This is a genomic window from Streptomyces sp. NPDC058663, from assembly GCF_042716745.1.
Lineage (GTDB): Bacteria > Actinomycetota > Actinomycetes > Streptomycetales > Streptomycetaceae > Streptomyces.
Genome location: NZ_JBHXRV010000056.1, coordinates 1 through 50,418 on the forward strand (window position 1 = coordinate 1; position 50,418 = coordinate 50,418).

A 50,418-nucleotide genomic window follows, 5' to 3' on the forward strand; every position below is an offset into this window, starting at 1 on the left:
ACCAGCTCACCCCCCGCGCGGGCGGGACCGGGGCTTTACGCCCCCACCCCCGCAACCGGCTGAACAGCCCCTACATCATCGCCGCCTGCCGGCCCGGGGGTGCGGGGGCTCCGCCCCCGCCACCCCGGATCCCGGTCCCCAGCCCCAGACCCCGCGGAGAGGTGCACGGATGAGCGTCCGGTTCGAGGAGATCGACTGGCGGACGACGCCGATCGGCGAGATCAGCCTCAGACGCCGGCGGGACCCGTCGACGGGCGAGGACGTGTACGAGGTGAAGCTCGGCGACGAGTACCTGATGTCCAGCCTCTTCACGGCCGGCGAGATCGCCCTCACCCGGCTCGGCCTGGCGCCCTGGCCCCAGGACGCTCGACTGGACGTCGCCGTGGGCGGTCTGGGGCTCGGGTACACCGCGCGGGCGGCGCTGGACGACCCGCGGGTGTGCTCGCTGACCGTCGTCGACGCCCTCGCCGAAGTCATCGACTGGCACCGGCGCGGCCTGGTTCCCCTGGGGGCCGGTCTGGCCTCGGACACCCGCTGCCGGCTGGTCCATGGCGACTTCTTCGCGATGGCCGCCGACGAGAGCGGACTGGACCCGCAGCAGCCGGGGCGCCGGTTCCACGCCGTACTCCTGGACGTGGACCACTCGCCGCGCCATGTCCTGCACCCCCGGCACGCCGCCCTCTACCGGCCCGAAGGACTGCGCGCGCTCGCCGCGCACCTCCATCCGCACGGGGTCTTCGCCCTGTGGTCGAACGACCCGCCGGACGAGGAGTTCCACTCGGTACTCACGGCAGTCTTCCCCGAGGCCGAGGCGCACGTCGTCGACTTCGCCAACCCCTTGCAGGGCGGGACGGCGACCAACACCGTCTACGTGGCCCGCAAGCAGGCTGCTGCCCCGGCCTGACGGGTCACGGCCCCCGCGGACCTGAGGGCAGGAGGGGCGGCCGGGCGGTTACGCCCTGCCGCCCCTTTCGCGACAGCCGCCCGCGACGAGCGCGCGGAGGCGGTCGAGGGGTTCCCCGCCGGCGGCACCGGTGCCTCGGGTCCAGGCGACCGCGACGGTCGCGAGGAGCGCCTTGTGTCCTCCCGCCTCAGCCGGACGAACCGGCCCTGGCCGCGGCGGCCGGTGCGGCACCGAGGGCTCCGGCGAGCAGGGCGCGGGAGTGCGCGCGGGCCTGCGGGTCGGCGACGAGGTCCTGGACCATCACTTCCCGGACGCCGGTCGCCTCGGTCATCTGCTCGATCTGGTCCCGGACGGTGTCCGGGCTTCCCGCGAGCAGCCGGGGCCAGACGCCGTCCGCGATGACCGTGGGGGTGTCCTTCTCTGCCCGGGTCAGCTCGCGGGCGGCCACGTCCACGGTCGGCACGTCCGCGGAAGCCCCGGTGCGGGCCAGCCGGGCGAGGGTGGCCCGCGCCGACCAGCTCAGCCGCTGTGCCTCGGCGTCGGTGTCGGCCGCGACGGCGTGGACCGCCAGGACCGACCGGTCGCCGGCCATCCCCTCGGGGCCGCCGGCGAACCCCGCGCGATGGCGCAGCAGGGACCGGCGGGCCAGGTCCGGGTTGATGAAGCCGGCGAACGCGTACCCCAGGCCCAGCCGCCCGGCCAGCTCGGCGCTGGTGCCCGAGGAGCCGAGCAGCCACACCTCGGGCCGGGTCGGGATGCCGGCCGCCGGGTCGAGTTCCGCGAGGGGGTGGTCCGCCGGGAGGTCGCCGCGCAGGTGGCCGAGGACCTCCTGGACCTGGAGGGCGAACTCCCGGCTCTGGAGGGCGAAGTCGTCCGCCACCTGTGCGCGCCGGTCACGGCGCAGGGCGAGGTCGGCCACCGGTCCTGCGGTGGCGCGGCCCAGCCCCAGGTCGATACGGCCGGGTGCCAGGGCTTCGAGCTGGAGGAAGGTCTCGGCGACCTTGAACGGGCTGTAGTGGTTGAGCAGCACCGCGCCGGAACCCACCCGGATGCGCTCCGTGGCGCGCGCGGCCAGGGCGATCAGGATCTCGGGGGCCTGGGACGCCAGGGAGGCGGTGTTGTGGTGCTCGGCGTACCAGATGCGGTGGTAGCCGAGGTCCTCCGCCTGCCGCGCGGCGGCCAGGGCCTCCTCCAGGGCCTGCGGCTTGTCGGTTCCCTGGGTGACGCCCGCCAGTTCGACGAGGGAGAGCTTCATGACGCGCGGGTCCTTGCTGCCGGACGGAGGGGCCGGCGGGAGGGGGCCGGAAAGAAAAAAAGCGGAGGCCGCTTCCGGTTTACCTCTCCAAAGATACGGAGGCATCCTCCATTTAGCCAACCACCAGCGATGGGGCGACAGACCCCTCCCCGGCTGAGCGCCGGCAGATGAATACGATCGCACGTTCGAATCCTGAGCTACAGTTATCGAACGAACGTACGATTGACCTATCGGGCAGCTGGTACGGAGGGGGCAAGTGAGGGAGGTGCGGCATGACGGGCTTCGCGCACCTGCACGTCGCGTCCGGTTACTCCCTGCGCTACGGCGCCTCGCACCCCGAGCAACTGGCCCGGCGGGCGGCTGAGCGGGGCATTGGGGAGCTCGCGCTCACCGACCGGGACACCGTCACCGGCGCCGTCCGGTTCGCCAGGGCCTGCGCGGCGGAAGGGGTCCGGCCGCTCTTCGGCATCGACCTCGCGGTGGAGGCCCTCGCACCCCCTCCCCCCGCCCAGCGGCGCCGCACCCCGGTCCGCGGCGGTGCGCACGTGGTCGAGCCGCCCCTGCGGTTCGCGCTGCTGGCGCAGAACCGGGCGGGATGGGCACGGCTGTGCCGCCTCACCTCGGCCGCCCACGCCCACGCCCCGGACGGGGCGCCCGTCGTGCCGTGGGAGGCGTTGCGGGAGTACGGCGGCTCCGGCCTGACAGTGCTGCTCGGCCCGCTCTCGGAGCCGGTCCGGGCACTGGCCGCGGGCAGGGAGGACGTCGCCATGAAGCTGCTGGCTCCGTGGCAGGAGATCTTCGGAAGCGGGGTACGGCTGGAGGCCGTTGCGCAGAAACGTTTCAGCATCGGCCCGGGATCCCTCCGGCTGGCCGCCCGCGCGCTGGCCCTGGCCGACCGCACCGGCGCCACGGCCGTGCTCTCGAACGCGGTGCGCTACGCCGACCCCGACCAGCACCGGCTCGCCGATGTCCTGGACGCGGCACGGCTGTTGCGACCCATCGACCGGCGCCGACTGGACAGCGGGCAGCGCTGGCTCAAGGACGGAGGAGCAATGACGGGCATCGCGCGGATGATCGCCGAGTCCGCCGGGGCCTCCCCCCGGCGGGCGGAGCGCCTGCTGGCGGACACCGCGGCCACGGCCGCCGCGTGCACCGTGGGACCGGCGGACCTGGGCCTCGGCGTGCCGCACTTCCCGGAACCTCAGGTGCTCGGAGCCGGGCCCGGGGCGGACGGCGCCGCGCAGCTGCTGCGCCGGCGGTGCGAGGCCGGGATGGCCCGGCGCGGCCTCGACCGCGACCCGGTCGCACTCGGCCGGCTGGACGAGGAGCTCACGGTGATCTCCCGGCTGCGCTACGACTCGTACTTCCTCGCCGTCGGCCAGGTCGTGACCGACATCCGGGAGAAGGGCATCCGGGTCTCCGCCCGCGGCTCGGGCGCCGGGTCGCTGGTCTGCCACACGCTGGGCATCGCCACCGCCAACCCCCTCGACCACCGCCTGCTGTTCGAACGCTTTCTGAGCGAGCGCCGGGCGTCACTCCCCGACATCGACATCGACGTGGAGTCCGCCAGAAGGCTGGAGTGCTACGACGCGGTCTTCGACCGGTTCGGCAAGGAGCGGGTGGCGGTCACCGCCATGCCCGAGACCTACCGGGCCCGCCGTGCCCTGCGCGACACCGGTCTGGCCCTGGGAATCGCTCCGGCGGAGGTCGACCGGATCGCCAAGAGCTTCCCCCACCTGCGGGCCTGCGACATCACCGGCGCCCTCGCCGAACTGCCGGAGCTGCGGCAGCTGTCGGCCGAGGCGCACAGGTACGGGCCGCTGTGGGAGCTCGCCGAGGGGCTCGACTCCCTGGTGCACGGCATGGCCATGCACCCCTGCGGCGTGGTCATCAGCGACGCGACGCTCCTGGACCGGCTGCCGGTGCAGCCCACCCCCCAGGGCGACTACCCCATGGCCATGGCGGCCAAGGAGGAGACCGAGGCGCTGGGCAACATCAAACTGGACATCCTGGGGGTGCGGATGCTGTCCTCCATGGCCCACGCGGTCACCGAGCTCGAACGCGTCACCGGCGACCGCGTCGACCTGGACGACCCCGACCAGGTGCCGCTCGACGACGTCTTCGCGTTCAAGCTCATCCAGGACAGCCAGACCCTGGGGATGTTCCAGCTGGAGTCGCCGGGACAGCAGGACCTGCTGTCCCGGCTGCAGCCCCGCGACCCGCAGGACGTCATCGCCGACATCAGTCTCTTCCGTCCGGGGCCGGTCGCCGGGGGCATGCCCGAGCGGTACATCGCCGCCCGCCACGGCGGCACCCCGGTCTACGCCCACCCCGACCTGGAGCCGGTGCTCGCCGACACCTACGGCGTGACCATCTGGCACGAGCAGATCATCGAGACGCTGTCGGTGCTGACCGGCTGCGACCGCGCCATGGCCGAGGTCGCCCGGCGGGCCCTCGGCGACAAGAACCGGCTGCCCAGGATCAAGGAGTGGTTCCACGGCCAGGCACGCGCCCGCGGTTACGACGCCGGGGTGCGCGACGAGGTGTGGCGGACCGTCGAGGCCTTCGGGGCGTACGGGTTCTGCCGCGCGCACGCGGTGGCCTTCGCCGTGCCCGCCCTGCAGAGTGCCTGGCTCAAGGCCCACCACCCTGCCTTCCTGCTGGCCGGGCTCCTCGAACACGACCCGGGCATGTGGCCCAAGCGCGTCCTGGTCGCCGACGCCCGCCGCCACGGTGTGCCCGTGCTGCCCATCGACGTCAACCACTCCGGGGCCAAGCACACCGTGGAGCGGACCGAAGGGGAGCGGTGGGGAGTGCGGCTGGCGTTGAGCGCCGTACGGGGAATGAGCGAGGAGGAGTGCGTACGGATCGAGGAGGGCCGGCCGTACGGATCCCTGTCGGACTTCTGGCAGCGGGCCCGCCCCAGCAGACCGGTCGCCGAACGCCTCGCGGAGGTCGGCGCCCTGCGCGGCCTCCACGACGGCCGGCTCACCCGGCGCGACCTGATGCTCCAGATCGCCGAACTCCACCGGCACTCCCGTACCCGGTCCGCGGGCGAGGGACAACTGCCCCTGGAGACGGCCGCCACCGGCGGGGAGGAGCCGAGCGGTCTGCCGGAACTGACCGGACGGGAGGCGCTGAGCGCGGAACTGAACACGCTCGGCATCGACGTCTCCAAGCACCTGATGGAGCATCACCACCGGCTGCTGCGGGAGATCGGCGCGACCGACTCGACGCACCTGGCCGGTCTGCGCGCCGGACAGCAGGTCCTGGTGGCCGGGGTACGGGCCTCCACCCAGACCCCGCCGATCGCCAGCGGTAAGCGGATCATCTTCGTCACCCTGGAGGACGGCGCGGGCCTGGTCGACCTGGCGTTCTTCGAGGACTCCCACCGGGACTGCGCGCACACCGTCTTCCACAGCGGTCTGCTGCTGGTCCGCGGCACGGTCCAGGTCCGCGGCACCCGCCGCACCGTCGTCGGCACCATGGCCTGGGACCTGGACAGGATCGCCGCCGCCCGCCGCGACGAAGGACCGGAGGCGGCCCTCGCCCTGCTCGGCGAGAGCCGCCCGCACCCGACCCCCGCCCAGCCCCGGCGCACCCTCGCCAACGGCACCACCGGCGCCCGCCTGCACCCGTACGCCGACCTCCAGCCGGCCGGGAGCCGGTCGGCCGACCTGAAGAAGTTCGGCTACACGAGCCCGGGGAGCGCGGGATGACCACACGCCGGCGGCACATCGCCCACCTCCATCTGCACGCCCCGCTGAGCGAGGAGCAGCTCGACGGGATCGTCGAGCTGCTGTCGGGCGTCACGCCCCATGTCCACGCGCTCCCGCCCTGCGCCGTGCAGCTCGACCTGACGTCCGCCCTCAGGTACTTCGACCTGTCGCCGTACGACGTCGTCCAGCTGGCGAAGATGCGGCTGAAGGCCCTCCACGGCATCGACTGCAGCGCCGGCCTCGCGGGCAACCGCATGCTGGCCGCCATGGCGGCGGACACGTCCGCACCGGGAGACACCACCTGGGTCACCGAGGAGCAGGCCGCCGCCTGGCTGCGCCCCCGCCCGGTCACCGCGCTGCCGGGCGTGGGCCGCAGTACGGCGGAAACGCTCACCAAGTACGGCCTGTACACCATCGGTCAGGTCGCCGACCTCCCCGCGCCGACCCTGCAGCGCCTGCTCGGCGCCGGTCAGGCGAGGCTGCTGGCCGAACGCGCCCGCGGCCTGGACCCCCGCCCTGTCGTGCCCAAGGAACCGGCGGCGCATCTGACGGCGGACGTGGTGCTCGACCGGGACTGTCTGGACCCGGTGCAGCACCACCGGGCGGTCCTGGAACTCGCCGAGCGGATCGGGCAGCGGCTGCGCGGCGAGAACCAGGTCACCAGCCGTCTCACCCTCACCGTGCGCTACGCCGACCGCAGTTCCACCACCCGCACGCGCGCACCGGCGGAACCCACCAGCCATTCGGCCGCCCTCACCGCGGACGCCCTGGGGCTCCTGGCCGGTCTCGGGCTGCAGCGTGCCAGGGTCAGGGCCTTCGCGCTGCGCGCCGACGGCTTGTCACCGGCCGACGGCGCCTACCGTCAGCTCTCCCTGAACCCCGGTGACGAACGCGCCCACGCCGTGGAGAAGGCGGCGGACAGGGCACGCCGGCGCTTCGGGCCGTGGGCGGTGTATCCGGCCGCACTGGCCACCACCTCACCCGCGGCCCGGGGAGCGGCTGCTCCCGTGGTCCGGGGAGCAGCTTCCTCCGCGGCCCGCGGAGCCGCGCGCGGTGCGACCAGAATCTTGAGCACGGAGCGGGCCGCCAGAGCGCCGAACCGCCGTCGGTAGGGCCGGGAGCACGGCACGGGGCCGCGACCGGCCCCCCGCTCCGGTCGCGGCCCCGCGGGAACCGGCCCCGGTCAGGCGCAGCAGCCGCCGGTCTGCGCGGGCTCCCCGGCGGCAGGTACGGCGCTACCGATCTGCACCGCAGCGGGTGCCGGGGCGCAGCAGCCGCCCTCCGCCCCTTGCGCTGCGGCGTCCTCGAAGAGTCCCGCGCCGCCGCAGACGCCGGTCTCGGGGAGGGTGAGCTCGACGCGGTCGGCGGACTCCAGGTCACCGGTGAGGGCGGCGGTGACGGAGCGGACCTGCTCGTATCCGGTCATGGCGAGGAAGGTGGGGGCGCGGCCGTAGGACTTCATGCCGACGAGGTGGACGCCGGATTCGGGGTGGGACAGTTCGCGGTGGCCGTGCGGGTAGACGGTGCCGCAGGAGTGCTGGTTGGGGTCGATCAGGGGGGCCAGTTCCACGGGTGCCTGGAGGCGCTCGTCCAGGCCGAGGCGGAGTTCGGACAGGAACGACAGGTCGGGGCGCAGACCGGTCAGGACGATGACCTCGTCGACCGGGTCGAGCCGGCGTCCGTCGTCCCCCACCAGGGTCACGCGCCCGTCGTCGCCGCGTTCGACGGCTTCCGTGCGGAAGCCGGTGACCGCGTCCGCGTACCCGTTGTCGACGGCCGCCTTCGCGGCCAGCCCCAGGGCGCCGCGGGCGGGGAGCTCGTCGGCGGCGCCCCCGCCGAAGGTGGAGCCGCTGATGCCCCGGCGCAGGATCCACACGGAGTGGGTGCCGGGCGCGTCCTTCGCGAGGTCGGCGAGCGAGGCGAGCGCGGTGAAGGCCGAGGCGCCGGAGCCGATGACGGCGGTGCGCTTTCCGGCGTACCGGGCGCGGACGGCGGGGTCCCCGAGGTCGGGGACGCGGTACGAGATACGGGCCGAGGCTGCGTGCTCGCCGAGGGCGGGGAGGCCGTCGCCGCCGATCGGGCCGGGGGTGGACCAGGTGCCGGAGGCGTCGATCACGGCCCGGGCGAGGACCCGCTCCTCCGTGCCGTCCGCGTGCCGGACACGGACGGTGAAGGGCTGCTGCTCGCGGTCGGCGTCGACGATGCGGTCCCGGCCGAGGCGGGAGACGCCGGTGACGGTGGCGCCGTAACGGACCTTGTCGCCCAGAGCGTCGGCGAGCGGCTGGAGGTACTTCTGCGCCCAGTCCGCGCCGGTGGGGCAGGTGGCGCCGTCGGGTGCGGTCCAGCCGGTGGGGAAGAGGAGCTTCTCGGCGGCCGGGTCCACGACCTCGGACCAGGTCGAGAACAGTCGTACGTGCCCCCACTCGCGCACCGCGCTGCCGGCCGCGGGGCCCGCCTCCAGGACCAGGAAGTCCGTACCGCGGCCGACGAGGTGGGCGGCGGCGGCCAGACCGGCGGGACCGGCTCCGATCACCACGACGGGCAGGGCGGCGGTGGGCGCGTTCACGATGACTCCCGAGTTGTTTCGACGTCTGTCGATGGCTTGCGCCGTCAGCATGCCATCTGCATTGATGAACGTCAACATAGACATTCGTCGAATCAAAGGGGGTGCGTGTCATCGCCGCACAGCAATCGAGGGGGCGGCCCGGCCGGGCACGGAACGCGCGGGCTGCCTTCTGGCACCCCTCCGGCCGGGCACGGAACGCGCGGGCCTTCTGGCCCCTCCGGCCGGGCGCAGAACGAGCGGGCTGCCTCCGGTCCCGCCCCGGCCGGACTTCTGCGGGGACTGCGGAGCCGGGGTCAGGCGGCGGGGCGGGGTGCGATGACCGCGAACGGAGCGCCGAAGGGGTCGGCGAGCCAGGCGATCCGGCCGACGTCGGGGACGTCCGAGGCCGCTACCAGCACGGAGCCGCCGTTCTCCTGGGCCCTGCTGACCGTGGCGTCGACGTCCGGCGAGTCGAAGTACGGCATCCAGCGGGGCTCCATGCCCTCCCGGGCCGCGGCGAGGCCGCCGAAGGTGGCGTCCTCCAGCTCTCCTTCTGCCGTGGAGAGCACGGTGTAGGCCATTTCCGGCACCGCCATCTCCTGGCTCCGCCAGCCGAACAGCGAGCGGTAGAAGGAGAGGGCGGCCGACGGGTCCGGGACGTGCAGTTCGACCCAGCACAGGGCGCCGCCCTCCGAGGTCGCCTCCAGGCCCTTGACCGCGGCGGACTGCCACACGGCGAAGTCGGCGCCGCCCGGGTCGGTGAGACAGGCCATCCGCCCGGCGTCCATGACATCGAACGCCTCGACCCGCACCGTGCCCCCGCCCTGCTCCACCGCCTTGGCCGTGGCATCCGCGTCGGGGGTCCGGAAGTAGACCGTCCAGGCCGGGCTCGCACCCTCCTCGGTGAGGGGCCCGAGGGCGGCGAGGGTCCTGCCGCCCTTCTGGAAGAAGCCGTAGCCGCCGGCGTCGGGCCCTGCGGACTGGAAGTCCCAGCCGAAGACGGCCCCGTAGAACCGGGCGGAGGCGGCGGTGTCGGGGCTGCCGAGATCGAGCCAATTGGGTGACCCGGTCACGAAATCGGTGCTGAGCATGCTGGGCTCTCCTTCGACGAATCCTCGCCGGGGCCACCCGCCGCGGACGCGGGGAGCGGGGCCCGGCCCCGGATTTCAGTCTTGCACCGGGCACCGGCATCCGCCGGTCCGGCGGATGCCCTCGGCGCACCTGACCCGGCGGTCGCCGGGGCCGCGCTTCAGTGCGTGGTGGTGCTCGTGGTGAGTGCGGCCGGGGCGAACTTCTTGCGCCAGGCCAGGGCCACGTACACGAGGGCGATCAGGACCGGTACCTCGATCAGCGGGCCGACGACACCGGAGAGGGCCTGCCCCGAGGTCACGCCGAAGGTGGCGATGGCGACGGCGATGGCCAGCTCGAAGTTGTTGCCCGCCGCCGTGAAGGCCAGCGTGGCGGTGCGGTCGTAGGCCAGGCCGATGGCCTTGCCCAGCAGGAAGGTGCCGAAGAACATGATCGCGAAGTAGACGAGCAGCGGCAGGGCGATGCGGACGACGTCCAACGGCTGCGAGGTGATCGTCTTCCCCTGGAGCGCGAAGAGGATGACGATCGTGAAGAGCAGGCCGTAGAGCGCCCAGGGGCCGATCCTCGGCAGGAACCCCGCCTCATAGGACTCGCGCCCCATCCTCTTCTCACCCAGACGGCGGGTGAGGAACCCTGCGAGCAGCGGTACCCCCAGGAAGATGACGACATTGAGGGCGATCTTCCACATGGAGATGTCCAGCGTCTCGCCCTCGCCCAGTCCGAGCCAGCCGGGCAGCAGGTCGAGGTAGAGCCAGCCGAGCAGGCCGAACGCGACGACCTGGAAGACCGAGTTGAGGGCGACCAGGACGGCGGCGGCCTCACGGTCGCCGCAGGCGAGGTCGTTCCAGATGATGACCATGGCGATGCAGCGGGCCAGGCCGACGATGATCAGGCCGGTGCGGTACTCGGGCAGGTCGGGCAGGAAGATCCAGGCCAGCGCGAACATGACGGCAGGACCGACGATCCAGTTGACGACCAGCGAGGAGACCATCAGTTTGCGGTCGCCGGTGACCGCGTCGAGCTTGTCGTAGCGGACCTTGGCCAGGACCGGGTACATCATGATCAGCAGCCCGACGGCGATGGGCAGCGAGATGCCACCGATCTCCATCTTCGCCAGTGCGTCGTTCAGCCCCGGGATCAGTCTGCCAAGGCCCAGGCCCAGCGCCATGGCCAGGAGGATCCAGACGGCGAGGAAGCGGTCCAGGGTGGACAGCTTCCTGACGACCGAGGATTCCCCGGCCGTCGCGGGTGCTTGCGTGGGGGTCACGGACAGGCCCTCTTGTTCTCGGCGGCGGTACGGGCGGAGTCGGCCAGGTCGGCGAACTGGCCCGCGAGCTGGGCGATGACGTCCGGGCGCAGCTTGTAGTAGGTGAAGCGCCCGCACGGTTCGGTCTCCACGACCCCGGCATCCCGCAGCACCTTCAGGTGGTTGGAGAGGTTGGTCTGCTTGGCGCCGGTCTCCTCCACCAGGTGGGTGGTGCACAGCGTCTCGCGGGCGAGCAGGGTCACGATCCGCAGGCGGAGCGGATCGGCCAGCACCCGGATCAGTTCAGTGTCGACTGACGTCATCATGCGCTGATACTGTCACATCAGCGGTCACTGACGCCATCAGGTGCTGATATCACTCGCCCCTGATTCGAGTTTGAGATGAGAGAGACCTCCTGATGTCCGAGAAGCCCTCTGTGCTGTTCGTCTGTGTCCACAACGCCGGCCGTTCCCAGATGGCCGCCGCGTGGCTGACCCACCTCGCAGGGGACCGCGTCGAGGTCCGCTCCGCGGGCTCGGACCCGGGCGACGCGGTGAACCCCGCCGCCGTCGAGGCGATGGCCGAGGTCGGCATCGACATCTCCGCCGAGACCCCGAAGATCCTCACCGTCGACGCGGTCCGGGAGTCCGACGTCTGCATCACGATGGGCTGCGGCGACACCTGCCCCGTCTTCCCCGGCAAGCGATACCTGGACTGGAAGCTGGAAGACCCGGCCGGTCAGGGAGTCGAGGCGGTGCGCCCGATCCGCGACGAGATCAAGGTGATGGTCGAGGGGCTGATCGCGGAGATCGCCTGATCCCGGAGTCGTGGGATCACCGAGGTCGTGGGATCACCGGGCCCGCCGGTCCGGGAGAACGCGGAGATCGCGCGCCGAACACGTACCCGCACGCCGGGGGCGGATCACGGGGGGCGATCATGGGGGCTGCGGGCCGGTCGTACTTCTCGTACGGCCGGCTGTTATTTCTCTCTACCGATGGAGGTCCGCATGACTGGGACAGTGAACTTCAAGGGCGGCCCGGTGTCCGTCAACGGCACGTTCGTGCAGGTCGGCGCCACGGCTCCGGACTTCACCCTGGTGGGCAAGGACCTGGGCGAGGTCACCCTGGCGGACTTCGCCGGGAAGAAGAAGGTCCTCAACATATTCCCGAGCATCGACACCGGCACCTGCGCCACGTCGGTCCGCACCTTCAACGAGCGGGCCGCGGGCCTGGAGAACACCGCGGTGCTGTGCGTCTCGGCGGACCTGCCGTTCGCCCAGGGCCGCTTCTGCGGTGCCGAGGGCCTGGAGAACGTCACCACCCTCTCCACCTTCCGCAGCGCCGACTTCCGCAAGGACTACGGTGTCGACCTCGTCAGCGGCCCGCTCGCGGGTCTGAACACGCGTGCCGTCGTCGTCCTGGACGAGGACAACAAGGTCCTCCACGCCGAGCTGGTCGGCGAGATCACCGAGGAGCCCGACTACGACACCGCTCTCGCGGCCGTGAAGTAGTCCCGCACGCACAGCAGCTCCCTTGTCGCTCCCTTGTCGCGATGACACCGTGACGCCCCCGCGAGACCGCGCGTACGCCCGGCCGGCCTGTGCACCCGCAGGCCGGCCGGGCGTCGCCCGTTCCACCGCGGCGTCTCCCCGCGGTTGGTGCCTCGCGGCGTTACGGGAGGACCAGCGCCGAGCCCGCGTGCACGGTGAGCCGTACCGGTACCAGGGCGGTGGCCGTCGCGGGCGGTTCCCCGGTGCCGGTGCCGCGGGCGTAGCGGGGGTGGGCGCCACCGCTGACCTGGAGCCGTATCCGGTGCCCGGGGGCGAAGCGGTGGGCGGTGGAGCCCAGCGCCACCTCGGTGTACTCCTGTGCGGTGCGGACCGCGGCGATGCCGTCGCAGATGTTGACCGAGCGGCCCTGTGCGTCGACGTCGCAGAGCCGGACGAAGACATCGGCGAATCCGGTGTCCGCGACGATCCGCAGCCGCGCGGAGACCGGCCCGAGGACCTCCAGGGGTGCGGTCAGCTCAGGACCGGTGAAGGTGAGCACGTCGCTCCGGGCCTCCAGCGCGGTGTTGTCGCGCGGCCCGGCGCCCCGCGACAGCAGGGCGCCGCCCACGGAGGGAGTCGGGTCGGCGGGGTCGTAACGGAAGGCCGCCAGAGGTTCCGTGTCCGAGGGTGCCCGGCGGACCAGCTGCCCGTCGGGGGCCGCGAACCAGGAGCGCGTACCGGCGTCTCCGCCCGCGACCGCCCCCTCGTCGGCCACCGTCCCCTCACCCCTGACGGGCGGCCATTCGTCGAGGTCGCGCCACTCCCCCGCCCCGCCGCCCCCGACGTGCACCCGTACCCGGGTGGGCCGCAGCCCGGAGGGGTCACCGCAGAGGTGGGCACGCAGCCACGCCAGCGTCTCGGCGAACACCACCGGCCAGCCCTCCTGGAGCGCGGAGGTGTGGGTCCACGGCCCGATGAGCAGCGCCCTCTCGCGGCCCGCCGCCCGGAGCCTGGCGTACTGCTCGAAGCCCTGGCCGGCCACCGCGTCGTACCACCCGGAGACCAGGGCGACGGGTACGGTCACCCGTTCGGCGGCCTCGGCGAGCGAGGCCCCCTTCCAGTACGGGTCCTGAGGGTCGGGGTGCGTCAGCACCTCGTCCAGCCAGGGAATCGTGCCCAGCGCACCGGCCTGGGCACCGCGCAGGGGCAGTGCGGTGGTGATCCGGCGCAGCTGCCGCTGGAGGCGCAGCACGGCCCCGACGAAGGCGACGACACCCCGGTGCTGGTACGTCATACCGGCCCCGACCAGGAGCGCGTTCTCCAGGTGGAGTGCGCCGTCGGTGTGGAACTCGGCGTGCAGGTCGTGCACCCCCACCTGTATCGCCATCGCCTTGAGCTCGGGGGGCGGGTCGAGGGCGAGGGCCCATTGCACGTAGCCGAGGTAGCTGGGTCCTGCCGTGCCCAGTACCCCGTTGAACCAGGGCTGTTCGCGCAGCCAGGCGACCGCGGCCTGCCCGTCGGCGGGCTCGTTGCGCCAGAGGTCGAAGGTGCCGCCGGAGCCACCGGTACCGCGGCAGCTCTGCAGCACGACGTGGAAGCCCTGCTCGGCGAAGAGCGTCCCGTACAGGGGTGACCACGGCACGCCCCGCCCGTACGGAGAGCGGACCAGCAGGGTGGGGAACTCCCCTGCCGCGCGCGGGAACCAGTGGTCGGTGAGCAGCGGGCTGCCGTCGGCGGCGGGCACCTCGATGCCCGGCTCCCAGCGGACTTCGTACTGCCCCGCCGGGAGCTTCCTGCGCCAGCTCGCCCGCATTGCGCGTGCGGCCAGGGGCGGCTTGCCGTGGGACGTGTGCATGGTCATGGGGATCCCCTCGCTAATTTCCGTACAGTGTACGAGAATAGGGGATGCTTGGATGGAGCCCACCGGAGAGCCGGGCCGAGCAGGAGCAAGAGGAGTGAGCACGCCATGCCCCACGCCGACGAATCCCTCACGAAGCCCGCCCCGGGGACCGACACGGAGCCCTGCGCGGGCACGGAACCGGACACCGAACCGGACAGTGCACCGGACACCAGGGCCGCGGGGCTTCCGGGCGGGACGGACGCGGATTCCGCCCCGGGCACCGACCCCCAGCGCCTCTGGCTGGGCTCCGGCACCTCCCGCTCCGGCCGGGGCCGCAAGCCGGCCTTCTCCCGGGGGGTGATCACGGCCGCGGCGGTCGCGCTGGCCGACGCGGAGGGCCTGGAGGCGGTGACCATGCGCCGGGTGGCCGCCGAGGTCGGAGCCGGGGTGATGTCCCTCTACAGCTACGCGCCCGACAAGGAGACCCTCCTGGAGCTGATGGTCGACCACGTCAGCGGGGAGCTGGCGCCGGCGGTGGAACCGTCGGGGGACTGGCGCGCCGACCTCAAGGCCATCGGGCACCTCCAGCGCGGCCTCATGCACCGCCACCCCTGGCTCCCGGCGGCACTCGGCACGCGCCGTTCGCTGGGCCCGCACTCCCTGGCCTTCCTGGAACACGCCCTGGCCGCGCTGCGTCCCACCGGACTGGACGGCGCCACGAAGCTCGAGGTCTTCAGCCAGCTGACCGGCTTCGTCGCCGCGTACGCCGGCCACGAGATCGCCCAGTCCGCCGCCACGACCGATCCCGGCCGCCTGGCCGCCGAGCTCCGCTACCTCGCCGCCGTCGCCGCCGACGGCCGTCACCCGGAACTCGCCGCGGCACTGGCCGCCCCCGCACGCCCCCAGTCGCCCGACGCCATGTTCACCCGCTTCCTGGACCGGCTGATCGACGGCCTCGACTCCGAGAGCCCGGGAGCGGTGGGTCCCGGCCCCACGAGTCCCGGCCCCGGCGCCCGCAACCCCGACGCCGGCTGACCCGCTCCGGCGAGGGGGAGCGGAGGCACGTGCCGGTGTTCGCCCCGCCTCAGCCGCGCGGGTCCAGTGGCGCGAGCACCCCCAGCCGGTCCTCGACGGCCTGGGCCGCGTCCAGGCACAGGTCCTCGCGGAACGCCCGTCCGACGATCTGCACGCCGGTGGGCAGCCCGTCGGCGGTCCCGGTCGGCACGGCCACCGCCGGCACCCCGACGAAGCTGGTCGCGCTGCACAGCCGCATCGCGGAGGCGACCCGGTCCCGGCCCGCCGGGTCCCGTGACTCGAGCCCCGGTTCGACGGGCGGCTCGGTGAAGGAGGGGCCGAGCAACAGCGGGTAGGCGTCCAGGAATTCGGCCCAGGAGCGGCGGATGTTCAGCCAGCTCCCCATCAGTTTCACCAGCTCGTCCGCGTCGGCAGGACGGGTCCGTTCCATGGCCATCGCGATGTACCGGTCACCGCCCTCGCCGAGCAGGGTGCGTACCGCCGGCCAGCTCGGGGCGAACTCGGTCAGGGTGATCCGCCCGTACGCGTCGAGCGCCTCCGCGAGCCGCGGCACGTCGGGCACCTCGCACACCTGGTACCCGGCGTCCCGCAGCGCGTCAGCGGCCCGCTCGACGGCCGCGCGCACCGTGGGGTGGACGCCCTGCCCGCCCGGGTCCGCCACGACGGCGACCTTCACCGGACCCGGCAGCGGATCCCCGTACAGCGGTACGGGCACGGCGCGGGGGTCGCGGGGGTCGGTGCCGGCCAGGACCTCGTACGCCAGCCGGAGATCGGCGACGGTGCGGGCCAACGGGCCGTCCACGACCAGGATCTGGGAGGCAGGCCCGGGGTCTTCGGGGCCCAGTACACGGTGGTCGGCGGGGAAGCGTCCGGTGGTCGGCTTCAGCGCGGCCACCCCGCAGAACTGGGCCGGGATGCGCACCGAACCGCCGGAGTCGTTGCCGAGGCCGAGCGCCGCCATGCCGGTGGCGACGGCCACCGCGTCGCCTCCGCTGGTGCCGCCGGGCGTCAGGCTCGCGTCCCACGGGTTGACCGTGTCGCCGTACAGCTCGCTGCGGGTGTGCATGCCCGCGAGGATCAGGGTGGGGAGGTTGGAGTGCCCGACGGGGATGGCCCCGGCGGCCCGCAGCCTGGCCACCGGGGGCGCGTCGGCCGCCGCCACCAGGCCGCGGAACCGGGGCACGCCGAAGGTCGTCGCCACGCCTTCGACGGGGGTGCTCTCCTTCACCGTGAACGGCACCCCGGCGAGCGGCCCCAGCTCCTCGCCCGCGGCCCGGCAGCGGTCCGTCGCCGCCGCGGCCTCCCGGGCGCGCCCGGCCAGGAGCTGGGTGACCGCGTTGACCCGGGGGTTGACCTCGGCGATCCGGTCGAGGTGGCTGTCGATCAGCTCGGCTGCCGACACCTCCCCGCCGCGCACCGCCTTCGCCTGCTCGGCCGCCGGCATCTTCCACAGGGCGTCGTCGTGCATGGTCCCGCCTCTCTCCTCACGTAGTGATGCGCTTGCATCGGTACGTGCCACCGCACCCCGGTATCCGATACGAGCGCATCGGATAAAGTGTGGGACCGAGCAGCACCCCGTACTCCAGGAAGGCGACCGGGCATGCCCAAGCAGGTGGATCACGCGGGGCGGCGCCGTCTCATCGCCGAGGCCGTCTGCCGGCTCGCCGACGAGCGCGGGCTGGAGGGGGTGACCCTGCGCGACGTCGCGTCGGCGGCCGAGGTGTCGATGGGTGCCGTCCAGCGCTGTTTCCGCACGAAGGAGGAAATGCTCGTCTTCGCACTCGGGCACGTCGGCGAGCGGATCGGTGAGCGGGTGCGGGCGAGCGTCGTACGGAGTCCGGCCCAGTCGGCGGGGACGGCGCTGGGCCACGCGGTCACCGAGGTGTCGCTGCTGCGTGCGGAGCACCGGGCCGAAGCCAGGGTCTGGCTCGCCTTCGTGGCCCAGGCGGCGGTCAGCGAACCGCTCGCCAAGTCGCTGCGGGCGAATTACGCGGACCTGGAGGAGATGTTCACCCGTCTGGTGGAGCAGGCGACGGGAATTCCGGAAGCGGGCACGCGGGAAGGTTCCGGAGCCGGGAGCGGGGCCGGAACAGAACCCGGAACGGGGAGCGACCTCGGAACCGGACCGGGGTCCGGTGCCGGGACCGACCCCGACCCCGGAACCGGAACCGACCCCAGAACCGGAACCGGAGCCAGAACCGGAGCCGACTCCGGACCCGGGGAAGCGGACCCGCGGCTGCGGGCCCGCACCCTCCTTGCCCTCGCGGACGGCCTCACCACCCACGTCCTCGTCGGCCATCTGACCGCGCCCCAGGCCCAGGACGTACTCCACGCACATCTGCACGGCCTCTGGGAGCGGCAGGCCCGGTAGCCGGCATCCGGGAGGCGGACGGCGGAATACGCCCCGCGGGCACGGCAGTTACCAGGACCATGACCACTGACGACAGGCCCGGCCGTTCCTTCCTCTTCGTTCTCGGCAGCTCGCGCGCCGACGCCAACACCGAGATCCTCTCCCGGGCGGCCGCCGCACAACTGCCCGCCGGATACACCCAGAACTGGGTGGACCTCAACCGGATCCCGCTGCCGGACTTCCAGGACGGCCGGCACGACACCGGCACCTGGACCGCCGGGGAGTCCGAGGAGATGCTGCGGGAGGCCACCCTCGCGGCAACCGATGTCGTCATCGCCTCGCCCCTGTACTGGTACACCGTCTCCGCGCAGACCAAGCGCTACCTCGACTACTGGTCGGGCTGGCTCACCGCGCCCGGCTCGGACTTCAAGGCACGGATGGCGGGCCGCCGGCTGTGGGCGGTGTCGGCCATGGCGCACCGCGAGCCGGAAGTGGCCGAGGGAATGCTCACCACCCTCCGCTACACGGCGGCGTACATGGGGATGGGCTTCGGCGGCGCGCTGCTCGGCAGTGCCTCCCGGCCGGGACAGATCCGGCAGGACGAGGAGGCGATGATCCGCGCGAAGACGTTCTTCCGGGGCGAGGCCCCGCTCGCCCGGTTCCCGTACGGGGAGGCCGCCGCCTGACGCACGTCACAGCCGCTGGGCCACCGCTTGCTGCACACCCCGTCCGCTGGGCCGCCGCCTGACGCACGTCACGCCCGCTAGTGGCGCGGCTGGTTGAGGGAACCGAGGACCCTGACGCGGCCGACCGACCTGAAGCCCCAGTCCAGGAGGGCGCGCGCCTCGCGGTAGACCGTGAGGCCGTCGCCCCGCTGAGGGTTGAGGACGGTGACGATCAGGGTCCGGTCGCCGCGCCTGGCGGCGGCGATGAGGGTGTTGCCCGCCTTGCTGGTGTAGCCGTTCTTGATGCCGATCAGACCGCGGTAGCGGGTGATGCCGTCGGCGCCGGTGAGCAGCCGGTTGGTGTTGCGGATGGGATACGAGGAGAGGTGGCTGCCGTCGGCGCGCGTGCGGCTGGGGAAGCGGGCCCGGGCGGTCGCGGCGAACTTCTCGAACTGGGCGTTCTCCAGCCCGGCCCGGCCGATGAGTGCCAGGTCGTACGCGGAGGAGTACTGGCCCTTGGCGTCGTAGCCGTCGGCGGTGACGACCCGGGTGTCGCGGGCGCCCAGGGCGCGGGCCTTCGCCTGCATCTGGGCGACGGTGGACTTCCAGCCGCCGTTCATGGCCGCGAGTACGTGCACGGCGTCGTTGCCGGACCGCAGGAAGGCGCCCCGCCACAGGTCGGCCGCCCGGTAGACCCGCCCCGCCCTGACCCCGACGACGCTGCTGCCGCTGCCGACCCCGGCCAGGTCCGACGTGGTGACCCTGCGCAGGGCGCTGCCGGGAACGCGGGGCAGGGCGGTCACGGCGAACAGTGCCTTGAGGGTGCTGGCGGGCGGCAGCCTGCGGTGCGGCCGGTGCGCCGCGATGACGTCGCCGGTACGTACGTCCGCGACGATCCAGGCCAGAGCGGACACGGCACGGCCGGCGAGCACGGCGGAGGTCCCGGAGGTGTCGGAAGCGTCGGAGGCGTCGGAAGCGAGGGACGCAGGGGCGGGCGCGGGCGCGGCTGCTGCCGGTGCCGCCAGTAACCCGCCGGAGGCCGGCAGCAGGAGCAGCAGGGCGGCGGTCGTGGCGAGCGCAGTGGTGACGGCTCGCCAGGATGCGTGGCCAGGCGCGGAGGTGACGGTCATTCGGCCACGGTAGGCACGGCCCGGGGAATCGGCCGACCGGTATTGCGCCACCTGGATCACGGGGCCGAAAGTCGGGTGCGACAACCGGACCGCCGGGCGCCGGGCCGGACGGGGGTGCGGGCACGGGGGCGGCGCACCGGCAGCGGCACGGAACCGGAGGGTCGAACAGATCACCGACAGCCGACCGGGGCGCCACCGCTCCATGCAACTACCGTCCACAAAGGGTCAGTTGACGGTCGACCGAAGCTCCTTCCTCAAGGCGGTCACTCAACGGCGTGTCCTCCGGGGTGCTTCGGCCGTTCTTGCCTGTGTGCTGCGGCTGGCTGGCCGCAGGAATATCCAGTGAGGAACATCCCCATGAGCAAGCTCCACAAGGCCGTTGCCGTCACGATGATCGCCGGCGGCATGATCGCCGCGGGTGCCGGTGCCGCCGCCGCCCACAGCGGTGCGGACGCCCACGGCGTGGCCACCAACTCCCCCGGTGTCGGCTCCGGCAACCTGGTCCAGGTCCCGGTCCACGTCCCCGTGAACGCGAGCGGCAACTCGGTGAACGTCATCGGCCTGCTGAACCCGGCCTTCGGCAACCAGGCGCCGAACGTCTGATCCGGCTCACCCGCACGGCCCGCGTGACGCGCGGACCCGGCTGAGCGCATACGAGTGGAGGGCCTCCCGGCAGCCAACCGGGAGGCCCTCCGCTCGTTCCGTCCCCGGGGCGGCAGCCACCTTCCGGCCCCGGGATCCGTCCACGTCCCCGTCGCCCACCAGGTCCGCGTCCGCTCAGTGTCTAGTCGGTGCCGAACTCCATCGCGGCGCGGTCCAGCATCTGGTCGTCGTCGGAGACCTCGCCGCGCGAGGCGATCGCTTCGGCGCCGCCCTCCGGCATGCTGCCGATCAGGCCGGTCGCGGCCGCCTGGGCGGCACCGATGGCGGGGTTGCTGGTGCCGATGAGGCCGAGCTCCGCGTACTGCTCCAGCTTGGCGCGGGAGTCGGCGATGTCGAGGTTGCGCATGGTGAGCTGGCCGATCCGGTCCACCGGGCCGAACGCCGAGTCCTCGGTCCGCTCCATGGACAGCTTGTCCGGGTGGTAACTGAACGCGGGGCCAGTGGTGTTGAGGATCGAGTAGTCCTCGCCGCGCCGCAGCCGCAGGGTCACCTCGCCGGTGACGGCCGCGCCGACCCAGCGCTGCAGCGACTCGCGGACCATCAGCGCCTGCGGGTCCAGCCAGCGGCCCTCGTACATGAGGCGGCCGAGCCGCCGGCCCTCGTTGTGGTACTGGGCGAGGGTGTCCTCGTTGTGGATGGCGTTGACGAGGCGTTCGTACGCGGCGTGCAGCAGGGCCATGCCGGGGGCCTCGTAGATGCCCCGGCTCTTGGCCTCGATGATGCGGTTCTCGATCTGGTCCGACATGCCCATGCCGTGCCGGCCGCCGATGGAGTTGGCCTCCATCACCAGGTCGACGGAGGAGCCGAACTCCTTGCCGTTGATGGTGACCGGGCGGCCCTGGTCGAAGCCGATCGTCACGTCCTCGGTGGCGATCTCGACGGACGGGTCCCAGAACCGTACGCCCATGATCGGGTTGACGGTCTCGACGCCGGTGTCCAGGTGCTCCAGGGTCTTGGCCTCGTGGGTGGCGCCCCAGATGTTGGCGTCGGTGGAGTACGCCTTCTCCGTGCTGTCGCGGTACGGCAGCTCGTGGGCGAGCAGCCACTCCGACATCTCCTTGCGGCCGCCGAGCTCGGTGACGAAGTCCGCGTCGAGCCAGGGCTTGTAGATCCGCAGGTGCGGGTTGGCGAGCAGCCCGTAGCGGTAGAACCGCTCGATGTCGTTGCCCTTGAAGGTGGAGCCGTCGCCCCAGATCTGGACGTTGTCCTCCAGCATCGCCCGCACCAGGAGGGTGCCGGTGACGGCGCGGCCCAGCGGGGTGGTGTTGAAGTACGCCCGGCCGCCGGAGCGGATGTGGAACGCGCCGCAGGTCAGTGCGGCCAGCCCTTCCTCGACGAGCGCCGCCCGGCAGTCGACCAGGCGCGCGACCTCGGCACCGTAGGCCTTGGCACGGCCGGGCACCGAGGCGATGTCGGGCTCGTCGTACTGGCCGATGTCGGCGGTGTAGGTGCAGGGGACGGCACCCTTGTCGCGCATCCAGGCGACGGCGACGGAGGTGTCGAGACCGCCGGAGAAGGCGATGCCGACGCGCTCGCCGGCCGGAAGGGAAGTGAGGACCTTAGACATAGGAAGAGTATGCACAATCTCGCATGGTCATGCAAAGGGCGAGTTCCGGACGGGTGACACGGGCGGGTCTCACCGCCTCCGGTCCGGACGGGCCCCATGGACCGCTCACCCCTGCTCCGGGTACACCTCCCGGTCCGGGGCGCCTCCGCCAGTTCACACCCTGGCCCCGCAGCCGCACCCTCGCCGTCCAGCCCAGCGCGAACGGCAGCCCGCCCACCCCCGGCCCGTGGGCCCTGCCAGGGGCGGGCACGCGCCCCGCCCTCTCGCACACCTGTCCAGGGCGCACGGTGGCGCACAGTGATGACCCGCGAGCCCCCTGTGCTCCCCCCAGTTGTGGCGGGGAGCGGTATTCCGCCCCAACTTCGGGAACTGGTGCAGCGGTGTCCCCTTGGCACCCCACAGTGAGGGAGCGCAGCGTGATCCAAGTGCAAGTGGCGTGTGCGGCAGGCCTGTTCGGCTCGGCGCTGACGGCTCTGTTGCGGGCGGAGGGGGGTTTCGACGTGACGTGCGCACCTGCGGAAGCGGGCCCCGACCAGGTGTACCGGTCGCAGGTCCGGATCAGCGACGCGGAGGAGCTGGTGCCGACCACGGCCGGGGCCAAGCCTGCCGCCAAGCCGTCCGACGGCAGCCGATTACTCGTCCTGGCCGCCGCCCACCGGCCCGGCGTCCTCAGACGCGCCTTCGATGCGGGGGCGCTCGGCTACGTCGACCGGCAGGGCCCGCCCAGCCGCCTGGTGGAGGGCATACGCACGGTCGCCCGTGGCGAGCGCTACGTCGACATATCCCTGGCGGTCGGTCTGCTGCGGGCCACCGAAATACCGCTCACCCCCAGGGAGTTGAGCGTTCTCACGATCGCGGCCCAGGGTGCGTCCGTCGCGGAGATCGCCCATGTCCTGCACCTGTCCCGGGGCACCATCCGGAACTATCTGGCGGCGGCCATCCGCAAGGTGGGTGCTCGCAACCGGGTGGACGCGATACGCATCGCCAGGGGGGCGGGCTGGATGTGAAGGCCCTCAGGTGACGGCGGGCGCATCACCGCCGAGGGCGTTCTCGGCACTCCTGCGGTGCCAGTGGCCGGTCAGATCGCGGTACAGGGGGGAGGATTCCAGCAGTTGCGCGTGGGTGCCGGTCCGGGCGACGGTGCCGTCCAGCACCAGTATCCGGTCCGCGCGCAGGGCCGAGGACATCCGGTGGGCCACCACTACCAGGGTGCCCGGCCGGGCGGCCAGGGCGAGTTCGGCACGTTCCTCCGCCTCGGGGTCGAGATGGCAGGTGGCCTCGTCCAGGAGGAGCAGCGGGGCCGGTGCCAGATGCGCACGCCCCAGCGCGATCAACTGTCGCTCTCCTTGCGAGAGCTGTCCGGGTATGAGGAGTGCGTCCAGCCCTCCGATGCGGGCGACGAGGGGGCCGAGGCCGAGCGCGCCGACCGTGGCGGAGACCTGAGCGGCGGTCGCGTCCGGGTGGAGGTGGGTGAGGTTCTCGCGGACGGTGGCGGTGAACACGTACGCCTGCTGGGGGATGACCGCGCGCAGGCGGGCCAGTTCGACGGGGGTACGCCCTTCGACGGGCAGGCCCGCGAGAAACGCCTCGCCCCGGTCGGGCCGCAGCAGCCCGGCGAGCACGAGGGCCAGCGTGGACTTGCCGATGCCGCTGGGCCCCACCACCGCGAGGTGCTCACCGGCCGCGAGAACCAGTTCGAGGCCGTCCAGAACGGGCCTTGCCCCGGGACCGTGCGCGAACGTGACGTCGCGCAGCTCGGCTGCGGGAGGGGTGGCGGGCGGCGCGGGGAGGGATGCGGATATGGGCGCGGGCGCGGAGGCGGGGGCAGGCAGAGGGACCGGGGCAGGCGCTGCTCCGGACTTACGGTCCGGCCGGGGCCGGGGCTCGGGCTCGGGGAGGGGTGGCGGCGCCTGCTCCGGGATCTTGTCGAACCTCTCCAGGACCACCAGCAACCGCGTGCCCGCCGCACCCAGTGCCGTCATCAGCGTGTGCAGCGCGGGCAGCAGGGACTGTACGAGGTAGGTCAGCGCGCCCGTCAGGACACCGGCAGTGAGCCCCCGGTCCAGCAGCCACGGGGTCGCCAGGAGGAGGAGCAGCGGAGGGAGCTGGCCGGCGATGCCCAGGGCGAGCGTGCGCAGGGCGGACCAACGGGCCAGCACGTACGAGGCCCGGCGCGCGGTCCGGGCCGCTTCGGCCGCATGGGCCCCGACCTCCGCCCGCACTCCGCAGGCGGCCACGTCGCGCAGGCCCGCGCCCGCGTGCCGTACCCGTTCGGTGAACTCCTCGTCCGCGTCGAGGAAGGTCCGCTGGGCCGCGGCCATCGGACGCAGCGTCGCACCGAACAGCCCGAGCCCGAGCACCAGCGGAGGCAGCGCGACCAGCAGCAGCTCCGGAGCCAGCGCGAGCATCCCGCCCAGCGCTCCCACCGCCGTGAACACGAACGACCGCACGGTGAGTACCAGCCCGGCGAAACTGTCCCGGGCGATCTCGGTCTGGTGCGCCAGCCGCGAAACCGCGCTCCCGGAGCTCCAGGAGCGCACGGAGCCCCCAGAGCCCTTGAAACCCCCGGAGCGCGCGGAAGCCCGGGAGTCCGCTGAACCCCTGGAGCCCCGGGAGCCCCCGTAGCCCCGAGAGCCCTCGGAGTGCCCGGAGGCCACGGGCGCCCCAGCGGGTTGCCCCACGCCGGACTCCCCCGCACCCCCCGTGGCCCGCCACAGGGCCTGGTCGACGGCGCGGCGGACCAGGCCGTCCCGGAACGGTTCGACCAGCGCGGCGAGCTGGGCGAACACCCCGCGCGCCACCGGGCCGCCGGCAAGGATCGCCAGAGCCGCCACCGTCAGCCAGGCCGCTCCCACGCCGCCCCGCCCCGCCAGGAACCCCCGGTCCAGCGCCTGCGCCAAGCAGTAGCCGCCCAGGAAGGTCTGACCCGCCTCCACCAGCGACCATCCCGCGAGGCGCAGCAGCACCCCGCGCCGCCGCCCGAAGAAGCGCCGTGCCTCCGCGAGGCGCCCCGGCGCCCGCTCCCTCACCTCTCCCCCGCCCCTACCCGCACTCCCCGCTTGCCCGCCCGTACCCTTCGGCCCCCTCGCGTCCCGGCTCACGTTCCCCCTCCCGCCGCGAAGATCTCCCGGTAGGCGCTCTGCCGCCAGAGGTCGCGGTGCGTGCCGGTTCCCCGTACCCGCCCCTCCTGAAGCCACAGCACCACGTCCGCCCGGGCCGCCGACGACAGCCGGTGGGCGACGACCAGGCGGGTGCGGGGGCCGAGGTCCCGGGCGAGCGCCTCCTCGACCCTGCGTTCCGTCGCCGAGTCCAGGCTCGAGGTGGCGTCGTCGAGGATCAGCAGTCGGCCCGGGTGCGCGAACGCCCGTGCCAGTCCCAGGCGTTGGAGCTCGCCTCCGGAGAACGGCGCCTCGTCGGGCGGGGTGTCGTAGCCCCGGGGCAGCCGCACCACGAACTCGTCCGCCCCCGCGGACACCGCCGCCGCCCGCACCTCCCCGGCCGAGGCGGTCCGCGCACCCGACGCGAGCGCCGCGCCGAGCGAGTCCCCGAAGAGCACCGGCCGCTCGAAGGCGTACCCGACCGAGCGCCGCAACTCGTCCTCGGGCAGCTCGGGCAGCGGTACTCCGTCCAGCAGCACGGCCCCTTCGTCCGGGTCGCACAGCCGCCCCGCCACCGCGGCCAGCGAGGATTTTCCCGCCCCCGAACGGCCGACGACGGCCACGGTGGTTCCCCCGGGCACCACCAGGTCCACCCCGCCGAGCACACGTTTCCCGTCCTGGAGGAGGCCCACTCCGCGCAGCTCCAGGGTGCCGGGCGCCGGGGCGTCCGCCGTCCCGGCCGCGGGGAGCCGCCGCCTGCCGTACGGCACCTCGGGCAGTCCCAGCACCTGTGCCGCCCGGCGTCCGGCCGTACGGCTGCGCACCAGCGTGCCCAGGAGTCCGGCCACGGCGCCGATCCCCGCGGCGAGCGCCGCGTACCGGGAGGCGGCGAGGAGTTCGCCGACGCTCATCCGGCCCGCCACCACCCCGAAGCCGCCGACCGCCACCACGGCCGTGGTGAGGAGCGGCAGGAGTACCCCGCTGCGGGCCACGGCCCGGCCGTGCACCTTCCACATGCGCTCTCCCTGGACGCCCAGCTCGGGCAGCGGGGCGAGGATCCGGGCGCGGTCACGGGCGACGGTGCCCGCGGCGGCGATGCTGCGGGCACCGTCCAGGGCTTCGGCCAGCCGCGAGGCGAGCGTGGACTGCACCTGCTGGTAGCGGGCCACGCTGTCCGAGGAGCCGGCCGCGAACGCGCGCAGCACCAGCAGGAGCAGCGGCAGTCCGGCCGCGAAGGCCAGGGCGCACCACGGATCCACCAGCACCAGCGCGGCCAGCGCACCGGCGGGGGCGAGCAGGGCGGCGAGGAGGCCCGCGGCGGCCCCGGGCGCCGCCCCGGCCTCGGTGGCGTTCGCGGCCAGCCGGGTCGCGGCATCGCCGGGTGGGAAGCGGGCGGCGGCGGGCCGGGGTGCGGCGGCGAGCAGCCGGGTGATGCCGCGCGTGCGCAGCCACGCCGTCGAGCGGGCCTGCGCGGTGCCGGTGAACAGGGCTTCCGTGGCCTCCAGCAGTACTTCGGCGGCCACCAGTACGGCACAGAGCGCGAGCCACCGTCCGGCCGCCGGGTCGCGGGCCAGCAGCAGGTCAAGGGTGCGCCCGACCACGGCGGGCAGCGCCACGGCCGCCCCGGCGCCGAGCGCGGACGTCGCGAACACCCCTGCCGCGCGGCCTTTGTTGCGCCGGGCCATGGTGAGCAGCAGCCGGTCGCCGGGCGCCGCGGAACGCGGTCCGCTCGGACCCGCCGTCTTCGTGGGGGACGTACGCACCCTCTTTCCTCCGTCCGCCGCATCCGTGGGTCCGCATGGTTGCGCAGGGGTTCCGCCCGGGCACGCCGCAGGCCCCGCACGGAGAAGTTCCGTGCGGGGCCCGGCCGCGGGCGTCCGCCCTGTACGGGTGTCCGCCCAGCGCGGGCGTCGGCGCTTAGTTACAGGTGGTGACGCTCAGGCTGCTGTCACCACAGAGCAGCAGGCTCGCGCGGCTGCCGGTCTCGACGTCGCCGAACGCCTCTTCCTTGGGGGTCTCCATCGACTGGAGGTCAAGAACGCTCATGTTGTTTCCTCTCATTGGGGACGGTGTGTTTCTGTACGGCCCCGGGAAGGGGCCGGCTCGTGGGCCGCCGGAGCGGCGGCAGGAAGGGCAGCTGCGCGGCGGTCGTCCCGCCCTCGCCGGACGGTTCCCCACCGGACGGCGGCGCGCCGTCCGGTGTCTCGTCGCACGCGGCCGCCAGGGCCAGCAGGCAACCGGCGGAGCCGGTCGCCAAGTCCATGGAAAGGCGCATCATCTGCTCGCCGGGAAAGGCGAGGCGGCCTTGGTAGGGCACGGCGTGCCAGGCCAGCGCGTCGATCTGCCGGTGTACGTCGGCGGGCCGGGTGCCGGGGCCGCCCACGGTCGTGCGGCTCAGGTGCAGCACCATGCCGGCGGCGCCCCGGAACAGGGCCGGCTGCGCGTAGAAGGTCGCCTGGGCGGCGGCCACGATCTCCCGCCGCGCCCGCTCGAAGTCCTCGAAGTCCGCGTCCCCGGCGCCGGACCCGTGGGCGGCGGGCCGCAGCGCGGCGAAGTCGTCGAGCACCATCCCGATGCCGACGCTGCCCGCGCCGAGGTAGGGCATGGTGCGCCAGCCCTCGTTCACCTGGAGCGCGCCGCCGGCACCGCGTACGCAGCGCGCCAGGTCGCGGCGGAGCGCGTTCGCGGCGTGGTCGAGCAGGGCGGTGTCCCCGGTGCGCTCGTACAGCCGCAGGAGGAGGAGTGCGCCGCCGCTGTTCCCGTGCAGCAGCCCTGCCCTGGCCGGTTCGGGCCGGGGACGGGCGATCAGCTCGGCGCAGCGCAGCGCCGCGTCGTGCAGCGCGGGCTCGCCGGTGGAGGCACCGAGTGCGTCGAGGGCGAGTCCGAATCCGGCGAGGCCGCTGTGCAGGTCCGGGGAGAGGTCCTCCCAGGGCTGGGCGAGGGCGAGTTCGGCGAGTTCCAGGGCGCGGGCACGGTGACCGAGCAGGTCCAGGGTCCAGGCGAGGCCGGAGAGGCCGTCGTAGAAGCCGAGCGGGGTGCCCGAGGCGGGTTCCTTGGTGCGGGCGAGCAGCCATTCCTCGCCCGCCTCGTAGCGCCCGGCGCCACTGGCGTGCAGCGCGTACAGCACGCCCGCCGTCCCGTACCCGAAGCTCTGTCCGCCGCCCGCCGTGCCGAACTGCGCGATGTCGCCGGGGAAGCACCGGTCCTCGCGGCCAGGCGTGGCGGAGGCGAGGATCGCGCCGGCCAGGGAGTCGCGGCTGCGCGGCCAGTCCCCGGGCTGCACGGGAAGGTAGGGCCCGCGGCCGGACGCACTCCCGGCGTGCGCAGCTCGGTCGAGCGGGGTCCTGCCCTGCACCACCGGCTCCGGCACGGCTTCGGCCTCCGGCTCCCGCCCGGTCTCCGGCCCGGGCTCCCGCAGGATCTCCGTCACTGCTTCCCGCAGGAAGGATTCAGCGACCGGGAACTGGCCCGCCGCGATCTCCGCCAGGTGCGCCGCCTTGGCACGGTCCAGGGCGAGGAGGCTGGTCAGGGGTATGAAGAGGGAGAGGCGCAGGCAGGCCAGCGCGTACCGGTCGACGTCGAAGCCGCGCCGGTCGGCGGGGGCCACGAAGGCCGGGTTGGCGACGGTCTGCCGCCGGTTCTCGGCGCCGGGCAGGGCGGCCTCGAAGTCCAGCAGTACGACCTTCGACTCGTCCTCGGTGACCATCACGTTGAACAGGTGCAGGTCGTTGAAGACGATCCCGCGCCCGTGCACGGCGGCCACCGCCTCCTCGACGAGACCGTGGATGCGCAGCGCCCACCGGGTGTACTCGGCCAGCCGCTCGGGTGCCGGATCCGCCTCGATCAGCGGGTGGCGGCGGGCGAAGAAGGAGTTGAGGGGTTTACCCTCGATGAATTCCATCACCAGGAAGTGGTGTTCGCCGAGGACGAAGGTGTCCAGCACCTCGGGTGTGCAGCCCAGTCCCGACAGTTTCTCCAGTGCCTGGCGTTCGCGCTGGAGACGGGCGACCGCGTCCGCCCCGTCGGCCGCCAGCCCCGCGTGCGGCCTGGCTTCCTTCAGGACGACCTGCGTCCCGGTCCTGGTGTCCCTGCCGAGGTAGACCCCGCCCCCGTTGGAGAAGTGCAGGGCCTTTTCGATCGTGTACGGGAGGTCGGCGACGCTCGCCGCCGACCGCGCCGCCAGATGCGGACGCAGCCATTCCGGCGTGGTCACCCAGTCCGGGGTGCGGAAGGAGGGGCCGCGCACGTCGGGCACCAGGGTGCCGTCGGGAGCCTCCAACGCGGGTTGCAGGGTGCCCTGTTCGTCGTAGCAGTGCCGCCGGGTGAAGCTGCCGTACCGCAGGTGTACGGGGCCGGCTCCCCAGCGCAGATCGCTGAGGATGTACGGTCCCTCCTCACCGGCCAGCAGCGCGTCGAGGTCGGCCGCGATGCTCCGGCACTGGGTGTCGTCGGCCGGGTAGACGGTGACGAACTTGCCACTGGCGGTGCGGTCGGCGTACTTGGCGTTGCGGGTGTGCAGCAGGTACCGGCTCGGTACGAACTTGAAGGCGATGTTGCGCGGCACGCAGTAGTCCATGACCCGGGCCAGCACCGATTCGGCGTTGTCCAGACAGGCCGAGACATGGATCTTCCAGCCCTGGGAGGGCAGCCGGCCGTCCACGGGACGCAGTGCGAGCCAGTCCCCCGAGCGGTGCCGCTGCCAGCCCTCGGGCACCGGGAGCAGGGCGGCGGCGTACAGTCCGCGCCGGCCCTCGGCTGCTGCGGGGGCGTGCTGCGGTCCGGCTTCGCCGGGCGCACCGTGACGTGCCGGGGTGGTGTCGGCCCGGTGAGGCGCGTCGTAGAAGTGCCGGTCCGCGTCGCAGAAGACGGCGTATCCCTTGTTCACGCGCCCTCCCTCGCTTCCCCGTGCTCGGTGTGGCCCTGACAACGCACCGAATCTGTCACGCGGCGGAGGGCCCGGACAGTCACAGCTGTCACCATCCACCCGTGCGGAACTCACAGGTAACATCGCACCCGGGGTGCGGGGCCGACGGCACAGGAGCCGGAGCCCCGTCCGGACCAACGGCACAGGAGCCGGCGCCCCGGACGGGCCTGCCACGCGGGTGGAGGGTGCGCCATCCGGGGGGCAGCGGACGATGAGCGGTAGCCGGGCCCCTCCCGGTGGTAGGCGCACTGGGTGAACATTCCGAGCCGTGAAGTCCTCAGCCCACTCGCCGTAGAGGGGTCCCCCGTGCTGTGGATCCTGGTGATCGGCGTCCTCATCGCCCTCGTCCTGCTCATCGCCTTCTGGTGGGGCAGCAGGCGCGTCTCCCGCCAGCGGACGGATCTTCCCCACCACCCGCAGGCGGGCGCCGATTCCTGGCAGAGCCCGGACGAGTCGACGCACCCGCACGAGGGTGACGACCGGAACGGCCCCACCCGCTGAGCGGCACCCGCCGGAGCGACCGGGGCGCCGTCGGCACAGTTACCGGCGGCGCCCCGGGGCATACAGGGGCATACAGGGTCCGCACCCCGTCCCGAACGGTTCGAACCGCCACACAGGGTGGCGGTTCGGTCAACTCGGGACGCGACTATGGCGGTTGGGGTTCCCGGAGCGGACGTCGTACCGTCTGGAGGGCCTGTTTTCGGACATACGTGCGTGCCGGTGACCTGGGAGGGTCCGCGCACACGGTGAACTCCGGCAGGAGTAGTGAAGGTCTGCTCACATCTCATCCTCGGGGAGACGCAGTTCATCTGCTGGTCGCCCGTATCTGCCATAAAATTTGCGGAACTTGGGCGCAGCAGCCGGATATTCGACTGGAAGTCTCCCTTTTGTTTTGACTCTTGATCTTCGCTTGGTGAAGGTCTTGCGCATGTCCTCCTCGCCACGAGCCGCTTCCGGCGGCCTGCTCCGCCTGCGTGACTTCCGCCTGCTGCTGGCAGGAGCGGCGGCCGGGCAGGTCGGCGCCCAAGTCACCCTGGTCGCCCTGCCGCTCGTGGCCGTACTCGAACTGAAGGCCCCCGCCTTCCAGGTGGGACTGCTCACCGCGGCCGAGACCGCCGCCTTCCTGCTCATCGGGCTGCCGGCCGGCGCCTGGGTGGACCGGATGCGCAAGCGGGCGCTGATGATCCGGGCCGATCTGGTCCGTGCCGCCGCCATGGCGAGCGTGCCGCTGGCCGCGGTGGGCGGCGTGTTGACGATGGGCCAGCTGTACGTGGTGGCGCTGATCACCGGGGTGGCCACGGTCTTCTTCGACGTGGCACACCAGAGCTATCTTCCCCAACTGCTGCCCAGGGAACAGCTGGTGGCAGGCAACGGAGCCCTGGAGACGGTCCGCTCGTCCGCCCAGGTGGCAGGTCCCGGGCTCGGCGGCGGGCTGGTGCAGCTCGTCGGGGCGCACCTCGCGATCGTGGCCGACGCGATCGGCTATGCCATCTCGGCAGTGTTCCTGATGGCGATCCGCAAGCCGGAGAGCAAGCCGGAGCCGGTGCCCGGGGCGTCGCTGCGCAAGGACGTCGCGGAGGGGCTGCGCTTCGTGCTCGGCCATCCGCTGCTGCGGGTCATCGCGGGCACGACCGCGCTGGGCAACTTCTTCAGCGCGATCCTGATGGCGACCCAGACGGTCTTCCTCGTGCGGGTGCTCGGCCTGCAGCCCGGCATCCTGGGGCTCATGCTGTCGGCGTCCGCCGTGGGCGGGCTCGCCGGCGCACTGTGCGCGGGGCCCATCGCCCGGAAGACCGGGCAGGCCCGGGTCATCTGGCTCGCGCCGCTGGTCACCGGCCCCTTCGCACTGCTGTGGCCGCTGTCCGGCAAGGACGCGGGAGCCGCCCTGTTCGCGGTCGCGTCCGGCGTGGTCTTCTTCGGTGCGGTCGTCTACAACGTCGCCCAGGTGAGCTTCCGCCAAATGCTGTGCCCGCCAAGGCTGTTGGGCCGGATGAACGCCACCCTGCGGTTCATGATGTGGGGCACCCTCCCGCTGGGCGCCCTCGTCGGCGGGGCGGTCGCGGAGGGCCTCGGCGCCCGGTCCGCGCTGTGGGTGTGCGCGGCCGGCTTCCTCCTCGTACCGCTGCCGCTGATCCTGTCCCCGCTGCGGAAGATGCGGGACCTGCCGGCCACCGCCCCCGAGGACGCGCCAGTGGCGCAACCCGTCACTTCCGACTGACGTGCGGCCGGACCGTCGCCCACCGCCGCGACGGCCATCCCCCGGCTGCGCCCTCCCCCCTCCCCCTTCCCCGCGCATTCCGTTTCTTTCCGCAGGTCCCACTCCGAGAGAGGATCACGTGCACTCCAGCATCACTGGTCAGTACCTGACCCGTTATCAGCGTCTCGCCGCAGCCGGCGAAGGCGGCACGGACGGCCGGGGGGCGGGGCTGCTGCCCGTCACCGGGGCCCAGCGCCGCTTCGTCCTGGTCCGTGCCATGGACCCGGCAGGACGGCCCGACACCGTCCCGATGTTCTTCGCGTTTCCGCGCGGCACCGTCGACACCGGGCGGCTGCGCGCCGCCGCGCAGTACATCGCCGCGATACATCCCGCGCTGCGGTCGCAGGCACATGTGGTCCGGGGAACCCCGGTGCTGCGTCCCGAGGAGCCCAGCATCCCCGTGGAAACGGTGAGTTGCGCCCCCGGTGAGGACGTGCACGACGCGCTGCGCCGGACGATGGGCGCATGGTCCGCCGAAGGGCCGCCGCTGCGGCTGTTCCTCGCGCGGGGGAACGCGGAGCGGGAACTCCCCGGGTTCCGGGACTTCCACGAGCAGCGGGACCTCCGCGAGCACCGCGGCCTTCCCGAGCAGCGCGACCTTCCCGAGCAGCGGGACTTCCCCGCGCAGCCGGACTTCCCCGCGCAGCCGGACTTCCCCGCGCAGCCGGACTTCTCCGCGCAGCGCGACGGCGGGGACCGTGCGGGTCCGGCGGAGGAGGTGCTCGCGGTCGTACTCGACCACGCCGCCTGCGACGGCCAGTCCCTCGCCCGCATCGTCGAGGAGCTGGGCGCCGCCTACCGGGACCGGCTCGGCCCCGCCGACGCGTCGCCCGCCGAGGTGGCCGCCGAACTCGCCGCCTACCGGGAGGCCGTCCTGCTCCAGCTCGACGCCGAGCACCGGGCGAGTTCCCCCGACGCGCTCGCGTACTGGGGCGAGCGCCTGCGTACGGTGCACGAGCGGGCGCCGAAGCCTTCCGAGCGGCGCGCGGCCGGCCGTGTGCTCCCGACGGGCGCGGCGGACGCGCTGCTCCGCGCGGACCAGTCGGGGCTGCCGTTCTCCTCGCTGCTCGACGCCTGCCGGGCCGCGGCCCGGGTGCTGTACGGCACGGGGCACGTCCCGGCGGTCGGCTACCCGTGGGGCGGACGGCCTGCGGCCGCCGCACCCGTGCTCGGCTGCTTCCTCAACACGGTGGCCTTCCCCGCCGCCACCGACGCCCTCAGGCCGGCTCCGGAACTGACCGCCACCCAGTGGTGGGACGACCTGGACCGGGCCGACACCCCCTTCGACGACGTCGTACGCGCCGCCCGCGCGGCGGGCTCCCGCTGGTCGGGGCAGCTGGACGGGCTGCTGACCGTGGACGACGCCCGGCGCCGCCCTGCCCTGCGGCTGGGCGGCACCACCGGGCGTGAGGTGCAGGTGGACGGCCGGGCCGTACGCGCCCCCTTCGCCGTCTCGGTGGTCCAGGGCCCCGAGGTGCAGCTGCGGATGGTGTGGGACCGCGCCGTGCTCGACGACGACCTGGCGCAGGACGCCTTCGCCGCGCTGTGCGGGGAGCTGCGGACCGCGCTGCCCGTCGGCTAGACGTCTTCGTCCGGGCCCCTCCGGCCGGGCATTCGGCCAGGCACCTGAGGACGTACGCGTCCAGCCGTGGCCGGCGTCCTTGCGGACCCGGTCGTTCCGGAACCTTTCGACACCGCACAGCCCGGTGGCGGCCCGCGCGATCCGTGGGCCGGCCGGGGCACCGCCGGGCGGCGGGCACGACCGTACCCCCGCCCCTTCACCACCTTCGACCCGACAACCCAAGGGATCGCCATGCTCCCCCTCTCCTCCTCGCAGGAGATCGTCTGGCTGCACGAGCAAGTGCAGCCGGGCAGCCGCGCGTACAACTTCACCGCCTCCCTCGATCTGTGGGGCACCCTCGACACGGACGCCCTGCGCAAGGGGCTCGCCGCCACCCTGGCCCGCCACCCCGGCCTGCGGCTGGAACTCGTGGCCTTGCCCGGTGCGATGCCCGGGCAGCGGGTCGCCGACCACTGCCCGCCCCGGCTGAACACCGTCGACCTCTCCGAGGAGCCGGATCCCGAGGCGGCGTTCGCGAAGCTGCTGCGGGCCGAGGCCGAGAGCCCGCTCGACACCTTCGAGGCGCCGCTGCTGCGCTGGACGCTGGTGCGGATGGCCCCGGAACACCACCGGCTCGTGCACGTGGAACACCATCTGATCCACGACGGGCACTCGTTCGCGATCCTGCTCGCCGACGTCTTCGGCGTCTACCGCGCCGAGGTGCTGGGCGAGGGCGGCACGCACGACGTGCTGCCGCCCGCCTCCTCGTACGCCGACCACGTCCGCGCGCAGTCCGGCCCGGCCCACGCCGAGGAGGTGCGGGCCGGCCTGGAGTTCTGGACGGCCGAGCTGGCCGACGCCACGTTCGACATGCCGCTGCCCGGGGTGACCCGGCCCGGTGCCCGGCGTCGTCACCACGGCGGACAGCTCCGCCAGTCGATCGGCGCCGACCTCGCGGAGCGGCTGCGCGCCCATGCCAGGGAGCGCGGGCTGACCCCGTTCGCCACGCTGCTCGGGCTGTTCGCCGAGCTGCTGCGGCGACACAGCGGGCGCGCCGAGATGGTGGTGGGCACCGCCGTGGGCAACCGTCCGCCCGGTTTCGAGGACGCGGTCGGGATGTTCGTCAACACCATCCCGCTGCGGCTGCGGCTGGACCCGGACGCGCCCGCCCAGGACACGATGGACGAGGTGACCGACACGCTGGTACGGGCTCTGCCGTACCAGGAGGTGCCGGTGCAGGAGCTGACCCGCGCGCTGGGGCTGCACACCTCGGGCGCGGACAACCCGCTGTTCGGCGTGATGTTCAGTGCGCACGACGCGGTGCTGCCCGACCTGGAGGTGCCGGGTCTTGAGGTCACTCTGTTCGAGGGCTTCAACACCGGCACCACCCGTTTCGACCTCGATGTGGTCCTGCTGCCCGACGACCGGCGCGGGGTGGGCCCCCGGCACGGCGCGGCGGGCATGACGATGGTGTGGGACTACGACGCCGATCTGTTCGGCGAGGAGGTGGCGCGGCTGCTGGCCGGGCGGTTCCTCGATCTGCTGCGGGCCTATCTGGACGCGCCCGGCACCGTACTGGCGGAACTCGCGCCCCCGGCGGCGGCAGTCTCCTCGGCGGAGGACGTACGGGAGACAGGTGCCGAGGACGTGCGATCGACGGGCGCGGAGACCGTGCGGTCGACGGGCGCGGCAACCGTCCCGGAGGTGTCCCCGCAGGGCGTGCCCGGCGGGGATCCGTTCGATGCCCTCGTCGTCGCACAGGACCCCTCGCTGCCCGCCCTGCTGATCGGCGCCCGCCGTATCACCTACGGCGAGCTGAACGAGCAAGTGACCGACCTGGCACAGCGGTTGACGGCCGCCGGGGTGTCGGCCGGGCAGCCGGTCGCGGCGGTGCTGCCGCGCGGGGTGGACTCGGTGGTGACGCTGCTCGCCTGTCTGCGGACCGGGGCCGTGTACTGCCCGCTGTCGCCGTCCGACCCCGCGGCCCGGCTGGAGCTGCTGCTGGGCAGGCTCGGCCCGGCACTGGTGCTCGTCCCCGCCGGCCCGGCCGCGGCGGACGTACGGGAGGTGGCGGTGCGGGCCGGACTGCCGGCCGGCTCGGTCGGGGACGCGGTACTGCCGCCCGCCGCACCGGCCGCGGCCGTGCCTTCGGCGGCGTACGTCATCCACACCTCCGGCTCGACCGGTGTCCCCAAGCCCGTCGCGGTCGGCCGGGGTGCCCTGGGCGCGTACCTGACCGGGATCACCGAGCGGTTCGCGCTGGCTGCCGGGGACCGGGTGCTGCTGTTCGCGCAGCCGTCGTTCGACGTGGCGCTCGAAGAGGTGCTGCCGTCGCTGTACGCCGGTGCCTGTCTGGTGGTGCCCGAGATCGAGGTGCCCACCGGCGCGGAACTCGGCGCTCTCCTCACGGCCGCCAGGGTCTCCGTCGCCAACCTGCCCACCAGCTACTTCCTCGCCACCCAGGAGGACCTGCGACCCGCGCTGCGGGAGGGCCGCTGGGCGCCGAGGCTCCTGGTGCTGGGCGGGGAGCGCATCCCGGCGGACGTGATGCGCGACTTCCTCACCGACACGGGCACGGGCGCCGACACGGACGTCCGGGTGCTGAACGCCTACGGCGTGACCGAGGCGTCCGTCAGCTCCACCGTGCACGAGATCGACCCGGCCACCCTGGCCGACGGGGCGGAGATCCCGCTCGGCACCGAACTGCCGGGCGAGCGCGTCCACGTGCTCGACCCGGGTCTGCGCCCGCTGCCCGACGGTGCGGTCGGCGAACTGGCCATCTCCGGAGCGGGCCTGGCCGAGGGGTACGCCGGCAACGCGGAGGCCACCGCCGCGCGCTTCGTGCACGTGCCCGCGCTCGGCGGCGAACGCGTCTACCTGACCGGTGACCTCGGCTTCCGGGGCACCGACGGCCTGCTGCGGTTCCTCGGGCGGCGGGACAACCAGATCAAGCTGCGCGGCTACCGCATCGAGCTGGAGGAGGTGGAGGCCGCGGCGTCGGCGGTCCTGGGCGGCCGGTCCTGCGCCGTCGTCCTCGACCGGTCGTCGGCCGGGGGCCCGCGCCTGGTCGGCTTCCTGGAGAGTACGGGGACGGGCGGCGGTGCGGGCGGCGAGGGTGCCGGTACCGCGGACCTGGACGGTGCCTGGGACGAGCAGGCGCTGCACAGCGCGCTGGGCGGCAGGCTGCCGGGGGCGCTGGTGCCGGGCCGCTGGGTGCGGCTGGACAGCATGCCCACGCTGCCGGGCGGCAAGCCCCACCGGGCCGCGCTGGCCCGGCTGGCCGCCGAGCTGGAACCGGTGGACGTGGCGGAGGCGACGGACGACGTGCACGGCGGAATGTCCGAAGCGGCGCCCGAGACCGCCCCCGACCTCACCCGGTCGGCCGACCCCGCCGTGGCACTGCTCGCCGAAGGCTGGCGCGAGGTGCTCGGGCACGGCCGCTTCGACGAGGGCTCGCACTTCTTCCGCGTGGGCGGCCACTCCCTGCTCGCCGCGCAGCTCGCCGCCTGGCTGGAGCCGCGCCTCGGCGAACGCCCGCCACTGCGGCTGCTCTTCCGCAACCCGGTGCTCGCCGACCAGGCCCGCGCCCTCACCGCCACGAACGCCACGTCCGCCACCACCGCACCGACCGCACCGACGGAGTCACGATGACCGAGACACTCGACCAGGAAATGACGGTACGTCAGGTGAAGACGCCAAGTGTCGTACAGGGCAAGCCGCTCGACCTCGCCCCGGTCGGCGGTGTCCTCTCCCGCTACGAGGAGTGGGTGCGCCGCACCCCCGACGCCCACGCGGTGGTCGACGGGGAGCACTCGTGGACGTACCGGCAGATCGACGAGGCCGCTGAGGCCGTCGTACGGGCGTGGGAGGGCCGGATCCGCCCCGGTGACCTGGTGGGGGTCTGCCTGGACCGTTCGGCCGCCCTCGTGGTGAGCGCTGTCGCGCTCGCCCGGGTAGGCGCGGTCTGTCTGCCGCTCGGCCCGCGTCCCGGCGAGCGCCGTCTCGCCGCGGTCGGCGAGGACGTCGGTGTGGTGTGTCTGATCGGCGCGCCGGACGTCCTGCCGGCCGCCCCGCTCGACGAGCACCCGGATGTCGCCGCGCCCGCGCTCGTGGAACTGCCGCTCCCCGTTGAGGGCGTGAACGCGGTGCCCGAGGTGGTCGCCGCCTTCACGGCACCGGCGGCGGGCGCCCTTCCGGCCCCTTCCGGGTCCCTGTACGCCGTACTGACCTCGGGTTCCACCGGGCGGCCCAAGGCCGTCGCGGTCGCCGAGCCCGCACTGGCCGCCCTGCTCGCCTGGTACCGCGAGGAGACCGGTCTTGGCCCCGGCGACCGGCAGTCCCTGCTCATAGGTGTGGCGTTCGACCCGCACGTGATGGAGCTGTGGGCCGGTCTGACCTCGGGTGCCGCGCTGGTGCCCGCCCCGGACGCCGTCCGCTGGGACCCGAGCGCGCTCACCGACTGGTGGCGCGACGCGGGAGTGACGGTCGCGGTGACGGCCACCCCGATGACCGAGCCCCTCCTCGACCGCCCCTGGCCGCAGGACCTGGTGCTGCGGCACCTCGTCGTCGGCGGCGACCGGATGCGCCGCCGCCCGGGCCCGGACGTGACCGCCGCCGTGCACAACGCCTACGGGCCCGCCGAGGCGACCGTCGTCACCACCACCCACGTCATGCGGGCCACCGACGCCGACGTGCACGAGGACACCGCGCCGCCGATCGGCGGGCCCCTGCCGGGCGTGCACCTCGCGGTCACCGACCCCGAAGGCAGGGTCGTGCCGCGCGGCACGGACGGCGAACTGCTCATCGGAGGGGCCCAGTTGGCGCTCGGCTATCTCGACGCCGAGCTCACCGCCCGACGGTTCACCGCACCGCCCGCGGACGCCTTCCCGCCGGAGGCGGGGGTGGAGCGGATGTACCGTACCGGCGACCGGGTCCGGATGCGGGCCGACGGCGCTCTCGACTTCCTGGGCAGGCTCGACGACCAGGTGAAGATCAGTGGCGTACGGATCGAACCGGCCGAGGTCGAGGCGGCGCTGGAGCAGGACGCGGCCGTACTCAGCGCGGTCGTCGTGGCACCCCGGGACAGCGAGGGCCGGGCACGCCTCGTCGCCTACGTCACCGCGGCCGCCGACGCCGCGACCGCGCCGGACCCGGACGCGCTGCTGGCCGGGGTACGCGCCTGGCTGCCCGAGCAGGCGGTGCCTTCGGCAGTACGGATCGTGGACGCCTTCGCCCTCGACGCCAACGGAAAGGTCGACCGGACGGCACTGCTGGCACGGGAGACCGACGACGCCGCACCGGCGGCCGCGGCAGGGGAGACGCCCACGGTCACGGACGACGAGGCCGTACCGGAGGGTGCGACCGCGAGCGAACAGCTCGTCCTGCGGACCGTCCGCCAGCTGCTCGCCCGCGCCGACATCGCCCTGGACGACAACTTCACCGACATCGGCGGCACGTCCGTCGTCGCTGCCCGGCTGCTGGCCACCGTCGAGCGGGAGACCGGGGTGCGGCTGCGCGCACCGGAGATGCTGCGCCAGAGGGACCTCCGTGCGGTCGCCGCCGTGCTCGACACCCGGTGCGCCCAGGCACGCAGCGCGGAGGTGCGGGGTGCCTGAGCCCACTGAGCTGCGGGCCGCCGTCGTACGGCCGCACCGCACCGACCTGCCAGGACTGCTCGCCGCACGGGCCGCCGGCACACCTGACGCGCTGGCCCTGATCGACGGCGAGACCACCCTCACGTACCGCCAACTCGCCCATGCGGCACACCACTTGAGCGGCCTCCTCCAGGAGCACGGCGTGCGTCCCGGGGACCTCGTGGCGCTGCTGACGCGGCGTTCCGCCCGTACCGTCGTCGCTCAGCTCGCGCTGTGGTGGGCGGGCGCGGTGTGTGTGCCGCTCGACCCGGCCCACCCGTCCGCGCGGACCGAGGCCATGCTCGCCGACTCCGGGGCCACCCTGACCGTCGGCGACGGCGACCTGCTGGCGGCGGCCGAGGGCATCGGACCGAGCCTGGCGCTGGACGCGGACGTGGTGCCGCACGGAAGCCCGGCGGAGGACACCGGTGCGGACTCCGCCATGGGCGAGGGTGCGGCGCCCTGGCCGTCCGCGGGCCCCGGTCCGGACGCCACCGCGTTCCTCATGTTCACCTCGGGGTCCACCGGGCGGCCCAAGGGCGTGGCCGTCCGGCACGGTGCCGTCGCCGAGCTGGTCACGGACCCGGCGTACGTCACGGTGACCGCGCGCGACCGGGTGCTGCTGCACTCCCCCGCGACGTTCGACGCCTCGACGTTCGAGGTGTGGGTGGCCCTGGCGAACGGCGCCGCCGTCGTGGTCTGCCCCGCCGAGCGGCCGTCCTTCGAAGACCTGGTCCAGGAGGTGGAACGGCACGGCGTCACCGTCGCCTTCTTCACCACCGCCCTCTTCCACCAGCTGGCCGCCCGGCGCTCCCGGGTCTTCGCCCTGCTCAGGACGGTGGTGGTGGGCGGCGAGGCACTGTCGGCGCAGCACGCCCGTTCGGTGCTGCGGCCCTTCCCGTGGCTGGAGCTGGTCAACGGGTACGGGCCGACCGAGACGACGACCTTCGCCACCGCGCACCGGGTCACCGACGCGGACTGCGAAGGCCAGGTCCCCATCGGCCGCCCCGTCGCGGGAGCAACCGCCCATGTGCTCGACGACGCCCGCCTGCCCGTCCCGGCGGGCACCCGGGGCGAACTCTGGGTCGGCGGCACCCGGCTCGCCCACGGCTACGCGGGACAGCCCGCGCTGACCGCCGAACGGTTCGTGGAGCACCCCTCCCTCGGCCGGCTCTACCGCACCGGCGACCTCGCCTCGGTACGGCCCGACGGGACCCTCGACTACCACGGCCGCACCGACGACCAGGTCAAGGTGCGGGGCCACCGGATCGAGCCCGGTGAGATCGAGCACGTGCTGCGTCACCAGCCGGAGGTGGACGACGCGGCGGTGACGGTGCGCAGGCCCGCCCCCGACGACGCGCGGCTCGCCGCCTTCGTGGTCGGGGCGGCGGGTACGACGCCGGACGCCGAAACCCTGCGCGGCCGGCTCGCCGGTCTGCTGCCCGCCCATCTGGTACCGGACGAACTGACCGTGGTGGAACGTCTTCCGCTCACCTCCACCGGCAAGGTGGACCGGCGTGCGCTCGCCGCGCTCGACCCGGTGTCGGCGCCACCAGCCGGAAGCGGTGGGGCCGCAGAGGGTACGGCCGTCGGCGGCACCGAGCCGCTGACCCCGTTGCAGCAGGCCGTGGCCGAGGTGTGGGCGCGCTCGCTGGAGTGCGAAGTGACCTCCCCCGAGGACGACTTCCTCGCGCTCGGCGGGCACTCCCTGCTCGCCCTCGTCGTCACCGACGACCTGCGCGAGGACCTCGGTGTCGAGGTGTCCCTCGCCGACTTCTTCGCAGCCCCCACCGTGGCCGGGCACGCCGCTCTGGTGGAACGCGCCCTGCTGAGCGCCCACGCCGATCTGCCGCACCTGCCCCCGTCCCACCCCGTCCCTTCCCCCGACGCGCCGGAGCACTCCGATGTCCACTGACTCCTCCTCCGCCGCCCTCCAGCAGGAGCTGCTGCGCCGGGCCAGGGCCCGTACCCGTACCGCCGCCCCGCGGCCGGACCGGAACGCGACGACGTCCGGCCCCGCACCCCTCTCGCACGCCCAGCGCCGCATGTGGCTGATGGACCGGCTCGGCGGGCGCAGCGGCGTCTACAGCGTGCCGTTCGCGACCCGGCTGGCCGGGCCGCTCGACGTGGACGCGCTCGGCGAGGCCCTGACCGCGCTGGTCGAGCGGCACACGGTCCTGCGCACCCGGTACGGGCAGCGCGACGACGTGCCGTACCAGGAGACCGTCGCCGTCCCCCGCCCGTTCCCCCTCCGGGTGGTGGACACGGACGGGGCGGGCGACTGGTCCCACCTGCTGAGCGCCGAGGCACGTCTGCCCTTCGACCTGGCCGAGGGCAGTACGCCGCGCGCGCTGGTCCTGCGGCACGGCCCCGAGGACCACACCGTACTGCTGACGTTCCATCACATATCGGTGGACGGCGGGTCCTTGGAGACCGTGGCGGACGAACTGGCACTGCTGTACGCGGCCGCTTCGGGCACCGCGGTCCCGGCCAGGCAGCTCGACGCGTCGCCGCCGCAGTACGCGGACTTCGCCCGGCGCGAGCACGCGGCGGCCGAGCGTGCCGACGGGGGCCTCGCCCGGGGCCTGGAGCACTGGGCAGGCCGGCTCGCCGGAGCCACCCCGCCCGCGCTCCCGCGGCCCGGCGCGGCGCCCGCCGACCTGTCCGTACGCCCGTCCGCGAGCCACTTCGTACCGCTGGCGGAAGGGGTGCTTCCAGGGCTGCGCGAGGTGGGCCTGGCGCGCCGGGCCACGCTGTTCACGGTGCAGCTCGCCGGCGCTTTCGCCGCGCTGCACCGGCTGACCGGTCAGGACGACCTGGTCGTCGGCTGCGCGGCGGGGCATCGTGAGGGGCAGGAGATGCGCGGCCTGGTGGGGCTGTGCGTGAACACCCTGCCGGTCCGGGTGGACCTGTCGGGCGACCCCTCCTTCGGCTCGCTGGTGGAGCGGGTGCGGGACGCGCTCCTGGAGGCGCAGCAGCACCGGGAGGTGCCGTACGACCTCATCACCGAGCGGCTCGGCGCGGCGGCGCGCGGCAGCGACGGCACCGCCCTCGTCCGGGTCACGTCCGACGTACTGGGCGAGCCGACCGCACTGCGGCTGCCGGGTATGCGGTCCGCCGAGCCGATCGAAGTGGCCCTGGAGGAAGCCAAGTTCGACCTCTCCTTCGGCCTGGTGGACACCGGGGCCCCGGCGGGCCTGGTGCAGTACGGGCGGGCCGCCCTGGACGACACCACGGGGGCGGCGCTGGGGCAGTCCTTCGCCGCTCTGCTGACCGAGGTCGCGGCCGACCCGGCCCGCCGACTGTCGGAGCTGCCCGGGACGCGCCACGAGGGGGCCGTCGTGTCCACGTCGGCCGAGACGGAAGGGATCGCGGGTGGGCCCGCGGCCACCCCTGCCGCGCACCCCGCCGTGACGGCGCTCCTCGCCCACCCCAAGGTCGCGGACGCCGCCGTGCTGGACACCGTCGGCGGGCCCCCGCTCGCGTACGCCGTCATGGCGGACCGGGACCGTACCGGCGCGCCGACGCCCGCCGTGCTGCGCGCCGGGCTCAGGACCGTACTCGAGCGGGACGCGCTGCCCCTCACGGTCATGCTCCTCGACGCCATGCCGCGCAGGGCGGACGGGACGCCGGATCCGGCCCGGCTGCCCGGCGTCCCCGCACCGCGCGGACCGCGCGCCGAGGCCGTGACGGACGGGTTCGCCGCTCTCCTCGGCCGCCGCCCGGCACCGGACGACGACTTCTTCGCGCTGGGCGGCCACTCGCTGGCCGCCGTCCAGCTGGCCGAGCGGCTGCGCACCGCGCTCGCACTCCCGCTGACCGGCCTCGACGTCATGGAGGCACGCACCCCGCGCGCCCTCACCGCGCTCCTCGACACCCGCGCGGCGGCCCGGCAGGCGGTGGAGCGCCCGGCGGCCACCGGTGCGGCCTCCGCCGTACGTACGTCCCCTCCGCGCGGCACCAAGCGCCCGGGAACGGTGCTGGTCACCGGTGGTACGGGGGGCGTCGGCGCGTTCGTGCTGCGCGAGCTCGCGGCACTCGGCAGGCCGGTGCTCGCGCTCGCCCGCCCGGAGTCGGCGCACCTGGTGCCCGGCGGGGACGGGATCGAGGTCGTGGAGGGCGACCTGAGCGACCTGGACGGTCTGCGCTCGGCTGTGGCCGGGGCGGACGCGGTGATCCACGCGGCCTCGACCTTCACCCGGCCCGAGGTGGACGTGGCGGCCATGCGGGCGATGGTGGAGGCGTGGCACAGCGGGCCCTTCGTCTTCGTCAGCAGCGTCGACGCGTACGGGCACCCGGCGGAGACCGAGGTGGCCGAAGAGGCGCCCTCCCAGCAGCCGTTGAGCCCGTACGGCAGGGCCAAGGCCGACTGCGAGCAGCTCCTGCTGCGTGCGGCCGGCACCGGCGGCCGGGGCGGCGCGAGCGCCGTGCGCTCACCGCTCGTCTGGGGTGCGCACGACCGGCTCCGCGACCAACTCCGCTGGGGCGCCACCGGGTTGCTCTACCAGTCCGCGCTCAACAACCGCCCGATCATGCTGCCCGCACCGGGCGCCGGCGGCCACGAGTGGTACGGCGCGCCGTGGGTGCACGCCGCCGCGCTGGCCAGGGCGGTGACCGCGTGCCTCGACGCCCCCGTGCACGGCGTCGCCAACGCGGTGAGCGGCCACGTCGGCTGGCCGGAGCTGACGGCCGAGCTCCGCGCACTGCTGGGCAGCACCAGCGAGGTCGTCGAGGCGGACCGGGTCCACCAGGACCTCGACCACCACTGGCACTACCGGGCGGACCGCCTGAGCAGCGCGCTGCGGCCGATGCCGGGCGAGGATCTCCGTACGGTACTGCGGGAGATGATCACGCCCACGGCCGGCTGATCGGCGCCGGCCCGCAAGGCCGTGATGCCGTGGATCCGCGGGGACGCGTGCGGGGCCCGCCCGGGTGGGGCGGGCCCCGCACACGTCCCCGCCGGGGTTTCCGCAAACTTCGTGCCCTCCCATGTCCTGAACCGGGCCGTACGGGGTACTCGCGGGCTGAACGGACAACCGGGACGCCGCAGGGCGGACCGGTGCGCGAGGACGACAGGATGGGAGGTGATCGTCGTGTCGAGTACGCAGTCGGGCACCCCGCACGGCCCAGGACGGGAACCGGTGGGCGGCCCGGTGAAGGAAACGGCGCACGATCCGGCGCACGAACCGCTGGGCGAACTCGTGCAGCGGGCGTCGCAGCAGCTGACCGAGCTGGTGCGGGGCGAGCTGCGTTTGGCGCAGGCGGAGATGAAGGAGAAGGGCAAGCGGTACGGCAAGGGCGGCGGACTGTTCGGCGGAGCCGGTGTGGTCGGTTTCCTGATGCTGCAGTCCCTGGTCGCCACCGCGATCGCCGCACTGGCGGTGCCCCTCCCGGTGTGGGCGGCGGCGCTGATCGTCACCGCGGTTCTGGGTGTGATCGCCGCCGTACTGGCGATGAGCGGCAAGAAGCAGGTCGGCCAGGCCTCACCGCCCGCTCCGCAGCAGACCATCGAGAACGTGAAGGCCGATGTGGCCGAGATCAAGGAGAGTGCACACCGATGACCCAGCCCACCGACGACGGACAGACCGCCGCGAGCCCCGAGGAACTGCGCGAGCAGGTCGAACAGACCCGCGCCGAGCTCGGTGAGACGGTCGAGGCGCTGGCGGCCAAGGCCGACGTCAAGGCCCGCGCCCAGGAGAAGGCCGCCGAGGTGAAGGAGCAGGCCGCGACCAAGGCCACTGAGGTGAAGGTGCAGGCCGCCGCCAAGGCGGGGGAGCTGAAGGAACAGGCCGCCGTCAAGGCCGGGGAGCTGAAGGAACAGACCGCCGTCAAGGCCGGGGAGCTGAAGGCCAAGGCGGCCGGTCTGGCGCACCAGGCCCAGGACAAGCTGCCGGAGCCGGTCAGGACCAGGGCGGCCGAAACGGCCGGGCAGGTGCGCGTGCAGGCCTCCCGGGCCGGCCGGCTGTGGGAGGACAAGGCACCCGAGCCGGTACGGCAGCGGACGGCCCACGGCGCGCGGCTGGCACGCGACAACCGCGAACTCCTGGTCGCGGCCTCGTGCGTCGCCGCCGCGGTGTGGGTGGCACGCCACAAGTGACGGCCGGACGGGGGCGGGGGCGGGCACACCGCACCCGCCCCCGCCGCCTCAGCGCGCGTGCTCACACACCCCGCGGTTCACCCCAACGGCCCCGCCCGGCAGGCGCACGTTGGTCACGCCGGTCATCATGGCGGTGGGTCTGCCGCACGGCCCTCCCCCGGCGCAGTGAGCACGGCCTCCCCCACAGGAGCGAGCCGCTGTCCTCCGTAGGAGGGAGGGACGGAAATCCCTCCGCAGGACCCGCGTGCGTCCCCGCCTCCCGGGTACCCGCAGTCCGCACCCCGGGAACCCCGCATCACCCCACGGTCGGCTGTGAGCGAAGGCGGATGAGGCATGACGGCAGAGAACATGCTCGGAGCAGGGTCCGCCACGGCCGGCGGGACCGCGGAACCCCTCGTTTCCCCGGTCGGCTCGCACAACGAGTGGGACCCCTTGGAAGAAGTCGTCGTCGGCCGGCTGGAGGGCGCGACGATCCCCTCCGACCACCCGGTCGTCACCTGCAACATCCCGCCGTGGGCGGCCCGGCTCCAGGGCCGCGCGGCCGGGTTCAAGTACCCGCGCAGGCTCATCGGGCCCGCGCAGCGGGAGCTGGACGGCTTCATCGCCCTGCTGGAGTCGCTGGACGTGACGGTCCGCCGCCCGGACGCGGTGGACCACAAACAGCGTTTCAGCACTCCGGACTGGTCATCGCGCGGCTTCTGCAACACCTGCCCGCGCGACAGCATGCTGGTCATCGGTGACGAGATCATCGAGACCCCGATGGCCTGGCCCTGCCGGTACTTCGAGACCCACTCCTACCGTTCGCTCCTCAAGGACTACTTCCGGCGCGGCGCGCGCTGGACGGCGGCCCCCAAGCCCCAGCTCACCGACGAGCTCTTCGAGGCGGACTTCCGGCCGCCGGGTCCTGGCGAGCCCATGCGCTACGTCCTCACCGAGTTCGAGCCGGTCTTCGACGCCGCGGATTTCGTCCGCGCGGGACGCGACCTCTTCGTCACCCGCAGCAATGTCACCAACCTGATGGGCATCGAGTGGCTGCGCCGTCACCTCGGCCCCGCCTACCGCATCCACGAGATCAAGAGCCGCTGCCGCACCCCCATGCACATCGACACCACGTTCATGCTGCTGGCTCCCGGCAAGGTGATGGTCAATCCCGACTACATCGACGTCGACGAGCTGCCCGAGGTCCTGCGCTCCTGGGACGTGCTGGTGGCGCCCGAGCCCGAGCCGATCCGTGACCGGCTGCTCAACCTCACCTCGATGTGCGGCAAGTGGCTCAATATGAACGTGCTGATGCTCGACGAGAAGCGGGTGATCGCGGACCGCCACCACACCGGGATGCTGCGCGCCCTGGAAAAGTGGGGCTTCGAGCCGGTCCCGTGCGACCTGCTGCACTACGCGGCCTTCGGCGGCTCGTTCCACTGCGCCACGCTGGACGTACGGCGGCGCGGCACCCTCGAGTCCTACTTCGACTGAGGCCCCCAGCCGGAAAGCACCGGCGACCAGGAAGCACAGGTGACCAGGAAGCACAGGTGACCAGGAAGCACAGGTGGCCGGGAAGCACCGGCGACCGGAGAGGGCCGACGGCCGGGGAGGGCGGGTGACCGGGGAGGGCGGGCTGCCAGGAGGCACCGCCGCACTCACGCAGGAGCGATCGGCTCCTGGAGCTCGGTGACCCACTCGTCACGGTTCTCCGGGCACTCCAGGCTGATCTCCCGCGGATAGCCCGCCGAGCGGTGGCCGTGGGTGTCGATCCAGCGGGCGAGGGTCTGGACGGCCGGCAGGACGGCATCCATCGGGCCCCGGTGCACCAGCGTCGCCGCCTCCCCGACCGGTGGCAGGTCCACGACACGCAGCGCGCCGTCCTCCCGGCCGGGGGCGACGGCCCGCACCGGGGCGGTGACCTGGACGGCGGCGTGGACGAGGATGCCGCCGCCGGGGGCGTCCTCGTAGTAAGCGATACCGGGTCCGGCCGGTGCGATGCCGGTCCGCGCGAGCAGGGGGAACAGGGCGTCGTACAGCGGCTGGATGACGAGCCCGATACTGTAGAAGTCCGGTGCCACGCCGGTGAGTTCGGCCACCCTCACGCATGGCAGGCTCTTCACGACGACGTCGTGGGCGGACATCCGCCCCTCGCTCTCGACCGCCCGGAGCCTCGCCTCGACCTGGACCAGCCGGGCGGCCGCCGCCTTCATCTCCGTCTCCAGTTCGGCCTGCCGCAGCCGGAGCATGGCCCGCAGTTCCGCAGCGCCGACCTCCTCGTCCAGGATCTCCCGGACCTGCGCGAGGGTGAAGCCGAGGTCCTTGAGGGCGATGAGGCGGTTGAGGCGGGCGAGCTGGGCGGCGCTGTAGTGGCGGTAGCCGGTGAAGGGGTCGACCCGGGCGGGGTGCAGCAGCCCGGTGGCGTCGTAGTGACGCAGCATGCGGACCGAGACCCGGCCGTGCCGGGCGAAGTCTCCGATGGTGAACACGATCAATGCTAAGCCGCGGAGGACTCCGTGCGGGTGCCGCGATACAGCACCGCTCCGGAGACCGGACAGCGTTTTCTGTCACAGGTGTTGACCCTCCGCACTCGAACATGGATCCTCTCCGAGCGAAATCCCGTACACCGTCCGATATATCGAACGTATCGCAGGAGTCGCCCGTGTCCCCCCGCAAGCGAAGGACCCCCCTCGCGCTCGGCCTGCTGCTGGCCGCCACCCTCGCCGCAGCCCCGCCCTCCGGCGCCGCCCCGGCACCCCCGCCCGAAGTTCCCACCGACTACACGCTCACGCTCGACCGCTCCCGGCCAGGACCCGAGATCGACGACTCGATGTACGGGGTCTTCTACGAGGACATCAACCGCGCGGCCGACGGCGGGCTGTACGCGGAGCTGGTGCAGAACCGGTCCTTCGAATTCGACCCGGCGGACAACCGCGCGTACACCCCGATGACCGCGTGGGCCCCGGCCGCCACCGGCGGCGCGACGGGCAGCGCCCGGGTCGTGGACGACACGGGCCGGCTGAACGAGAGGAACCGCCGCTATCTGCGGCTGGACCTCGACGGCGGGGGCACCGGTTCCGACGCCCGGTACGGCGTCGCCAACTCCGGCTACAGCGCGGGGATTCCCGTCACGAAGGGTGCCACGTACGAGTTCTCCGTGTGGGCCCGCACCGACCAGCGGCGCGGCACTGCGCTCACGGTCGCCCTGCGCGACGCCGCCGGAGCCGTGCTCGGCCAGGCGCGGCCCGTGGTGGTGCGCGGGGAGCGCTGGGCGAAGTACACGACCAGGTTCACCGCGGGTGCGGGCAGTGCGACGGGGCGGCTGTCCGTCACGGCGGGCGGCGCCGGCACGGTCGCTCTCGACATGGTGTCGCTGTTCCCCCGGGACACGTACAAGAACCGGCCGAACGGACTGCGCAAGGACCTCGCGGAGAAGATCGCCGCGCTGAAGCCGGGCTTCCTGCGCTTCCCGGGCGGATGCCTGGTGAACACCGGAAGCCACCGGGCGTACGAGGCACCCGACTTCGACCGGCGCCGCTCCTACCAGTGGAAGGAGACGGTGGGCCCCGTCGAGCAGCGTCCGACGAACGCCAACTTCTGGGGTTACAACCAGAGTTACGGGCTCGGCTACTACGAGTACTTCCAGTTCGCCGAGGACATCGGGGCGAGCGCGCTGCCCGTGGTGCCCGCACTGGTCACCGGCTGCGGCGAGAACAAGGCCACTGACGATCCCGCGCTGCTGCGGCGGCACATCCAGGACACCCTGGACCTGATCGAGTTCGCCAACGGGCCTGTGTCGTCGACGTGGGGCGGGCTGCGGGCCCGGATGGGTCATCCCAAGCCGTTCGGGCTGAAGCGGCTCGCGGTCGGCAACGAGGAGAACCTGCCCGAGGAGTACTTCACCCGCTTCACCGCCTTCCGCACGGCGATCGAGGCGAAGCACCCCGGCATCGAGGTCGTCGGCAACTCCGGTCCCGACGACACCGGTCCGGTCTTTGACCGGCTCTGGAAGCTGAACCGCGACGCGAAGGTCGCGATGGTCGACGAGCACTACTACAACAGCCCGCAGTGGTTCCTGGAGAACAACGACCGCTACGACTCCTACGACCGCAAGGGCCCCAAGGTCTTCCTCGGTGAGTACGCGTCGCAGGGCAACAAGTTCTCCAACGCCCTCGCCGAAGCCGCCTACATGACCGGCCTCGAGCGCAACGCGGACGTCGTGAAGCTGGCGAGTTACGCGCCGCTGCTCGCACACACGGACTCCGTGCAGTGGCGCCCGGACATGATCTGGTTCGACAACGCGCGCTCCTGGGGCTCCACCAGCTACGAGGTGCAAAAGCTGTTCATGACGAACACGGGCGACCGTGTCGTCCCCAGCCGGGCCAGCGGCACCCCCGCCACCTCGGGGCCGATCACCGGTGCGGTCGGGCTCTCGACCTGGGCGACCAGCGCCTCGTACGACGACGTGAGCGTGACCGGCGCCGACGGGCGCAGCCTGCTGAGCGATGACTTCTCCGGCGGTGACGGCAACTGGAAGAAGGCTTCGGGGAAGGGGAGCTGGGCCGTCGAGAACGGTGCCTACGTCCAGTCGGACACGGCCGCCGAGGACACCCTCGTCACGGCGGGCGACGCCGGCTGGCAGAACTACGACCTCAGCGTGAAGGCCACCAAGAAGGCGGGCCAGGAGGGCTTCCTCGTTGCCTTCGGCGTACGGGGCACCGGAAACCACTACTGGTGGAACCTGGGCGGCTGGGGCAACACCCGTTCGGCGGTGGAGAAGAGCACCGACGGCGGGAAGCAGACGATGGCCGAGCAGCCCACCACGATCGAGACCGGCCGCACCTACGACGTGAAGGTGCAGGTCAGGGGGCGGGAAGTGGTGCTCTTCCTGGACGGGAAGGAGTGGGGCCGCTTCACGGACGACAAGCCCGCCGAGCCGTTCCGCCAGGTGGTGAGCCGGGACGCGGCGACCGGTGAGCTGATCGTCAAGGTGGTCAACGCACAGGCAGCCGAGGCACGTACGGCCGTGGACCTCGGCAGGGCCCCCGCTTCCGGTACGGCGCGGGTGACCACCCTCCAGGGCGCACCGGACGCGGAGAACACCGCCGACGCGCATCCCATCGGCCCGCGGCACTCGACGCTGAACGGAGTCGGCGCCCGGTTCACGTACACCTTCCCGGCGCACTCCGTGACGTTCCTGCGCATCAAGGAGTAGTACCCGGGCTCGGGGGTGGGCGCCCCCCCCGGTGGCGCCCACCCCGACAGGCCCCCCCCCCCCCGGGGCCCCCAGCGCCCCCCCGCCGCCCGCGGCGCCGCGCCCCACGCCCCCACCCGGGAGGCCCCCGACGCCAAGCGGGGGGACCCAGGCCGAG

The 50,418-nt window shown here is 73.4% G+C and carries 35 protein-coding genes; 21 read left to right on the top strand and 14 right to left on the bottom strand.

Going from position 1 to position 50,418, the window contains the following annotated elements; all coding sequences use genetic code 11:
- Window positions 1–169 precede the first annotated feature (169 nt).
- Window positions 170–904 (top strand): spermidine synthase, encoded by a 735-nt coding sequence (locus tag ACFWVV_RS31655; RefSeq protein WP_384345386.1) that lies wholly within the window; start codon window positions 170–172, stop codon window positions 902–904.
- 187 nt (window positions 905–1,091) lie between these two features.
- Here ACFWVV_RS31655 and ACFWVV_RS31660 read toward each other — a convergent pair whose 3' ends face one another.
- Window positions 1,092–2,159: an MsnO8 family LLM class oxidoreductase gene (locus tag ACFWVV_RS31660; protein ID WP_384345389.1), complete on the bottom strand. Its 1,068-nt coding sequence runs from the start codon at window positions 2,157–2,159 to the stop codon at window positions 1,092–1,094.
- A gap of 272 nt (window positions 2,160–2,431) precedes the next feature.
- Between ACFWVV_RS31660 and ACFWVV_RS31665 the strand changes: the two genes are divergently transcribed.
- Both ACFWVV_RS31665 and ACFWVV_RS31670 read left to right on the top strand, forming a co-directional pair.
- Complete coding sequence (locus ACFWVV_RS31665; protein ID WP_384345392.1) at window positions 2,432–5,878, top strand: DNA polymerase III subunit alpha; 3,447 nt, start codon at window positions 2,432–2,434, stop codon at window positions 5,876–5,878.
- Window positions 5,875–6,990: an ImpB/MucB/SamB family protein gene (locus ACFWVV_RS31670; RefSeq protein ID WP_384345395.1), complete on the top strand. Its 1,116-nt coding sequence runs from the start codon at window positions 5,875–5,877 to the stop codon at window positions 6,988–6,990. Before ACFWVV_RS31665 ends, ACFWVV_RS31670 begins: the two co-directional genes overlap by 4 nt.
- Before the next feature lie 71 nt (window positions 6,991–7,061).
- Here the strand turns inward: ACFWVV_RS31670 and ACFWVV_RS31675 are convergent, their stop codons facing one another.
- From ACFWVV_RS31675 to ACFWVV_RS31690, 4 genes are all read right to left on the bottom strand, one after another.
- Window positions 7,062–8,444, bottom strand: coding sequence for an NAD(P)-binding domain-containing protein (locus ACFWVV_RS31675; protein WP_384345398.1), 1,383 nt, complete (start codon window positions 8,442–8,444; stop codon window positions 7,062–7,064).
- A 293-nt stretch (window positions 8,445–8,737) separates the two neighbouring features.
- Window positions 8,738–9,514: a VOC family protein gene (locus ACFWVV_RS31680; RefSeq protein ID WP_384345401.1), complete on the bottom strand. Its 777-nt coding sequence runs from the start codon at window positions 9,512–9,514 to the stop codon at window positions 8,738–8,740.
- A gap of 158 nt (window positions 9,515–9,672) precedes the next feature.
- Entirely contained in the window at window positions 9,673–10,779 is a 1,107-nt protein-coding gene (gene arsB, locus ACFWVV_RS31685; RefSeq protein WP_384345404.1) for an ACR3 family arsenite efflux transporter, read from the bottom strand.
- Window positions 10,776–11,084 (bottom strand): ArsR/SmtB family transcription factor, encoded by a 309-nt coding sequence (locus ACFWVV_RS31690; RefSeq protein WP_384345407.1) that lies wholly within the window; start codon window positions 11,082–11,084, stop codon window positions 10,776–10,778. The genes arsB and ACFWVV_RS31690 overlap by 4 nt, the downstream gene beginning before the upstream one ends.
- A 92-nt stretch (window positions 11,085–11,176) precedes the next feature.
- On the opposite strand from ACFWVV_RS31690, the gene ACFWVV_RS31695 reads away from it, so the two are divergent.
- Complete coding sequence (locus ACFWVV_RS31695; protein ID WP_384345410.1) at window positions 11,177–11,575, top strand: arsenate reductase ArsC; 399 nt, start codon at window positions 11,177–11,179, stop codon at window positions 11,573–11,575.
- A gap of 189 nt (window positions 11,576–11,764) precedes the next feature.
- Window positions 11,765–12,268, top strand: a complete 504-nt coding sequence (tpx, locus tag ACFWVV_RS31700; RefSeq protein ID WP_384345413.1) for a thiol peroxidase — start codon at window positions 11,765–11,767, stop codon at window positions 12,266–12,268.
- 160 nt (window positions 12,269–12,428) lie between these two features.
- Here tpx and ACFWVV_RS31705 read toward each other — a convergent pair whose 3' ends face one another.
- Complete coding sequence (locus ACFWVV_RS31705; RefSeq protein WP_384345416.1) at window positions 12,429–14,108, bottom strand: CocE/NonD family hydrolase; 1,680 nt, start codon at window positions 14,106–14,108, stop codon at window positions 12,429–12,431.
- A 105-nt stretch (window positions 14,109–14,213) separates the two neighbouring features.
- Between ACFWVV_RS31705 and ACFWVV_RS31710 the strand changes: the two genes are divergently transcribed.
- Window positions 14,214–15,122 (top strand): TetR/AcrR family transcriptional regulator, encoded by a 909-nt coding sequence (locus ACFWVV_RS31710; RefSeq protein ID WP_384345418.1) that lies wholly within the window; start codon window positions 14,214–14,216, stop codon window positions 15,120–15,122.
- 49 nt (window positions 15,123–15,171) lie between these two features.
- Here ACFWVV_RS31710 and ACFWVV_RS31715 read toward each other — a convergent pair whose 3' ends face one another.
- Window positions 15,172–16,590 carry an amidase gene (locus ACFWVV_RS31715; protein ID WP_384345421.1) on the bottom strand — a complete coding sequence of 473 codons (1,419 nt, stop codon included), beginning with the start codon at window positions 16,588–16,590 and terminating at the stop codon, window positions 15,172–15,174.
- Window positions 16,591–16,722: 132 nt separating this feature from the next.
- On the opposite strand from ACFWVV_RS31715, the gene ACFWVV_RS31720 reads away from it, so the two are divergent.
- Together ACFWVV_RS31720 and ACFWVV_RS31725 are read left to right on the top strand one after the other, a co-directional pair.
- The gene (locus tag ACFWVV_RS31720; RefSeq protein ID WP_384345424.1) at window positions 16,723–17,493 is read left to right on the top strand and encodes a TetR family transcriptional regulator C-terminal domain-containing protein; all 771 of its coding nucleotides are present in this window, start codon (window positions 16,723–16,725) and stop codon (window positions 17,491–17,493) included.
- Between the two features lie 59 nt (window positions 17,494–17,552).
- Entirely contained in the window at window positions 17,553–18,158 is a 606-nt protein-coding gene (locus ACFWVV_RS31725) for a flavodoxin family protein (RefSeq protein ID WP_384345426.1), read from the top strand.
- A 77-nt stretch (window positions 18,159–18,235) separates the two neighbouring features.
- Here the strand turns inward: ACFWVV_RS31725 and ACFWVV_RS31730 are convergent, their stop codons facing one another.
- Complete coding sequence (locus tag ACFWVV_RS31730) at window positions 18,236–19,267, bottom strand: D-alanyl-D-alanine carboxypeptidase family protein (protein ID WP_384345429.1); 1,032 nt, start codon at window positions 19,265–19,267, stop codon at window positions 18,236–18,238.
- Between the two features lie 357 nt (window positions 19,268–19,624).
- Between ACFWVV_RS31730 and ACFWVV_RS31735 the strand changes: the two genes are divergently transcribed.
- Window positions 19,625–19,870: a chaplin gene (locus ACFWVV_RS31735; protein ID WP_384345431.1), complete on the top strand. Its 246-nt coding sequence runs from the start codon at window positions 19,625–19,627 to the stop codon at window positions 19,868–19,870.
- Between the two features lie 181 nt (window positions 19,871–20,051).
- Here ACFWVV_RS31735 and argG read toward each other — a convergent pair whose 3' ends face one another.
- Window positions 20,052–21,497, bottom strand: a complete 1,446-nt coding sequence (argG, locus tag ACFWVV_RS31740) for an argininosuccinate synthase (protein WP_384345434.1) — start codon at window positions 21,495–21,497, stop codon at window positions 20,052–20,054.
- A gap of 416 nt (window positions 21,498–21,913) precedes the next feature.
- Between argG and ACFWVV_RS31745 the strand changes: the two genes are divergently transcribed.
- The gene (locus ACFWVV_RS31745; RefSeq protein ID WP_384345437.1) at window positions 21,914–22,504 is read left to right on the top strand and encodes a DNA-binding response regulator; all 591 of its coding nucleotides are present in this window, start codon (window positions 21,914–21,916) and stop codon (window positions 22,502–22,504) included.
- A 6-nt stretch (window positions 22,505–22,510) separates the two neighbouring features.
- On the opposite strand, the gene ACFWVV_RS31750 is transcribed toward ACFWVV_RS31745, so the two are convergent.
- The 4 genes from ACFWVV_RS31750 to lanKC form a co-directional block, all read right to left on the bottom strand.
- Window positions 22,511–24,526, bottom strand: a complete 2,016-nt coding sequence (locus ACFWVV_RS31750; protein WP_384345440.1) for an ATP-binding cassette domain-containing protein — start codon at window positions 24,524–24,526, stop codon at window positions 22,511–22,513.
- Window positions 24,527–24,594: 68 nt separating this feature from the next.
- Window positions 24,595–26,358 (bottom strand): ATP-binding cassette domain-containing protein, encoded by a 1,764-nt coding sequence (locus ACFWVV_RS31755; protein ID WP_384345443.1) that lies wholly within the window; start codon window positions 26,356–26,358, stop codon window positions 24,595–24,597.
- 154 nt (window positions 26,359–26,512) lie between these two features.
- Window positions 26,513–26,641: a SapB/AmfS family lanthipeptide gene (locus ACFWVV_RS31760; RefSeq protein ID WP_384345446.1), complete on the bottom strand. Its 129-nt coding sequence runs from the start codon at window positions 26,639–26,641 to the stop codon at window positions 26,513–26,515.
- Window positions 26,628–29,480 carry a class III lanthionine synthetase LanKC gene (lanKC, locus tag ACFWVV_RS31765; RefSeq protein WP_384345449.1) on the bottom strand — a complete coding sequence of 951 codons (2,853 nt, stop codon included), beginning with the start codon at window positions 29,478–29,480 and terminating at the stop codon, window positions 26,628–26,630. The genes ACFWVV_RS31760 and lanKC overlap by 14 nt, the downstream gene beginning before the upstream one ends.
- A 291-nt stretch (window positions 29,481–29,771) precedes the next feature.
- On the opposite strand from lanKC, the gene ACFWVV_RS31770 reads away from it, so the two are divergent.
- From ACFWVV_RS31770 to ACFWVV_RS31815, 10 genes are all read left to right on the top strand, one after another.
- Window positions 29,772–30,020 carry a DUF6479 family protein gene (locus ACFWVV_RS31770; protein WP_384345452.1) on the top strand — a complete coding sequence of 83 codons (249 nt, stop codon included), beginning with the start codon at window positions 29,772–29,774 and terminating at the stop codon, window positions 30,018–30,020.
- A gap of 427 nt (window positions 30,021–30,447) precedes the next feature.
- Window positions 30,448–31,737: an MFS transporter gene (locus ACFWVV_RS31775; protein ID WP_384345455.1), complete on the top strand. Its 1,290-nt coding sequence runs from the start codon at window positions 30,448–30,450 to the stop codon at window positions 31,735–31,737.
- 118 nt (window positions 31,738–31,855) lie between these two features.
- Window positions 31,856–33,358, top strand: a complete 1,503-nt coding sequence (locus tag ACFWVV_RS31780; RefSeq protein ID WP_384345458.1) for a non-ribosomal peptide synthetase — start codon at window positions 31,856–31,858, stop codon at window positions 33,356–33,358.
- Between the two features lie 231 nt (window positions 33,359–33,589).
- Window positions 33,590–36,988, top strand: coding sequence for an amino acid adenylation domain-containing protein (locus ACFWVV_RS31785; protein WP_384345461.1), 3,399 nt, complete (start codon window positions 33,590–33,592; stop codon window positions 36,986–36,988).
- Window positions 36,985–38,952, top strand: coding sequence for a non-ribosomal peptide synthetase (locus ACFWVV_RS31790; protein ID WP_384345464.1), 1,968 nt, complete (start codon window positions 36,985–36,987; stop codon window positions 38,950–38,952). Before ACFWVV_RS31785 ends, ACFWVV_RS31790 begins: the two co-directional genes overlap by 4 nt.
- A complete protein-coding gene (locus ACFWVV_RS31795) occupies window positions 38,945–40,885 on the top strand; it encodes an amino acid adenylation domain-containing protein (RefSeq protein ID WP_384345467.1) in 1,941 nt (646 codons plus the stop codon). Before ACFWVV_RS31790 ends, ACFWVV_RS31795 begins: the two co-directional genes overlap by 8 nt.
- Window positions 40,875–43,838: a condensation domain-containing protein gene (locus ACFWVV_RS31800; protein ID WP_384345470.1), complete on the top strand. Its 2,964-nt coding sequence runs from the start codon at window positions 40,875–40,877 to the stop codon at window positions 43,836–43,838. The genes ACFWVV_RS31795 and ACFWVV_RS31800 overlap by 11 nt, the downstream gene beginning before the upstream one ends.
- Window positions 43,839–44,111: 273 nt before the next feature.
- Window positions 44,112–44,531: a phage holin family protein gene (locus tag ACFWVV_RS31805; RefSeq protein WP_384345561.1), complete on the top strand. Its 420-nt coding sequence runs from the start codon at window positions 44,112–44,114 to the stop codon at window positions 44,529–44,531.
- Window positions 44,528–45,067: a DUF3618 domain-containing protein gene (locus ACFWVV_RS31810; RefSeq protein WP_384345473.1), complete on the top strand. Its 540-nt coding sequence runs from the start codon at window positions 44,528–44,530 to the stop codon at window positions 45,065–45,067. Before ACFWVV_RS31805 ends, ACFWVV_RS31810 begins: the two co-directional genes overlap by 4 nt.
- Before the next feature lie 333 nt (window positions 45,068–45,400).
- Window positions 45,401–46,540: an amidinotransferase gene (locus ACFWVV_RS31815; RefSeq protein ID WP_384345476.1), complete on the top strand. Its 1,140-nt coding sequence runs from the start codon at window positions 45,401–45,403 to the stop codon at window positions 46,538–46,540.
- 164 nt (window positions 46,541–46,704) lie between these two features.
- Here the strand turns inward: ACFWVV_RS31815 and ACFWVV_RS31820 are convergent, their stop codons facing one another.
- Window positions 46,705–47,535 (bottom strand): MerR family transcriptional regulator, encoded by an 831-nt coding sequence (locus tag ACFWVV_RS31820; RefSeq protein ID WP_384345479.1) that lies wholly within the window; start codon window positions 47,533–47,535, stop codon window positions 46,705–46,707.
- A 173-nt stretch (window positions 47,536–47,708) separates the two neighbouring features.
- Between ACFWVV_RS31820 and ACFWVV_RS31825 the strand changes: the two genes are divergently transcribed.
- On the top strand, window positions 47,709–50,261 hold the full coding sequence (locus tag ACFWVV_RS31825) for an alpha-L-arabinofuranosidase C-terminal domain-containing protein (protein ID WP_384345482.1): 2,553 nt from the start codon (window positions 47,709–47,711) through the stop codon (window positions 50,259–50,261).
- Window positions 50,262–50,418: the final 157 nt, after the last annotated feature.

Excerpts from the sequence above, each read along its gene's own strand:
- ACFWVV_RS31655 (WP_384345386.1), top strand. The coding sequence starts at position 170 with ATGAGCGTCCGGTTCGAGGAGATCGACTGGCGGACGACGCCGATCGGC.
- ACFWVV_RS31660 (WP_384345389.1), bottom strand. The coding sequence starts at position 2,159 with ATGAAGCTCTCCCTCGTCGAACTGGCGGGCGTCACCCAGGGAACCGAC.
- ACFWVV_RS31665 (WP_384345392.1), top strand. The coding sequence starts at position 2,432 with ATGACGGGCTTCGCGCACCTGCACGTCGCGTCCGGTTACTCCCTGCGC.
- ACFWVV_RS31670 (WP_384345395.1), top strand. The coding sequence starts at position 5,875 with ATGACCACACGCCGGCGGCACATCGCCCACCTCCATCTGCACGCCCCG.
- ACFWVV_RS31680 (WP_384345401.1), bottom strand. The coding sequence starts at position 9,514 with ATGCTCAGCACCGATTTCGTGACCGGGTCACCCAATTGGCTCGATCTC.
- ACFWVV_RS31690 (WP_384345407.1), bottom strand. The coding sequence starts at position 11,084 with ATGATGACGTCAGTCGACACTGAACTGATCCGGGTGCTGGCCGATCCG.
- ACFWVV_RS31695 (WP_384345410.1), top strand. The coding sequence starts at position 11,177 with ATGTCCGAGAAGCCCTCTGTGCTGTTCGTCTGTGTCCACAACGCCGGC.
- tpx (WP_384345413.1), top strand. The coding sequence starts at position 11,765 with ATGACTGGGACAGTGAACTTCAAGGGCGGCCCGGTGTCCGTCAACGGC.
- ACFWVV_RS31705 (WP_384345416.1), bottom strand. The coding sequence starts at position 14,108 with ATGACCATGCACACGTCCCACGGCAAGCCGCCCCTGGCCGCACGCGCA.
- ACFWVV_RS31710 (WP_384345418.1), top strand. The coding sequence starts at position 14,214 with ATGCCCCACGCCGACGAATCCCTCACGAAGCCCGCCCCGGGGACCGAC.
- ACFWVV_RS31715 (WP_384345421.1), bottom strand. The coding sequence starts at position 16,590 with ATGCACGACGACGCCCTGTGGAAGATGCCGGCGGCCGAGCAGGCGAAG.
- ACFWVV_RS31720 (WP_384345424.1), top strand. The coding sequence starts at position 16,723 with ATGCCCAAGCAGGTGGATCACGCGGGGCGGCGCCGTCTCATCGCCGAG.
- ACFWVV_RS31725 (WP_384345426.1), top strand. The coding sequence starts at position 17,553 with ATGACCACTGACGACAGGCCCGGCCGTTCCTTCCTCTTCGTTCTCGGC.
- ACFWVV_RS31730 (WP_384345429.1), bottom strand. The coding sequence starts at position 19,267 with ATGACCGTCACCTCCGCGCCTGGCCACGCATCCTGGCGAGCCGTCACC.
- ACFWVV_RS31735 (WP_384345431.1), top strand. The coding sequence starts at position 19,625 with ATGAGCAAGCTCCACAAGGCCGTTGCCGTCACGATGATCGCCGGCGGC.
- argG (WP_384345434.1), bottom strand. The coding sequence starts at position 21,497 with ATGTCTAAGGTCCTCACTTCCCTTCCGGCCGGCGAGCGCGTCGGCATC.
- ACFWVV_RS31760 (WP_384345446.1), bottom strand. The coding sequence starts at position 26,641 with ATGAGCGTTCTTGACCTCCAGTCGATGGAGACCCCCAAGGAAGAGGCG.
- ACFWVV_RS31775 (WP_384345455.1), top strand. The coding sequence starts at position 30,448 with ATGTCCTCCTCGCCACGAGCCGCTTCCGGCGGCCTGCTCCGCCTGCGT.
- ACFWVV_RS31785 (WP_384345461.1), top strand. The coding sequence starts at position 33,590 with ATGCTCCCCCTCTCCTCCTCGCAGGAGATCGTCTGGCTGCACGAGCAA.
- ACFWVV_RS31790 (WP_384345464.1), top strand. The coding sequence starts at position 36,985 with ATGACCGAGACACTCGACCAGGAAATGACGGTACGTCAGGTGAAGACG.
- ACFWVV_RS31800 (WP_384345470.1), top strand. The coding sequence starts at position 40,875 with ATGTCCACTGACTCCTCCTCCGCCGCCCTCCAGCAGGAGCTGCTGCGC.
- ACFWVV_RS31810 (WP_384345473.1), top strand. The coding sequence starts at position 44,528 with ATGACCCAGCCCACCGACGACGGACAGACCGCCGCGAGCCCCGAGGAA.
- ACFWVV_RS31815 (WP_384345476.1), top strand. The coding sequence starts at position 45,401 with ATGACGGCAGAGAACATGCTCGGAGCAGGGTCCGCCACGGCCGGCGGG.